General features: G+C 42.5%; 37 protein-coding genes and 2 pseudogenes (1 of these 39 running past the window's edge). 16 read left to right on the forward strand and 23 right to left on the reverse strand.

The features are described from left to right. The first annotated feature begins 166 nt into the window (after positions 1 to 166). On the forward strand, positions 167 to 1,369 hold the full coding sequence (locus tag QX565_RS01715) for an AGE family epimerase/isomerase (protein ID WP_289290910.1): 1,203 nt from the start codon (positions 167 to 169) through the stop codon (positions 1,367 to 1,369). 197 nt (positions 1,370 to 1,566) lie between these two features. Here the strand turns inward: QX565_RS01715 and QX565_RS01720 are convergent, their stop codons facing one another. Continuing rightward, positions 1,567 to 3,078, reverse strand: coding sequence for a beta-helix domain-containing protein (locus QX565_RS01720; protein ID WP_289290912.1), 1,512 nt, complete (start codon positions 3,076 to 3,078; stop codon positions 1,567 to 1,569). A gap of 25 nt (positions 3,079 to 3,103) precedes the next feature. Then, complete coding sequence (locus QX565_RS01725) at positions 3,104 to 5,902, reverse strand: TonB-dependent receptor (protein ID WP_289290914.1); 2,799 nt, start codon at positions 5,900 to 5,902, stop codon at positions 3,104 to 3,106. A 217-nt stretch (positions 5,903 to 6,119) separates the two neighbouring features. Here QX565_RS01725 and QX565_RS01730 point away from each other — a divergent pair, with 217 nt between their 5' ends. Then, positions 6,120 to 8,936, forward strand: a complete 2,817-nt coding sequence (locus QX565_RS01730; RefSeq protein WP_289290916.1) for an ATP-binding protein — start codon at positions 6,120 to 6,122, stop codon at positions 8,934 to 8,936. Positions 8,937 to 9,143: 207 nt separating this feature from the next. On the opposite strand, the gene QX565_RS01735 is transcribed toward QX565_RS01730, so the two are convergent. The 15 genes from QX565_RS01735 to dxs form a co-directional block, all read right to left on the reverse strand. Continuing rightward, positions 9,144 to 10,586: an NADH-quinone oxidoreductase subunit N gene (locus QX565_RS01735; RefSeq protein ID WP_289290918.1), complete on the reverse strand. Its 1,443-nt coding sequence runs from the start codon at positions 10,584 to 10,586 to the stop codon at positions 9,144 to 9,146. A gap of 41 nt (positions 10,587 to 10,627) precedes the next feature. After that, positions 10,628 to 12,112 (reverse strand): complex I subunit 4 family protein, encoded by a 1,485-nt coding sequence (locus QX565_RS01740; RefSeq protein WP_289290920.1) that lies wholly within the window; start codon positions 12,110 to 12,112, stop codon positions 10,628 to 10,630. A gap of 48 nt (positions 12,113 to 12,160) precedes the next feature. Beyond that, positions 12,161 to 14,089 (reverse strand): NADH-quinone oxidoreductase subunit L, encoded by a 1,929-nt coding sequence (nuoL, locus tag QX565_RS01745; protein ID WP_289290921.1) that lies wholly within the window; start codon positions 14,087 to 14,089, stop codon positions 12,161 to 12,163. A gap of 46 nt (positions 14,090 to 14,135) precedes the next feature. Continuing rightward, on the reverse strand, positions 14,136 to 14,444 hold the full coding sequence (gene nuoK / locus QX565_RS01750) for an NADH-quinone oxidoreductase subunit NuoK (protein WP_025818955.1): 309 nt from the start codon (positions 14,442 to 14,444) through the stop codon (positions 14,136 to 14,138). Between the two features lie 153 nt (positions 14,445 to 14,597). Further along, positions 14,598 to 15,110, reverse strand: a complete 513-nt coding sequence (locus QX565_RS01755; protein ID WP_221649233.1) for an NADH-quinone oxidoreductase subunit J family protein — start codon at positions 15,108 to 15,110, stop codon at positions 14,598 to 14,600. Positions 15,111 to 15,202: 92 nt separating this feature from the next. Further along, positions 15,203 to 15,673 (reverse strand): 4Fe-4S binding protein, encoded by a 471-nt coding sequence (locus tag QX565_RS01760; protein WP_002559329.1) that lies wholly within the window; start codon positions 15,671 to 15,673, stop codon positions 15,203 to 15,205. 65 nt (positions 15,674 to 15,738) lie between these two features. Further along, on the reverse strand, positions 15,739 to 16,815 hold the full coding sequence (gene nuoH, locus QX565_RS01765; protein WP_002559330.1) for an NADH-quinone oxidoreductase subunit NuoH: 1,077 nt from the start codon (positions 16,813 to 16,815) through the stop codon (positions 15,739 to 15,741). 137 nt (positions 16,816 to 16,952) lie between these two features. Beyond that, positions 16,953 to 18,545: an NADH-quinone oxidoreductase subunit D gene (locus QX565_RS01770; RefSeq protein WP_221649234.1), complete on the reverse strand. Its 1,593-nt coding sequence runs from the start codon at positions 18,543 to 18,545 to the stop codon at positions 16,953 to 16,955. 97 nt (positions 18,546 to 18,642) lie between these two features. Further along, positions 18,643 to 19,230: an NADH-quinone oxidoreductase subunit B gene (locus tag QX565_RS01775; RefSeq protein ID WP_002559332.1), complete on the reverse strand. Its 588-nt coding sequence runs from the start codon at positions 19,228 to 19,230 to the stop codon at positions 18,643 to 18,645. Further along, positions 19,221 to 19,571: an NADH-quinone oxidoreductase subunit A gene (locus tag QX565_RS01780; protein ID WP_221649235.1), complete on the reverse strand. Its 351-nt coding sequence runs from the start codon at positions 19,569 to 19,571 to the stop codon at positions 19,221 to 19,223. The genes QX565_RS01775 and QX565_RS01780 overlap by 10 nt, the downstream gene beginning before the upstream one ends. Before the next feature lie 148 nt (positions 19,572 to 19,719). Further along, positions 19,720 to 20,094, reverse strand: coding sequence for a hypothetical protein (locus QX565_RS01785; protein WP_289290930.1), 375 nt, complete (start codon positions 20,092 to 20,094; stop codon positions 19,720 to 19,722). A 249-nt stretch (positions 20,095 to 20,343) separates the two neighbouring features. Further along, positions 20,344 to 21,795 (reverse strand): TrkH family potassium uptake protein, encoded by a 1,452-nt coding sequence (locus tag QX565_RS01790; RefSeq protein WP_289290931.1) that lies wholly within the window; start codon positions 21,793 to 21,795, stop codon positions 20,344 to 20,346. A 99-nt stretch (positions 21,796 to 21,894) separates the two neighbouring features. Beyond that, complete coding sequence (trkA, locus tag QX565_RS01795) at positions 21,895 to 23,235, reverse strand: Trk system potassium transporter TrkA (RefSeq protein WP_221649238.1); 1,341 nt, start codon at positions 23,233 to 23,235, stop codon at positions 21,895 to 21,897. Between the two features lie 55 nt (positions 23,236 to 23,290). Beyond that, a complete protein-coding gene (locus tag QX565_RS01800; protein WP_221649239.1) occupies positions 23,291 to 23,461 on the reverse strand; it encodes a hypothetical protein in 171 nt (56 codons plus the stop codon). Further along, entirely contained in the window at positions 23,430 to 25,391 is a 1,962-nt protein-coding gene (gene dxs / locus QX565_RS01805) for a 1-deoxy-D-xylulose-5-phosphate synthase (protein WP_221649240.1), read from the reverse strand. The genes QX565_RS01800 and dxs overlap by 32 nt, the downstream gene beginning before the upstream one ends. A 175-nt stretch (positions 25,392 to 25,566) precedes the next feature. Between dxs and QX565_RS01810 the strand changes: the two genes are divergently transcribed. Further along, a complete protein-coding gene (locus QX565_RS01810) occupies positions 25,567 to 25,737 on the forward strand; it encodes a hypothetical protein (protein WP_289290935.1) in 171 nt (56 codons plus the stop codon). A 760-nt stretch (positions 25,738 to 26,497) separates the two neighbouring features. Here the strand turns inward: QX565_RS01810 and QX565_RS01815 are convergent. Next, complete coding sequence (locus QX565_RS01815; protein WP_289290936.1) at positions 26,498 to 27,151, reverse strand: DUF4840 domain-containing protein; 654 nt, start codon at positions 27,149 to 27,151, stop codon at positions 26,498 to 26,500. Positions 27,152 to 27,391: 240 nt separating this feature from the next. Between QX565_RS01815 and QX565_RS01820 the strand changes: the two genes are divergently transcribed. The 4 genes from QX565_RS01820 (at position 27,392) to tatC (ending at position 32,243) form a co-directional block, all read left to right on the forward strand. Then, complete coding sequence (locus QX565_RS01820; protein ID WP_221649242.1) at positions 27,392 to 28,345, forward strand: GSCFA domain-containing protein; 954 nt, start codon at positions 27,392 to 27,394, stop codon at positions 28,343 to 28,345. A 153-nt stretch (positions 28,346 to 28,498) separates the two neighbouring features. Then, positions 28,499 to 31,036, forward strand: coding sequence for a bifunctional UDP-N-acetylmuramoyl-tripeptide:D-alanyl-D-alanine ligase/alanine racemase (locus tag QX565_RS01825; RefSeq protein ID WP_289290938.1), 2,538 nt, complete (start codon positions 28,499 to 28,501; stop codon positions 31,034 to 31,036). A gap of 188 nt (positions 31,037 to 31,224) precedes the next feature. Further along, on the forward strand, positions 31,225 to 31,455 hold the full coding sequence (locus tag QX565_RS01830) for a Sec-independent protein translocase subunit TatA/TatB (RefSeq protein WP_002559342.1): 231 nt from the start codon (positions 31,225 to 31,227) through the stop codon (positions 31,453 to 31,455). 2 nt (positions 31,456 to 31,457) lie between these two features. After that, positions 31,458 to 32,243, forward strand: coding sequence for a twin-arginine translocase subunit TatC (tatC, locus tag QX565_RS01835; RefSeq protein WP_195349371.1), 786 nt, complete (start codon positions 31,458 to 31,460; stop codon positions 32,241 to 32,243). A gap of 75 nt (positions 32,244 to 32,318) precedes the next feature. Here the strand turns inward: tatC and QX565_RS01840 are convergent, their stop codons facing one another. Beyond that, positions 32,319 to 33,008: an HAD family hydrolase gene (locus QX565_RS01840; protein ID WP_289290942.1), complete on the reverse strand. Its 690-nt coding sequence runs from the start codon at positions 33,006 to 33,008 to the stop codon at positions 32,319 to 32,321. Between the two features lie 112 nt (positions 33,009 to 33,120). Here QX565_RS01840 and QX565_RS01845 point away from each other — a divergent pair, with 112 nt between their 5' ends. Further along, a complete protein-coding gene (locus QX565_RS01845) occupies positions 33,121 to 33,978 on the forward strand; it encodes an AraC family transcriptional regulator (protein ID WP_221649245.1) in 858 nt (285 codons plus the stop codon). Positions 33,979 to 34,284: 306 nt separating this feature from the next. On the opposite strand, the pseudogene QX565_RS20625 reads toward QX565_RS01845, so the two are convergent. The 3 genes and pseudogenes from QX565_RS20625 to QX565_RS01855 form a co-directional block, all read right to left on the reverse strand. Then, positions 34,285 to 34,905, reverse strand: a pseudogene (locus QX565_RS20625) (DEAD/DEAH box helicase); the annotation flags it as partial. A 162-nt stretch (positions 34,906 to 35,067) separates the two neighbouring features. Beyond that, a pseudogene (locus QX565_RS01850) lies at positions 35,068 to 37,776 on the reverse strand (AAA domain-containing protein); the annotation flags it as partial. Between the two features lie 85 nt (positions 37,777 to 37,861). Next, entirely contained in the window at positions 37,862 to 39,376 is a 1,515-nt protein-coding gene (locus tag QX565_RS01855; RefSeq protein ID WP_221649247.1) for an MFS transporter, read from the reverse strand. Positions 39,377 to 39,663: 287 nt separating this feature from the next. On the opposite strand from QX565_RS01855, the gene QX565_RS01860 reads away from it, so the two are divergent. Continuing rightward, positions 39,664 to 40,866 (forward strand): glycoside hydrolase family 88/105 protein, encoded by a 1,203-nt coding sequence (locus QX565_RS01860; RefSeq protein ID WP_289290949.1) that lies wholly within the window; start codon positions 39,664 to 39,666, stop codon positions 40,864 to 40,866. Beyond that, on the forward strand, positions 40,863 to 41,819 hold the full coding sequence (locus QX565_RS01865) for a pectinesterase family protein (RefSeq protein WP_289290951.1): 957 nt from the start codon (positions 40,863 to 40,865) through the stop codon (positions 41,817 to 41,819). The genes QX565_RS01860 and QX565_RS01865 overlap by 4 nt, the downstream gene beginning before the upstream one ends. Before the next feature lie 307 nt (positions 41,820 to 42,126). Here QX565_RS01865 and QX565_RS01870 read toward each other — a convergent pair whose 3' ends face one another. After that, positions 42,127 to 42,468 carry a cupin domain-containing protein gene (locus QX565_RS01870; protein WP_221649250.1) on the reverse strand — a complete coding sequence of 114 codons (342 nt, stop codon included), beginning with the start codon at positions 42,466 to 42,468 and terminating at the stop codon, positions 42,127 to 42,129. A gap of 121 nt (positions 42,469 to 42,589) precedes the next feature. Between QX565_RS01870 and QX565_RS01875 the strand changes: the two genes are divergently transcribed. The 6 genes from QX565_RS01875 to QX565_RS01900 all read left to right on the forward strand — a co-directional run. Further along, complete coding sequence (locus tag QX565_RS01875) at positions 42,590 to 44,317, forward strand: pectinesterase family protein (RefSeq protein ID WP_289290952.1); 1,728 nt, start codon at positions 42,590 to 42,592, stop codon at positions 44,315 to 44,317. Positions 44,318 to 44,332: 15 nt separating this feature from the next. Further along, a complete protein-coding gene (locus tag QX565_RS01880) occupies positions 44,333 to 45,484 on the forward strand; it encodes a dienelactone hydrolase family protein (protein WP_221649252.1) in 1,152 nt (383 codons plus the stop codon). A 319-nt stretch (positions 45,485 to 45,803) separates the two neighbouring features. Then, positions 45,804 to 50,294, forward strand: a complete 4,491-nt coding sequence (locus QX565_RS01885; RefSeq protein WP_414429670.1) for a hybrid sensor histidine kinase/response regulator transcription factor — start codon at positions 45,804 to 45,806, stop codon at positions 50,292 to 50,294. A 14-nt stretch (positions 50,295 to 50,308) separates the two neighbouring features. After that, complete coding sequence (locus tag QX565_RS01890) at positions 50,309 to 51,967, forward strand: LA_2272 family surface repeat-containing protein (protein WP_289290956.1); 1,659 nt, start codon at positions 50,309 to 50,311, stop codon at positions 51,965 to 51,967. Between the two features lie 618 nt (positions 51,968 to 52,585). After that, positions 52,586 to 55,786, forward strand: a complete 3,201-nt coding sequence (locus tag QX565_RS01895) for a SusC/RagA family TonB-linked outer membrane protein (RefSeq protein ID WP_289290957.1) — start codon at positions 52,586 to 52,588, stop codon at positions 55,784 to 55,786. Positions 55,787 to 55,798: 12 nt separating this feature from the next. Next, a protein-coding gene (locus tag QX565_RS01900) for a RagB/SusD family nutrient uptake outer membrane protein (protein WP_289290958.1) crosses the window boundary here: on the forward strand, positions 55,799 to 57,671 show its 5' portion. The gene runs 152 nt beyond the window's last position; the window shows 1,873 of its 2,025 coding nt (coding positions 1-1,873); the start codon lies at positions 55,799 to 55,801; its stop codon lies off the right edge, out of view.

The raw sequence follows: 57,671 nt of genomic DNA on the forward strand, positions 1-57,671 counted from the left end.
TGAAACGCGGATGATCGCAGATGAACGCAGATTAAAAAACTGTAGTTCTTTATTTTATCGTTATTTCCCTTTGCGAAAATCTGCGTTCATCTGCGTTTCAATAAAGATTTAAAGCTCTGTGTCCTCTGTGTCCTCTGTGGTGAAATACACTCAAAATCATACAAATATGAATCAATCTATATCAACTTTGAAGCAAGAGGTGCAGGAGGTACTTACTACCAATATCCTGCCCTATTGGATGAACCGAATGGTGGACGAAGAGAACGGTGGTTTCTACGGGCGTATCACCGGCATGGAACAACGGGTGCCCGAAGCAGAGAAAGGAGCTATCCTTAATGCCCGCATTTTGTGGACTTACTCCGCCGCATATCGTTTGTTGAAAAAAGAAGAATACCTTGCTATGGCCACCCGTGCCAAAGAGTACATTATTCACCACTTTTACGATAAAGAGTTTGGTGGTATTTATTGGAGTCTTGACTGCAAAGGAGCGCCGCTCGATACAAAGAAACAGATTTATGCCCTCGGCTTTGCTATTTATGGGCTGAGTGAATATAATCGCGCTACCGGAGATAAGGAATCTCTTGACTATGCCGTACGCCTCTTTGAGAGCATTGAAGCGCATAGCTTTGACGCTGTGAAAAATGGTTATTGTGAAGCCCTCACCCGCGAGTGGGATGAAATAGAAGACATGCGTCTCAGCGAGAAAGATGCCAATGAGCGTAAAACGATGAACACTCATCTTCATATTCTCGAACCCTATACCAACCTTTACCGGGTGTGGAAAGATGAACGACTGAAAAAGCAACTGTATAATCTTATCCTGATTTTTACCGATAAAATACTAAATCGGGAAACAGGTCACCTGCAACTCTTTTTTGATGATGACTGGAATAGCAAATACCGGATTGTTTCTTACGGTCATGATATTGAAGCTTCCTGGCTTATTCATGAGGCCGCACTGGAGCTGGGCGACAAAGACTTGCTGGCAAAGGTAGAACCGATTGTGAAACAAATAGCGATAGCAGCTTCTGAAGGGTTTACTTCGGAAGGAGGGATGATTTATGAAAAGAATCCCGATACTTACCGGGTAGATGCCGACCGTCATTGGTGGGTACAAGCTGAGACAGTGGTTGGCTATATGAACCTTTTCCAGTATTTCAATGATAAGGAGGCTTTGCAAAAGGCCATTGCCTGCTGGGATTTTATCAGGAAGTATCTCATAGACCGGGAGAATGGTGAATGGTATTGGAGTATCCGTGCCGATGGCACAGTGAACCGCGAAGACGATAAAGCCGGTTTCTGGAAATGCCCTTATCATAACGGGCGTATGTGTATGGAAGTACTGATGAGGCTTTGCCTCGTAGAGTAATGGTTTGTTGCCCGGCATGCGGAGTTGTTTTACATGTACATGTAAAGCTGCTCCACATGTACATGTTGTACTGTCCCACATGTACATGTCGTACTGCTTTACATGTACATGTAAAACAACTCCCTACACCGGGCAATCCTATCTATCTAATATTTAAATAGTCTCATCGCCTGGCGTACCTCCCCGTGCGGGAAGCACTAATAGTCTGTATTTTCCGGATCAAAGTTGGTCCAGTTATCCATCCAGTTGTCTTGTGCGGAGAAAGCACCGATATAAGTAACCTTTTCCAGTTGGGTAGCATTGGGTACGGCATCGAATGAAGCTTTACCCAGCAGTGGGCTTTCGCTTGTTGGTGCATACTTCTGTCCTACGTTTTTCGTGTCGGTTAGTTTCAGATCGTCTTCGTTTTCAAACACTGTATTTCCTTTCTGTGCTTTGAAGAAAGTACTGGAATAAGATGGTTTTGTTTCGTCGTAAGTAATCTTGCCGTCGCTGTATGTACCAAGTACATCTTCGTACTTCTTGTTAGCATCCGTACCCACAACCGAGTTCTTGCCCAAAGCCAGATAGATGTTTTGCAATACGATCTTCCCTTCTTTGGCCGATTCAACCGTATTTCCTTTTTCACCGTCAATGATCAGTCCGATAGGCCAGCCGATGGCTACGGAATTAACGCAATTCAGGTTACTGCTGCGACGTATCTGCATAGCCGATTGGAATTTACCAAGACCGGAGTTGTTATTGGGGTAGAGATCACCGGCATTGATGTAGTCCGAAGTATTCTGGAAGTCAGCGTTGAGTTTTGTGGCCGGGCCTACAAAGGTAACATTACTGAATACAGCTGTTGTGGTAGGGGTGGCTGCGATATTACCGTCAGCACAGTTGTCCGACTCAAATCCGTTACTCTGTGATACGTCTGCAATTTTCGGGTCACGCACGCCCAGGCAGAATTGTACGTTTCCGGAGAATCCATTGTCTGTATCAAAATCGTCGTCCCAGCCTTTGTAAGCAATCAGGTGCTTGCAGTCTACGCTTCCGCCGAACCATTCAAAAGAATCGTCATTAGAATAGGAAACCTGCAGGTGGTCTACTACCGTACCTTTACCTACCGAACCGAAAGTGATACCGTTGATTTCCTTATCCTTTTCAAAAGGGAAACCGGCAAACTCTACACGGATATATTTGAAGATACCGGAGTTATCGTTATCGTCATTGCCTCCATGTTTGGTTCTGGGGCCACCTTCTATTTGCTGCTCTTTCTGATTGTTATTTGCTTTTCCGCAAATGATGAGTCCACCCCAGTCACCTGGGCGACGGAGACCTTTTTTCATCATGGAAGTCATTACAATCGGTTCTTGGGCTGTACCTTCGGCAATCAGTTTACCACCACGCTCTACAATCAAAGCGGCTTTTGTACTCTTGTCGCCACGGATTACCGTACCCGGGTCAATGGTTACCGTTACTCCGTCAGTGATGTAACACCAGCCTTTCATGAGATACGTACCTTTGGTGATGTGTACGTTCTGTTTCACTTCCCATTGTTGTGCACCCTCATTATTGCCGAAGAGTACTTCCAGATCTTTAATGTTGGTGTCTTCATTCGGATCGATAAAGTAAGAAGGAGCACTTTCGTTATCGCTACAACTTGTTATGGTGCCAAGTGCCAATATAGATGAGAGGCAAAGGGCTGCAAACATACTCTTTTTCATTGTCATTCTTTGTTTAAGTGATGAATTATAGATTAAAACTAATACTCAGATTAATATTTCTTCCGGGCTGATAAGCGCGGGTGATTTCTTCGTGTTCGGACTTCACGTCACCTTTGCGTACCTCCGAGACCTGTTTGAAGTAAACTTTTTCGGCAAGCAGATCGCGTACACCGGCTTTCACTTCCCAGCGGCCGAACTTCTTACTTAGAGAAAGGTCTATCGTGTTGCGTGGCATCTCGTAGGAATTGGGTAAGTTGTTGGTGTTTTCACTCCCGGCACTTCCTACACTCCGGCCTACTCCGATGATGCGTTTTCCGATGCGGTTGTAAAGTACGGCAGCATTCAGTCCCAGCTTTTCATTCTGATAGAAAAGGCCTGTATTGATGAGGTAAGGAGATTGTCCCTGCATGGGGCGGTCAAGCTCAATGCTGTTCTTGTCGAATTCTACTTTACTCTTGATCCATGCTCCGTTGAAAGTCCAGCTTAAATCTTTCAGGCCGATAAAGCCGAGGTTCTTACGGATATCAAGTTCGATACCATAGTTGTTGGCTGCTTTGGCATTCTTATAAGAATAGGTGAGGTCTGTTCCTCCGTTTACGGTGTAAGTCCACTCTATCGGATTCTGGAAGTTCTTGTAGAAAAGTGCTACTGAGATCACCTCTCCGCCGGAAGGATAATACTCATAACGGAAGTCTATATTCTGAATATACGCAGATTTTAAGTCCGGGTTTCCTTCTACCGGACTTGCCAGATCGAAGTCATAATATACGGAACTGGAAACTTCACGGAATTCGGCACGGTTGACAGACTTTCCGTAAGCCAGACGCAATTGTTGCTTTTCCGTTAGCTCATAGCTGATGTTCAGAGAGGGGAACAGGTCATTATTGGTATAGTATTTGCTTTGGGGGCTTTTGGCTGTAGAGCGGGTATTGCTGATCAATTCCATTTGATTGTACTCATAACGTACTCCCGCGTAGATATTGAAAGCTCCCAAAGGCAGATTAGCCCCTATGTATCCGGCTGCCAGGATATTATTTCCACTGTAATCGTTCAGCTTGTTGGGTTCTTCAAAGAGGTGAAGTTTGTCTAAACCATAATTCTCCGGACGTAATACGGTATTTATCATATCCATATAGCGAAAGTCAGCCGGAAGTGTGTTGCTTGCCTGATTCCAGTTATAATAGAAGCGGCGGGTGGTAAACTCACGTGTGCGGTATTCGCTGTAAGCACCGGCTTTCAGTGTCGGATTGAATGTACCGAAAGAATATTCGTGCTGATAGTTAATGTTGGCCGAAGCAATGTGTTCGTCCAGCTTGTAGAACTCACGGCTGATGTCCGAACCACTGGTTAGCCCTATCCTGTCCTTTTCAAGTTCATCATTCAACAGGATGCGGCGACGGTCGGGCATATTACGGTTGGCGTATGCATATCCGGTACTCCAATCCAGTTTGCCGTTGTCAAAGGTATGTTTCCCGGTGAATTGCCCATTGTAGGTAGTCCGGCTGGAGTAGTAATATTCCATGCTCCGTTCATTATTGCTTTGTGCATCTATACCTTCGCGGGTGGTGTACCGACTCTTGCCAAGCTGGTTGAAAATGTTCTTGAATTCAAAATGATGACGGCTGTCTTTGGGTTGGAAAGTAAGATTTGCCATGGCTCCGAGGCGCACATCGTTATTGTATTGGTTGTCTATACTTCTGCGTAGATATACTGAGTGGTCGTGAGTTACGTCATAAGCTCCGAACAGGGAATTCTCCATATCCTTGTAAGTTTTATAGGTGTTACTATAGTTCAGTGTAACCAATAGACCGTATTTACGTCCGCTTTCCGTATCCCAGATGTGGCTGTAGGAAGTATTTAGTTTCAAATCGGGCAGGGGCTTTTTGCTTTTTACGGTCCAGTCATTGTTCAATCCGTTATTCATCAGGTCCACGGCCTTACCATCGAAAGTATTCATTATTTTGTCGATACCTCCTTGTAGTGAACGTAGCCCGTTGTCGAAACCAAGCAGATCGGTTTTGCTTCCCTTATTATAGTAGAAATCCCTGAAATGGGTATTGTCATTTACTGCCGCACCCACAGAGAGGTTAAAGCTGTTTTCACTTGGCATATCTTTGGTATTGATCAGAATAAAACCTCCTGTGAAGTCCGAGGGATATTCCGGTGCAGGACTTTTCACGATCACCATGTTGTCAAGTTGTGAACTGGGAATAATGTCGAATGAGAAAGCACGTGAATCGGCTTCCGAACTGGGCACAGCCCCTCCGTTTATCCATACATTATTATATCTCTGCGAGAGTCCGCGTACCATAACAAACTTCTCATCGATAATGGATACACCCGGTACCCGCTTGATAACTTCCGAAGCGTCTTTGTCTTGTGTTTTACTGATTTGCTGGGCCGATACTCCGCTTTGTACTACCAGGCTTCGGCGTTGGTCGGTCATCATTGCTACATCGGTATTTCTTTTCATGCGTGCCACAACGGTGACGTCATTCAACGTCTGTGCATCAGACTCCATCTCAAAATTAAGTATGAGTGGTGCATGGGTGACCTTTATCTCTTTCTGTATGATGTCTTTATAACCTATATATCTTATTTCGAGTGTATATACACCACTCTTGAGATTGTTGAATTGGTATTTGCCGTCTATGTCGGCAACAGTTCCGAGTGTGGTCCCTGAAAGTTGTATGGTTGCTCCGGTCAGTGGCTCGTTTGTAGTTCGGTCTGTGATTGTACCGTGAATGTTACCTGCTTGTGCTGCAAAAGCCAGTACGGTGAGTAAAAAGAAGAACGAAATTGTTGTTCTAAATGCTTGTTTCATATTCATTAATTGATGTATTTCTTTTGACGTTGCAAAGTTGCGGAGAAGGGATTACATGGGTAATACACTTGAAATACAATTGGTTTGCACTTCTGTTACAATCAGGTGTCTTTATGGGTTTTTCGATATACGAGAATGTTGTATGCAAAAAAATACTTTTAGTGCTATAATATATAATTAATTAATTACTTTTGCCGGATATAGATAATTGTATAATATGCCCGTTTCTACAAACTTTCAATGCGACGATTACGACCGTTTGCGTGAGCTTACTTTTTTAGCACAAATAGGCTGGTGGGAGGCCAATTTTACTACCAGAACTTTTCGTTGTTCTGAGTATATTTGCGATTTACTTAAACTGGAAAACGATGAAATAAGTTTTAATTCGTTTTCTCGTCTGATCCGGCAGGATTATTATGAACGCACGAAACGTGAGTTTATCTCTTTGTCGTATATTGATGCATATGATCAGACCTATCCTTTTCTTATTGATGGAAAGGAAATCTGGATTCATTCACATCTGGGTTCTAAGAAAATGAATGAGACTGGTGAGTTAATTGCCTTTGGTTATATTCGTCAGGTAGAAGGGGCAGAAAAAGACTTGGCGGTACGACTTGCCATACGTACTAATGAGCAACTGGCCAGGCAAAACTCTATATCTCAGTCACTCTATTATTTTATTCAGGAAACAGATGCTACGCCTGGTATCAATAATATATTGAATGATATACTTCAGTTTTTCCAGGGAGATCGTGCCTATATCTTTGAGTACGACGAGGAGTGTAAACATCATAGTTGCATTTTTGAGGTCCTGGCAGAAGGAGTAAAACCGGAAATTGATATTTTGCAGAATATCCCGGCTCAGCAACTTCCATGGTGGACGGAGAGAATTCTTTCCGGGCAGCCAATTGTCCTTAATTCTGTTGAAGACCTGAAGGAAGAAGCTCCGGCTGAATTTGATATTCTTAGCCGGCAGAATATTAAATCATTACTGGTTGTTCCTCTTAAATCTGGTGAAAGAATACGTGGATATCTGGGGATAGACTTAGTCAAGCGTATTCGCGTGTGGAGCAATGACGATTGCCAGTGGCTCTCTTCATTGGCCAATATAATTAGTATTTGTACCGAACTGCGTAATGCACGGGATGAGGCTAAACACGAGCAGGCTTTCATGCATAATTTGTTTCATTATATGCCTATCGGATATATTCATATAAGTATTGTGCGTGGTGTTGACGGTAAACCGGTAGATTATCTGGTCACTGATACGAATCAGATGTGTACTGATCTGATGGGGATTCCGAACACTGATTATATAGGAAAATATGCCAGTGAACTGCATACCAACTATCAGCATAAGTTGAACTACATTGCTGATATTATAGATGGGAACGGTTATAAAGAATTAGAGGTCTCTTTTCCTGTGTCCGGTAAAAATAGCCGTTGTATTGTTTATTCTCCAGAAAAAGATGAGATAGTGGCACTTTTTGTTGATATAACAGAGACTGAACAGGCACACAAGGCACTGGATCGTAGTGAAAAACTCTTGAGTATAGTTTTTGCTAATATACCTGTTGGTATAGAAATCTATGATCAGAATGGTTTCATGATTGATATTAACAATAAAGACATGGAAATATTCGGAGTTCGTGACAAAGCAGATGTATTGGGCGTTAATGTATTTGATAATCCGAATATATCGGATGAAATCAGAGAAAGGATGCGCAGTGAAGAAAAGCTGGATTTTCGTATGAATTATACGTTTACCAGCATACGAGAATATTATGAATCTGAAAGAAAAGGATATATAGCTCTCTATACCAAGGTCAGTAAGTTCTTTGGCAAGGATGGTAAGTTTCTCGGGTATATATTCTTGAATATGGATAATACCGAGCAACTGGATGCTATTAAAAAGATACAGGACTTTGAAAACTTCTTCCTTTTGATTTCTGACTATGCAAAAGTGGGCTATGCGAAGCTTAATCTTCTTGATAAGCAAGGGTATGCTATAAAGCAGTGGTTTAAGAATATGGGAGAGGAAGAAGATACTCCCTTGACAGACATTGTGGGCGTATATAGTAAAATACATCCGGATGATAGAAAGCAGATTCTTAATTTCTATCAGGAGGTAATAGAAGGACGCAGTAAAAGTTTTCGTAGTGAAGTCCGCGTGCATAAGACAGCAGAAGAAATGTTGGATTCTAAAGCTCCGGAGTTTTCTGAATGGAATTGGGTGCGTATGAACATTATGATGTCTCATTATGCTCCCGAAGAAGGATTGATAGAGATAATAGGTATCAATTACGATATCACGGAAATGAAAGAGATTGAGGTCAAATTGATTGATGCCAAAGAAAAGGCAGAAGAAGCTGACCATTTGAAAAGTGCTTTCCTTGCCAATATGAGCCATGAAATACGTACTCCGCTGAATGCTATTGTGGGTTTCTCCGGATTACTGGTAGAGACTGAGGATGTGGAAGAACGTAAACAGTACATAGGTATTGTTGAAGAGAACAATGAATTATTGTTGCAGTTGATTTCGGATATCCTTGATTTGTCGAAGATAGAAGCTGGTACTTTTGAATTTACCATTACAGAGGTGAATGTAAACTTATTATGTGAGGACATTGTACGTAGTATGAAAGGAAAGACCACCGGAACAGTAAAGCTGGTATTTGATAAACATTTGCCGGAATGTTATATTATGAGTGATCGTAATCGTCTGCACCAGGTTATCTCTAACTTTGTGAATAATGCAGCTAAGTTTACTTCGGAAGGGACTATTAAGGTGGGATATGAACAATTGGAAGATAGCAGAATTCGTTTTTATGTATCTGATACCGGTATTGGGATAGAAGAAGAATACCGGGTACAGATTTTTGATCGTTTTGTGAAGCTGAATTCATTTGTTCATGGTACCGGTTTGGGGCTTTCTATTTGCCGGAGTATTATAGATCAGTTGCATGGTGAGATAGGAGTGGAGTCTGAACCGGGTAAAGGTTCCTGTTTCTGGTTTATATTGCCGATAGTGTAAGGACAGCTTGAAGCTATCGGCACTTACCCCGAAGTGATGGTTACACTTACACGGAATGACGGTTGCATTAAAAAACGCAGATTACACAGATTATCGCAAAACTTAGATTTAATTTGCGACCATCTGTGTAATCTGCGTTTAGAAGTTATATGTTGATAACTTTCTCAGGCTTCTGATATTCTGCTTTGAAAGATGATCATCCGGCCTTTACAGTCCGAATGCGAACTTATCTATTGTCTGGTAAACTACACTTGCAATACCTAAGCCTAAAATACCCAATACACAAAGTGCCAAACCTATTCTTGTACAGTTGTCACTTCGGAATGCCGGTGCCGGATTGTCTGAAGGAGTAATGTACATGGCTTTCACTATCAACAGGTAATAATATAATGAAATTACAGTGTTGATCAGCGCTATGAACACCAACAGATGGAAACCTGCCTGGAATGCTGACATGAAGATGAAGAATTTAGAGAAGAATCCCGCAAACGGTGGAATGCCTGCCAGTGAGAATAGAGACAAGGTCATGATGAATGCCAGTTTCGGGTTTGTTTTATAAAGTCCTGCATAGTCTTCGAGCGTGAATCTTTGGCTGCGGAGTGCTACAATAGTAATCACTGCGAATACGCCTAAATTGGCTACTGCGTAAACCAATACGTAGTATACGAGTGAAGACATTCCGGAAGCTGTACCACCAATCACACCCAGCATAATATATCCTGCCTGAGAGATACTGGAAAATGCCATCAGACGTTTCAGGTTCTGCTGGCGGATCGCAAACAGGTTAGCTATTGTAATAGATACAATTGTGATCCAGTAAAGAACCTCTTGCCAGTCTGCTATCATCGGGGCAAATACCTTAATCAGTACTGTGAGAAGTACGAAGGCCGCCGAACCTTTCGAGATTACACTTAAATAGGCTGTTACCACACTCGGTGCACCTTCGTATACGTCTGCCGTCCAGAGATGGAAAGGAACCAGAGAGAGTTTGAATCCCATACCGGAAAAGAAGAATACAAATGCCATTACCTGCAACATATTACCATCAATGTGTGCAGGCAGGTCGTTGAAGTAAAGAGTACCGCAAGTACCATAAATCATCGATAAGCCAAACAGCAATAAAGCGCTTGAAAATAAGGCTGTCAAAATGTATTTGGCACCAGCCTCGGCAGAGTGGTGACGGTATTTGTCGAAGGCAACCAGTGCTGCCATCGGAATACTGGCTGTTTCCAGGCCGATGAAGAACATCAGGAAGTGTCCGGCAGATATCATGAGATACATACCTAATAAAGTGGAGAGTGTCATGATATAAAATTCACCGCGTTTGATTGCTGTATCTTCCAGCTTCAGCCATTCGGCAGCCATGAAGAATACGATAATCGTGCCGATGTTAAGCACTGCTTTGATGATGGTTTGCATCGGCGTATATTGATACATTCCGCCAAAAGCTTCCGCATTATCGGCTGCAGGTACCAGGTTGATAACCGTATGAATGATCAGCAACGCGATAGGAAGCAGAGTTGCAAAACGTGCATGTCCGGGAGTATTTCGCTTTTCCGGATCCATAAACAAGTCGGCCAGGAATACAATGAGGATAACTGCTATCAGTGATAACTCCTCTTTCATATATAGAAATTGTGAATAATCCATTTCTATCAAATCTAAATTAATAATTAAAAATTAAAGAGAGATCACGGGATTAAGTTGGATACTACAGGCAGAACACTGCCGGATATCATATCACTTATCCAGAACGGAGCCAATCCCAGACCTGCTACACTAATGATGAGGCAGATCACTGCGAAGCGTTCATCCCAGGTAGCATCTGTCAACGCCAGATGATGTTTGTTGGTACAGGTTCCGTAGAGTATTTTACCTACGAGACGCAGAATGTATACTGCCGTGATAACAATACTTGTACAAGCAATGATTGTCATGGTGCGATAGAATACACCGGCATTTTGGAAAGAGCCAACAAAGATAGTCATCTCGGCCACGAAGCCACTTAGCCCCGGGAGTCCCAGATTGGCAAGACCGGCAATAACATAACATACCGAAAGAAACGGCATTACTTTCATTAACCCGCTCAACTCGCGGACGTCACGTGTGTGGGTACGTCCGTAAATCATACCGATAAGAGCAAAGAACAGGGCTGTCATCAATCCGTGTGAAAGCATCTGGAGTACAGCACCTGTGCAGGCTGTCTGATTCATCATCAGGATAGCGAAAAGCACCAGGCCGCAGTGGCTTACGGAAGAGTAGGCATTGATGTATTTCAGGTCTGTCTGAACACAAGCTGAGAATGCACCATACACAACAGAGATACCCGTCAGAATCAGGAATATCCAGCTTAGTTCGTTGGCAGCTTCCGGCATCAGATACATGGCAATACGGAAACAACCGTAACCTCCCAGTTTCATCAAAACTCCAGCGTGGAGCATAGATACAGCTGTCGGTGCCGAAGCATGACCGTCGGGACTCCATGTATGGAACGGGAAAAGAGCTCCCAGTACACCAAATCCGAGGAACGTAAGCGGGAACCAGATACATTGTTGTGAGAAGGGGATATTGTGTAACTGTGCTATCTCAAGGATATTCATTGTTGTTCCACCTGATCCGAAGAAGATGCCTAAAATACCTATCAACAGAAAGGCAGAACCGCCCATCAGCATCAGCGTCAGCTTCATGGCTGCATATTCTTTGCGTCCCGATCCCCATACACCAATAAGCAGGTACATCGGAATAAGTGCTATTTCATAGAACATGAACATTGTGAACAGGTCTATTGAGATAAAGAACCCGAATACACCCATAGACAACAAGGTGAACCACAGAAAGTATTCTTTGGTAAGTGGCTGCAAACGCCAGGAGGCGAATGTACCGGTAAATACGATGACAGCCGAAAGTAGCAACATAGCTACGGAGATACCATCGACACCCACGGAATAAGCTATGTGAAGGGGCGCATACCAGACTGTGTCGGCCCGGAAAAGCATCTCGGAGGTATCTCCACCGGCGCGTGCCTGCAAATACCCTACTGTTAACGCAATGGCCGAAATCAACAGTGCCGAAGAGCCGACTACCATTACCGTGCGTATCTGCGCGATGCTACGGCTGAGCCAGAGAGCAAACAGCATCAGAAGGGGAATTAGTACGAAAATTGATAAGAAATTCATCTTTATATTTACAATTTAACGATTTACTATTTACGATTGAAATTACTCTCAGAGAATAAGCAACAGGATAAGTGCAAGTGCTCCACAAAGGAATACGTAAGCATACTGTTGTACCTGACCACTTTGTAAGCCACGGATCGAATCACTTGCTGCATTGGCAGCCCAGGCGATGAAATTGAATGTACCATCTATCACATGACGGTCAAACCAGGCAATGGGTTTGCTGATGCAACGGAAAATAATCCGGTGAGTGACGAACTGATACACATCATCAATGTAGAAGCGATGATAAGCAGCTGTCCACAGACCGGAAAAGCGGTGTTGTAAACTGTCGGCAAGCGGCTGGCTCTTGCCTTTGTACATAAATGTGGCAAGTGCGATAGACAAAAGGGCAACAACAATACTTGTTCCTGCCACCGTCCAATCCAGATGGATGGTATAGGATTCCCCGTTGGACGAGATAAAATGTCCGAAAGGAATGAATCCTGCTCCACAGGTGACAAGTGCCAGGAATATCAAAGGGATAGTCATAGCCAACGGACTCTCATGAGGGTGAACTCCTCCGGTTCCATGTGGAGTGTGGTGGCTATCATCGCTTGACGAAACCCGGTTCGGCGCCTCGCCGCCCCAGAAAATACCGTAGTAAAGGCGGAACATGTAAAACGCTGTCATTGCCGCAATCACAGTCATAATCCAACCCATAACCGGGCTGAAAGCGAAGCAGGCTGCCAGAATCTCATCTTTAGAGAAGAAACCGGAGAAAGGAGGGATACCGGCAATGGCCAGACATGCAATCAGGAATGTGATATGCGTCACAGGCATATATTTGCGCAATCCGCCCATAGCCGACATTTCGTTGGAATGTACCGCATGGATAATGCTACCTGCACCGAGGAACAGCAATGCTTTAAACATAGCATGTGTGAACAGGTGGAACATAGAAGCCATGTAACCCAGCCCTCCATGATGCGGATCGGCAGAAGTACAAACTCCGAGGGCAACAATCATAAATCCTATCTGTGAGATAGTAGAAAAAGCAAGTACGCGCTTGATGTCGCTCTGCACACAAGCTACGCTCGCTGCATAAAATGCAGTGAATGCACCTACGTAAGCTATCCAGTGCAATACATCCGGTGCATAGGCAATGAATAATGGGAACATACGTGCCACCAGATATACTCCGGCTACCACCATGGTTGCAGCGTGAATCAGGGCGGATACAGGTGTTGGGCCTTCCATCGCATCCGGCAACCAGATATGTAACGGGAACATGGCACTCTTACCGGCACCACCCACAAACATCAGTCCCAGTGCTAAAGGCAGCATGGAAGCTCCTCCGCTGATCAGTGAAACCGTGTCGGGAGTGAAACCGAATGTACCTCCATAATATCCGTAGATAAGGATACCAATCAGGAAGCCCAGATCGGCAAAGCGGGTAACGATAAATGCTTTTTTACTTGCTGCAATAGCTGCTGGTTTGGTATAGTAGAAACCTATGAGCAGATAAGAAGAAACACCTACCAGCTCCCAGAACAGATACATCTGGAAAATGTTGGTAGCTACTACCAGACCCAGCATTGACATGGTAAACAGGCTCAGAAAGGCATAATAACGCTGGAATCCTTTTTCTCCTTTCATGTAGCCGAAGGAGTAGATGTGTACCATCAGTGATACAGTAGAGATGACAATGAGCATCATTACTGAAATAGGATCGAGCAAAATTCCCAGATTGAATGTCAGTGTTTCTGTGAAAGGAAGCCATTCAACGTTATAAGGTATCCATGTAGCAAACGTACCATCTTCCAGGCGTGGAGCCGAGAAGTATTGCACTGCAGTGACGTATGACAGCACAGCTACCACTCCCAGCACAGTAGTGCCAATGATACCCGCTGTGCGATGTGTCATCCATTTACCTCCGATTCCTAATAACAGGAAAGAGAGGAAAGGCAGGAGAAGTATTAATATTGTATATTCCATTTGATTAAATTAAAAATTGAAGATTAAAAATTAAAAGTTCTCCCTCTTACCATTTCATATCATCCAGTTTCTTCACCTGGATACTTCGGATATTACGGTAGATATTGATCATGATCGCGATAGCGACTGCTGTTTCTGCGGCTGAGATAGCAATAGAGAACAGTGCGAAGAAATATCCTTCCAGACCATCCGGAAAAAGGAAACGGTTGAATACAGCGAAGTTGATATCTGTTGCATTCAGCATTAGTTCTACGGATATCAGTATAGCCAACGTGTTGCGGCGTGTAAAGAATCCGTAAATTCCTGCAAACATCATGATGGTTGAAACCACCAGATAATATTCCATGTGTATCATCATATCTATTTACGATTTTACGATTTACTATTTACGATTGAGATTACTTTGATTTACGATTTACTATTTACGATTGAAACTACCTCTGATTTACGAGGCTATGAAGGGCTTACTTCAATTGTCTAATCGTCAATCGTCCAATCGTCAATCTTTTTATCTTTTACGTGCAATTAACAATCCACCCACGATGCAGGCCAATAATAGGATACTGACTGCTTCGAATGGTAGAATATATCCGTACTTGTCTCCTGATAGCAATGCATGTCCTATTGTTTTGATTGTTATCTCTACAGGTTCAGGATTGCCTACAGATACAAAGCGGTGGCTAAGTGTAATAAACAGCACAATGATTGCTCCTACTACTGTTGTCCCCAATCCGGCTACGAGTTTACTTCGTTTCAGCTTTTCGGCACGGTCGCCTTCTCCACTGGTTAGCAGGATGGAGAATACATAGAGTACCACAATACCGCCGGCATAAACCATTATCTGCACCGAAGCCAGGAATGTGTATCCCAGCAGAAAATAGATACCTGCCGTACCAAATAGTACGAAAAGCAGGTAAGTGGCCGAACGCACGATGCGTTGTGTTGTCACCGTCATGATACACATCACTGAGATGAATACGGCCAGAAAGTAGAATACTACTGTTTCAAGTGTAAATTCCATGAATTTAGTGTTTAGTGTTCAGTGATAAGTGATTAATAAGGAAGTGAGAAGATACCGCAACTTGCTAATCACTAATTACTAAACGTTAATCGTTATTTACTTATTACTTTACTGCCTTCGTGATTTAGCTGTAGGACAAGCTTCGAACGATCAAATACGGCATGTTCAAAGTTCTGGTCGAACGTAATAGCATCATGTGGACAAGCGTTTACACAAAGCTGGCAAAACATGCATGCACCGAGGTCGTATTCGTATTTGGCAAGTATTTTTTTCTTTTTGCCCTCTGCTGTTTCGATTGTTTCGGTAGTGATACTTATCGTATCGTTCGGGCAGGCGTTCTGACACAATCCGCAGGCTATACAATGATGTTCATTGTTTTCGTTATGTGGCATATTCAGTGTGCCGCGAAAACGGTCGAACATCTTCAGCTCCTTCCGGTTTTCCGGATATTGCTCTGTAATCTTCTTGCGGAAGTACACCTTCATAGTGGTCTTCATACCGGTCAGCAGCGTGCCGATACCATTAAACAGACCTCCTAAATATGTATATTCTTCTTTTTTCATTCTTCTATAGTTCTTATTTAACTTATTGCTCTTATCGCTTGGCGCACCTCCCCGTGCGGGAAGCACTAGAAGTGGAGGCCAAAGACTACGATTAATACCATTAGTAGCAGGTTCAATAATGAGATAGGTACCAGGTATTTCCATTCCAATGCCAGAATCTGGTCGATACGCAGACGCGGGAAAGTCCATTTCACCCACATCAGTAGGAATACTACAAAGAATGCCTTTGCGAAAAACCAGATAAATCCCGGTATATAATCCATTACTGCATTAAATCCGTCCAGTCCTGAAATGTGCAACGGCATCCATCCTCCGAGGAAGATAGTAGCAGCTACAGCCGATACGATAAAGAGATTCAGGTATTCTGCCAGATAGAAGAATCCGAAGTGCATACCCGAATATTCTGTATGATAACCAGCCGTCAATTCACTTTCCGCTTCGGGAAGGTCAAATGGACCACGGTTACATTCGGCATTACCGGCAATCAGATAGATGATAAATGCAATTACTGCCGGAATGTGTCCTTTGAAAATGAACCAGCCATTGGCCTGGCTTTCTACTATTTCAGAGAATTGCATTGTACCCATCAGTACTACCATTGTCAGGATGCTCAATCCTACGGAGAGTTCGTAACTGATGATTTGTGCACCGCTACGCATTGCTCCGATAAGAGAGAATTTATTGTTGGAGCCCCATCCGGCAAGCAGGATACCTACCACGCCTACACTTGAAGCTGCCAACAGGAAGAATACGCCCACATTAAAGTTGAGTACCTCCATACCTTTATTGATAGGTAAACATGCAAAGGTGAGGAAAGAGGCGATAATCACCATGAACGGAGCCAGATTATAGAGAAACTGGTCTGCTCCTTTCGGATTGAAAATTTCTTTGGTGAGCATTTTCAACACGTCGCATATTACTTGTATAGAGCCCCAGGGACCTACACGCATCGGACCAAGACGGCATTGGAAGAATCCGCACACCTTGCGTTCCATATATATAAGTACAATGGCCAATACCGCATACATCAGTATGATGCATACCCCTATTGCCACACATTCGATGAATACAGCCCACCCTTCCGACATGACAGAAGTCAGCATTTGGTGTATCCAGTTTGTTACAATACTAAAGTCAAACATATTTATAGTTACAATTTGACGATTTACGATTTACGATTTAAAACACTCTTTGTTTACGATTTTTCCATTTACCATTTACTCTTCCCGTTTTTGCACAGCCAAATCGTAAATTGTAAATCGTCCAATCGTAAATTTCTTTATCTGTCAATATCCGGTACCACATAATCCAATGTTCCTCCGATAGCAATCAGGTCGGCTATCTTTGCTCCACGGCAGATGGTATCGACTACACTTACCAATGGCAATCCTGTTGAGCGATAGTGCAGACGGTAAGGAGTTTTGTCTCCCCGGCTTTCAAGATAAACACCGAACTCACCACGGCTCCCCTCTACAGCAGCATAGTATGAACCTTCGGGGACACGGATGATTGGTTTCATCTTCTCCTGGAAAGGACCTTCGGGGATGTTGTCAATCAATTGCTCTATGATGTTAAGACTTTCCATGATCTCATCCATACGTACCATGTAGCGGGCAAAAGAATCGCCTTCCGTATAGACAATTTCTTTGAAATCTACTTTGTCATATACTCCGTAAGGGATACGTTTACGAACATCACAAGCCCATCCGCTGGCACGTCCCGTACCACCGGTAGCACCAAATGAAATTGCATCTTCGCGACTCAATACACCTACACCTTTCAAGCGGCTTTGAGCGATTATATTGCCTGTAAATACGTCATGATATTCGTGAATGATCCCTCTCATATAAGGAATGAATTCTTTTACCCGTTTTACGAAATTCGGATGCAGATCGGCCTGTACACCACCAATGGTGTTGTAGTTCATAATTAGTCGGCCGCCACAGGTCTCCTCAAAAATATCCAGTATCTTTTCTCTGTCGCGAAAACCGTAGAAGAAAGCAGTCAGTGCCCCCAGGTCCATACATAGGCAGGCGTAAAACAACAAGTGAGAGTCAATGCGTTGCAATTCGTCCATAATGGTGCGGATGTATTTCACACGATCACTTACTTCGATCCCCATTGCCTTCTCAATACACATACACAGGGCATGTCGGTTCTGATGTGCTCCTAAATAGTCGAGACGATCCGTTAACGCCAGTGTCTGCGGATAGGTGAGGCTTTCGTTCATTTTTTCGATACCCCGGTGGATGTAACCACAGTTGGCATCTATCTTGTGGATAATTTCACCTTCCAGTGATACGCGAAAACGGAGTACACCATGTGTTGCCGGGTGCTGTGGGCCGATGTTTACTACATACTCTTCGTCTCCAAAGAGAATGGTTTCTTTGTTTTTAATCGTTCCGTCCGGGTTTAGTTCTATTTCTGTTGTAGTATCAATGGTGTCCTCGTTTGTCATGCAGAGCGGATTGTCCTTTTCCGGATCATTATCCTTGCGTAACGGATAGCCTATCCAGTCATTACGCAGGAAAAGACGTCTCATGTCTGGATGACCTGAAAAGACAATACCAAAGAAATCGTACACCTCACGTTCATTCATCTCTGCTGCTTTCCAAAGATCACATACAGAAGGAATTTCCGGATTTTCCCGGTTGAGAGTAGATGTTTTTATAGTGATGCGTTCTCCGGTTGTTGTAGATTCCAGATGGTAGACCACTCCCAATCCACGGATTGCGTCCGATGCATCACCTTCATTAGGCTCTCCCCAGTCCATACCGGTGAGGCTCTCGAGGAAATCCATTTTCCGTTCGTTTCGCAAGCGTGTCATTTCTTTACGCAACGCTGCGGGTTCAATATATTTAATTTCTTGCATACTATATTAGTGATTAGTGATAAGTGATTAATGATAAGTGAGTAGTGATTAGTGAATGAATATACGCCGCATGGTACTAATCACTAATCATTAACCACTACTCACTGTTTCTCTTTTCCTTTCTATTTGTTCCGCCGAAGAATTTTTCAATCTTCACCTTGCGCTGCAACTGCATCATGCCATAATAAAAAGCTTCAGGGCGGGGCGGACATCCGGGAATATACACATCTACCGGTAAGATTTTGTCAACTCCGTTCAGTACATGATAAGACTTCTTAAATGGTCCGCCGCTAACGGCACATCCACCTACGGCAATCACGTATTTCGGATCTGCCATCTGATCGTACAGACGTTTCAGTACCGGTGCCATTTTGTTTGTGATAGTACCACATACCATGATCATATCTGCCTGACGCGGACTGGCACGGGCTACTTCAAACCCGAAACGGGCCATGTCATAACGCGCGGCACCCAGTGCCATGAATTCGATACCACAACAACTGGTTGCGAAAGTAAGTGGCCACAGCGAGTTGCTGCGTCCCCAGTTGATGAGGTCGTCCAACACTCCCACGAAGACGTTTGCTCCGCCTGCATTGAGTTCCTGAACCAGCTTCTCCAACGATTCGTTGTCGATAAATTCCTCATACGGGATAGATTTTATTTTTGGTTTTTTGGTTATTTCCATTCCAAAGCTCCTTTCCGCCAGGCATAAGCAAGTCCCAGCACTAATATTACTAAAAAGAAGATGACGCTTACGAGTGCCTGTACGCCCATGTCGCGTACTACTACAGCCCATGGAAAGAGGAATACTGTTTCTACGTCGAACATCAGAAACAGGATAGCAAACAGGTAGTAACCCACACGGAATTGCATCCATGATTTTCCACGTGTAGGAATACCACATTCATAAGCTTCGAACTTTTGTGCATTATATGACCGTGGAGATATGGCTCTTGATAGAGCTATAACCACGCCGACAAATGCAATTGCCGTTAGCAAAACAACAACTAACAATGTAAAATTCATAATCCAAGTATATATTTAGATTGAGAAACGTTTTTCTGAAACTAAACGGAAGGTGAAATTCACCGTAGATTACGCAGACTGACACAGATAAGTGAAATAGAATACATTGCACAATGACATTGCGTACCTGTGTAATCCGGAGGTAAAACTAAATTAAGATTTTCCTCTGCCCGTATATGTAGAACACTATCGGGTCTGCAGGATTGTGCGTATATTGATGCGATGAATAGATACAATCGGGAGGAATAAGACCTTTGTATTCACACTGGCGTACAGTCAGCCTGATAAAATTTTTATCGGTAGGCACGTGTGAAAGGTCGCTATAACCCATTTCGCAGGAAAGTACAGAATAGAAATGATAAATTTTTTCAATAGCATTTCGCACGGGGCGCGCCTGTGAAATGGAACATTCTTCGTAGCTGTGAATATCAGGTATAGCAATCTCCTTTGTTACATCCATCATAGCTGAATGGAGTAGCAAAGCAAATATTAAAAATATACCATATTTTAAGCTTTGTTTCATGTTTCTTCCTTAAACGGCTGCAAATATAGGATTTAAATTCATTCTTTTTGCAATCTCCGCATGACAAAAAAGGTTTTTTTAACTCACTACAAATTTCTATGGCACACGGATAAGATGAATAAATGGATGATAACAGATAAGATATTCTTTCTCTTTGATAACCAATAAATAAAAAACTCTGTTGTTATCCGTTTTATTCGTGTACCATGAGAACATAGCGCGACGTTGGTTCACTGATATGAACAGGTTCTAATTCTTTTTCCAAAAATCCGAACTAAACAATAATAATACGGTGAACAATTCGAGTCGTCCAAGTAACATAAAAAATGACATTAACCATTTTCCCATGTCGGGCAGTTCATTCCACGAATAAGCAGGGCCACACAGACCGAGGCCCGGCCCCATGTTTCCCAGACTCGATATAGTACATCCCAATGACTCTAATAAACCTACTCCCATGCCCATCATTGCCAGAGTACCGACAACAATCAGCACTGCATACAAGAAAGAAAATGCCAGTACCGTGGAGCGTATGGAAGGTGATATTACCTGTTTGTTTACACGCACCGGAAGCACTGCATTGGGATGTGTAATATGTTTGAATTCATTTCTGGATATCTTAGCCAATATCAATAAACGGATGCATTTCATTCCTCCTGTAGTACTTCCTGCACAAGCTCCTATAATCATAATAACGGTTAGTGTACCCCACAGCACAGAAGGCCATGTCATATAGTCTGCTGTTGCAAAGCCGGTAGAAGTGTGCAGGGAGGCTACCTGAAAAAGCGACTTACGAAAAGCCTCTTCAACTCCCATTGAACTATTATAATAAAGTACTATTGCGATGAAAGCGGTAAAGCCTATGACCGACCAGAGATACCATTTTAATTCGGCATCATGAATAAACTTCCTGAATTTACCGTTGACAAACAATAATAATAAGGTGAAGTTTATCCCCGATACAAACATGAATATAGAGATTACATATTCTATATAAGGAGAATGATAATATTCAATGCTGGCTTGTTTGGTGGAGAAACCGCCTGTTCCCGTAGTAGCAAATGCATGGCAAATACTGTCGAACACATCCATACCTCCCAGCATCAGCAAAATGATAAGTGCCCCTGTCAGTCCGGCATAAATACTCCAGATCCATTTGGCTGTGATACCAATACGCGGATGTACCTTATCGTGTGTGGGGCCACTGGCTTCGGCTGCAAATACCTGAATACCGCCTACTCCGAAAATGGGAAGTACGGCGATTGTAAAAAATACGATTCCCAATCCTCCGATCCACTGCGTCATGCTGCGCCAGAAAAGAAGTCCGTGTGGCAGGCGCTCGATGTCATTCAGTATGGTTGCTCCTGTGCTGCTGAAACCGGACATCGTTTCAAAGAAAGCATTTGTAACAGAGGGTATATAGCTACTCAGATAAAATGGCAACATGCCGAAAAGTGAAAAAGCTACCCAGGCTACACTGACAATGACATATCCGTCACGACGTCCCAGACGTTTTTCTGCTCCCCGTCCGATAAGAAGCAACAGAAATCCTACACATGCCGTAATACCTGCCGATTGCAGGAAGCTTGGCAGATCGTCTTCCCGATAGAGCAATGACACTCCTCCGCAGCACAACAACATAGCAGTCTCTATTAATAACAGAAACCCTATGATGCGATATATCATTTTTGAATTAATCATTTCTTTAGTTGACAGTTGACAATTGACAGTTGACAATTAATAGTTGACTGCGTTATCATCCTGCATAGTAACTGTCAATTGTCAATTGTCAACTGTCCATTAATTAAAGTATTTCTCGATTTTCTTTATCATCATACTCAAGCAGAACACCACTACGTGATCTCCTGCATTTACTTGTGTGTCACCGGTCACTAATATACCTTCCCCGTTACGGATCATACCTCCAATGGTGGTTCCTTTGGGCAATCCTAAATCTTTGATGAGATGTTTGGTTATTTTAGAACCAGCTTTAACTGTAAATTCAGCTACATCTGCGTTGGCAAATGTAAGGCATTTTACATTACTGACATCTGCGTCCAGCATCATTTGATAGATATGGCTGGCGGCAATCATCTTTTTATTGATGACTGTACCGATATCCAGGCTCTCTGCCATACCGATATAGTCGATGTTCTCTACCTCTGCTACTGTTTTGTCAACACCCATACGTTTAGCTGCCAGACAAGCCAGAATATTCGTTTCCGAATTTCCGGTCAGTGCTACGAAAGCCTCTGTGTTTTTTAATCCTTCTTCGATAAGCAGATCCATGTCGCGTCCGTCTCCGTTGATAATCATGGTACGGTCGTCCAGCAATTCTGTGAGTCGGTTACAACGACTGATATCATTATCTACGATTTTCACTTGCATGTAATCCGGCACATATTGGGCTGTACGTACGGCAATACGGCTTCCACCCATAATCATTACATTACGCACATCGGCGTAATCTTCCTTACCCGCTATCTTACGTATGTAGGGAATGTATTTACGGGTAGTAGTGAAATAGACGATGTCATTCAGTTTAATAACATCATCTCCCCGGGGGATGATTGTATCCGTACCTCGTTTGATGGCAACCACGTGATAAGGAATTGTGGGGCCACCCAACTGATGAAGCGGTATATTCAGAATTTCGGCCTTTTCACGCATCTTGGCACCGATCAAGATGAGCGCTCCGCCACAGAACTCCCACCACTGGCGCACCCAGCTCATTCTCATAGATGATACTATTTCTTTGGCTGCCAGCATTTCGGGGTAAATCAATGAGTCTACGCCCAGTTTCTTGAAAAACTCTTTGTTTTTGGGCAACAAGTATTCGTAGTTATCAATGCGGGCTACTGTTTTCAGCGCTCCCAGGTTATGAGCCAGCATACAGGCTGTCATGTTCCGGCTCTCGTCCGGGGTGACAGCTACAAACAGATCGGCTTCCTTTACTCCTACCTCTTTCAGTCCCGAGATGGAAGAAGGGGAGGCGGTGACAGTCATGAGGTCAAAGTTATTACTCAACGCGCTGAGTTTCTCTTCGTCGTCGTCCATCAATATGATATCCTGCTTCTCGCGGGATAATAATTTGGCGAGGTGTGTGCCTACATTACCGGCACCGGCTATGATTATTTTCATTTCTACTTATTGCTGTTTTTTTGTTCTAAGTATTAAACAAGTCTTGAAACTCAGATTAACTCAGATTAACGCAAAGAATATCTTTTCTCAAATATAGCGTAGCCTTACCGTCTGCGAAAATTTGCGTTAATCTGCGTTTTAATTTATTTCCAGCACTTACTTTATATTCCATCATGGCACGTACCTTTTTCTCTTCAAACAGCTTGATAGCTTCTTTCTTTGTCATCTTTCTCCCACTTTTTCATTTTTTCTACTTCTCCCTTCTCTAACTCCTTCACTATTCCTTCTTCATCCAATCCGCAGAGTGCATACAACTGTGCAACTGTTCCATGTTCTACGAAATGATCTTGTATACCTATGCGTCGTATTTCGGGAGTGTATTCGTGATCTGCCATAAACTCCAACACCGCACTGCCCATACCTCCGGCTCTGATTCCGTCTTCTATGGTCACGATGTGTCTGAATTGTTTCCCTATTTCATGAAGTAGCTCTTCATCCAGTGGCTTAAGAAAACGCAGGTCATAGTGAGCGATGCTTCTTCCGGGTTGTTCTTTCTCTACCCGCGCTATGGCTTTGGCGGCTGTGTTGCCTATGGGGCCAATGGTGATGACAGCCAAGTCGTTTCCTTCTTTCAGTTTCCTTCCACGTCCTACAGGAATTTCCTCCAATGGACATTTCCAGTCTACCAATACTCCTCGTCCGCGTGGATATCGTATCACGAATGGGCCTTTATTGGGCAGTTGGGCGGTATACATCAGTCTGCGTAATTCGTGTTCGTTCATGGGCGACGCTACAGTCAGGTTGGGTATCGGACGCATATACGCCAGATCGAACATACCGTGATGCGTTGGGCCGTCTTCGCCTACCAGACCGGCGCGGTCGAGACACAGCACCACCGGCAGTTTCTGAATAGCTACATCATGAATTACATTGTCATAAGCCCGTTGCATAAAAGAGGAGTAGATATTACAGAAAGGCAGCATGCCGTCCTTTGCCATTCCGCCGGAGAAGGTCACGGCATGTCCTTCGGCTATACCGACATCGAATGCACGGTCCGGCATCTGCTCCATCATGTAGTTCATGGAACATCCTGTAGGCATGGCAGGAGTAACTCCTACGATGCGTGGATTTTGCTGTGCTAGCTCAATCAGGGTATGTCCGAAGACATCCTGGAAGAGTGGCGGTAATCCGTTTGTGTCGGCAACCAGGCGTTCTCCTGTTTTCGGATTAAACTTACCGGGTGCATGCCAGATACCCGGATGCTTTTCTGCCGGTTCGAATCCTTTCCCTTTCAGGGTGTGCAGGTGGAGTACTTTAGGTCCTTGCATATCTTTGATATCCCGTAGGATGCGGGCAATATTTTTCACATCATGTCCGTCCACCGGACCGAAATAACGGATATTCATCCCTTCAAAAATATTTTGTTGCTGGGCAACAAGTGATTTTAGGCTATTTCCCAGGCGGATGAGTGCTTTCCGACGATCTTCGTTCAGCAGTCCTATTTTGAAAAGCAGGCGTGAGATTTTGAACCGTAATTGATTGTAGCGGTTGGAGGTGGTCAGGTTGAACAGGTATTGTTTCATTCCACCTACGCTACGGTCAATAGCCATGTCGTTATCATTCAGTATGATAAGCAGGTTGTTTGGGGTAGCCGATGCATTGTTGAGCCCTTCAAAAGCCAGTCCGCCACTCATTGAACCATCGCCGATGACAGCTACTACGTGGCGGCCCAGTTCTCCTTTTTTCATGGCTGCCACTGCCATACCCAACGCAGCCGAAATGGAGTTTGAGGCATGCCCACAAGTAAACGTATCATATTCGCTCTCTTCGGGCGATGGGAAGGGACGGATGCCTCCCAGTTTCCGGTTGGTGGAGAAGGTGTCGCGGCGTCCGGTGAGAATTTTGTGTCCGTAAGCCTGATGCCCCACATCCCAGACGATGCGGTCATAAGGTGTATTGAATACATAATGCAGAGCCACCGTGAGCTCCACCACTCCCAGGCTGGCGGCAAAATGGCCCGGGTTGCAGGAAACTTCTTTGATAATGTCTTGCCTTAGTTCGTCACATACCTCAGGCAATTGTTCAGGCGTGAGCCGTCGCAAATCTTCGGGAGTATTCAGGGCGTTTAGCAAGTTATATGTGGGTTCATTTTTCATGTTCTGACTGAATTGGTATGCAAAAATACGAAAAGAAAAGGAAAGACGTTCTTTTTTAATTGGAAAAAGCAGAAATGATGTATTTTTGTATAAATTATTGTAAATACGTGCCGGAGATTTCTGCAAATATACTCTTGTAATACAGCTCTTTTACAAATAGAAACAATAAAATGACATGAAAAACGAAACAGGCTTAGCGTGCTCTTTTATACAAGATTCCAAACGGGATTTTTACATACCCCTTCGCTCCGATCAGAACAGAATACTTTGGTATGATACCAGTCATGTTATTGAAAGAGGTATAAAAGAATATGAGTTGAATTATTTATTGACCTCTATCTGGTAGGGGCGGGGACTTTACTTTTCGGCAATCCTTTTTCTATGCTATTTGTGGTTCTTTGGCAATTTAGTTGAAAGATTTATTTTTGTATGGTTCTGAATGTTGGAAAAATACAGTGCATGCCTATTTACAATTTGACAAAGTGATATTTCTGATTCTCTGTAATCCTCTAATTAAGGGACGGTTTCTCACAAGTGATAAAAATCTTCGTCATTTCCGGCTTTGATTATTCCCATTGTACGGTTTACGGAGGATTACATGATGAAAATATCTTATTTCTTGGGATATTCATTACATAATATAGCTTTATGAATTTTTTGATTATACTTTTAATAGTTTAGATTGGAGCGAATTTACTCGTCAGTTAGCGTCGGAAAACGTTATTTAAGACGGTTTTATTTTTTTCTCGTAGAGTCTCGGGGCGTTTCTCTACGAGGTTCGGATTGTTCCTCGTAGAGAAACCGAACTTATCATACCGGGAAAATCAGGATAACATGCCGATTAAATGTGCATAACTATCCAAAAGAGAAAGATTATACAACGGAACACGCATAATAATTAATATTGTTATGCAGTTTATTCTCCAGTTATAGCAATAATTAGAATAAAGGTGTCATGAAAATCAGTCATATAAGAATAAAAAGACAGTATAACTGCATTTTTTTTGAAACATTTATTAATTCCATCCTGACATTACATTTAGGGTTAACAAGGTCGGCTCATCAGTCCATTAAGGTTCTGTTTTTAATTAAATTGACGAAGAATCCTATTTCTTATTCATTTCGAATACTATATCTTCCACTGAGATACCCTCGCAAGGTTCTCCATTGAGTTTAGCATTTTCAACTATCAATTTGAATTTCAGTGTCTTGCCCTGATAGGTGAATACTCCTTTGTCCGTAGCAGAAATCGTTGCTTCTATTTCCATAACATCCGGTTGGCCTTCTTCTTCAGAAGGAATTTCGATTGTAAATATCAGAGGTTTAGGATCTAAAGTCTGCAATATTTGCGTGTAACCTTCATTGAATGCCGGTTTGTAACCTACTTTATAGCTGATATCACCTGCGAGTTCAATGATATCGGGTGCTTTCTCTTCTCCCACAATGCTGGTTATCAAGACATCAGTCGGGAATTTTCCGAAGTAGATTGTATCTTCTTTGAGCGTGGCCTCCACTTCTATTTGGGGAATTGGGGTTGGCGAAGTGCTCGATTCAATGAATGTAATGCTTGCTTTACCCACATAGTTACCTTCTACATCCTTTACGGATATCACCTCGGGCGTATCTCCGTCGTTACTGCAGGCAGTAAATGTCGTTATACCGAATGTCAATGTCAGAGCGGCAATAACAGTTTTGCTATAATTGGTTACTCTCAGGAGATGGTTTACTCTTATGCTTTTCGAGTTATTTACGATTTTCATTTGGATAAAAAATTAGATTATTATTTCAATAAATTAAGGTGTACGTACGATTATATAAATGTTGGTTTTGAAGAAATACTGCACCTTATCGGCTAAAAAACTTATTTGCCTCTTCTCTGTTTCGGAGTTTTTCTATATTTTCGCCGTATTAATAATGTGCCAATTATCATTTGGTGTGGTTTCGTAAAATACAGCGCAGCCAATTGGCACATTAGCATATTATTCAATTGGCATATTATTATGAACTTTACCACCCTCGTTGAATTACCCAAAGGATTGCCACCTATCACTCATGCCCGGCAATTATTACTGTTAGGGTCCTGTTTTGCAGAGAATATCGGCAATTTGCTGAAAGATAATTTCTTTCGTTGTGATATCAACCCTTTTGGGATACTATATAACCCATTATCTGTCTCGGAGGCATTAAGACAAATACTTTCGGGAAAAACATATGCGACTTCCGATTTATTTTTCTTTCGCGACTGCTGGCATAGTGCGATGCATCACGGAGCATTTTCGGCGGCATCGCCGAATGATGTATTACAGAATATCAATACGCGCTTGCAACAGGCTCATGCCCGAATAAAGAATGTCGATTGGCTGCTGCTCACCTGGGGAACAGCCTGGGTGTATGAACAGGGAGAAGATAAGCGCATTGTATCAAACTGCCATAAACAGCCGGAAAAGTTATTTGTACGCCGAAAGCTTACAGTTGAAGAGATCGTGAATGAATATACATGCTTGCTTCGTGAACTTCGGGAACAGAATCCCGGCTTGAAGGTACTTCTTACTGTTAGTCCCATCCGGCATATACGGGATGGTATGCATGCCAATCAGATTAGTAAAGCCACCCTGTTGCTGGCTACCGAACAACTACAAACTCTTTTCCCTGAATTCGTTTTCTATTTTCCTTCTTATGAGATTGTACTTGACGAGCTTCGCGACTATCGTTTTTATGCCGATGACATGTTGCATCCGTCTCCCGTGGCTATCCGTTATTTGTGGGAGCGTTTTTCCGAAGCTTTCTTCTCTGACGAAACAAAAAAGATTATGGAAGAATGTGAAAGTATCCGCAAAGCGCAGGCACACCGCCCCCTTCATCCGGGCTCAGAGGAACATAAAAGATTTTTAGGACAAATTGTGTTAAAAATAGAACGACTTAACCGAAAATACCCGTACTTAGAGTTTGAATAATGTAGGAATAATGTGCTAATATGACAATGTGCCAATATGCCAATGTACCAATATGCCAATGTACCATTCGGCATGTCTTCGGAAAATATAGCGCAGCTAATTGGCACATTGGCACATTGTCATATTAGCACATTATTAAATTGAATAATTATTATGTTGTATACGATTGAAACTATAACCGAATGTATAGGTGCCCGCAGGGTGGGTACTCTTGAAGCAACTATTGACTGGCTGTTGACTGACAGTCGTTCTCTCAGCTTCCCCGAAGAAACTCTTTTTTTTGCCCTGACTACCAAACGAAATAAAGGAGCACGCTATATTCCTGATCTTTATGAACGTGGTGTACGAAATTTTGTTGTTACTCAGGAAGAGTTTAATGAATTGACAGTTGACAATGGACAATTGACAATTGCTATGCAGCATGCGGGCAACGCAGCAACTGTCAATTGTCAACTGTCAACTGTCAATTTTCTAATCGTCAGTAATCCTCTGAAGGCTCTTCAGAAACTGGCGGAACTACATCGTGAACGGTTTCAGATACCGGTTATCGGTATTACCGGAAGTAATGGAAAAACGATTGTAAAGGAGTGGTTGCATCAATTGTTGAGTCCGGATCGGGTGATTGTACGTTCGCCTCGTAGTTATAATTCTCAGATTGGCGTTCCTCTCTCCGTATGGCAGATGAATGAAGAAGCTGAATTGGCAATTTTTGAGGCTGGTATCTCTGAGATGGGAGAGATGCGTGCTTTACAGAATATGATAAAGCCAACTATTGGCATCCTGACCAATATTGGCGGGGCACATCAGGAGAACTTCTTTTCTTTGCAGGAGAAGTGTATGGAAAAACTGAGCCTTTTTAAAAATTGTGATGTCGTAATTTACAATGCCGACAATGAGCTGATAAGCAATTGTGTGAGCAAGTCAATGCTCACTGCCCGTGAGATAGCATGGAGCTGCCGGGATGCAGAACGTCCTTTGTATATAAGCAGGATACTGAAAAAGGAAGATCATACAGTTATTTCTTATCGTTATCTGGAGATGGATAATACTTTCTGTATCCCCTTTATAGATGATGCTTCTATTGAAAACTCACTGAATTGCCTTGCTGCCTGCCTTTATCTGATGATGCCTGCCGATCAGATCACAGAACGAATGGTGCGGCTCGAACCTGTGGCTATGCGTCTTGAAGTGAAAGAGGGGAAACATGGATGTGTACTTATCAATGATAGTTATAATTCTGATCTGGCATCACTTGATATTGCTCTTGACTTCTTAGTAAGGCGTTCTGAAGTAAAAGGAAAAGGGATGAAGCGTACGCTCATCTTGTCGGATATATTAGAGACCGGACAAAGTACCACTACTCTCTATCGCAAAGTAGCTCAATTGGTACAAAGCCGTGGCATTGACAAAATAATAGGCGTGGGACCGGAGATATTTTCCAGTGCTGCCCGTTTTGAGATAGAGAAGTATTTCTTCCATACTACGGAAGAGTTGATGGAGTCGGATGTGTTTCAGAATCTGCATGATGAGGTGATACTGATTAAAGGTTCACGTACATTCAATTTTGATCTTGTTTCTGACAGGTTGGAGCTGAAAGTACACGAAACAATACTGGAGGTAAATTTAGGAGCCATGGTAGCCAATCTGAACCATTATCGCTCTATGCTTCAGCCTGCAACGAAAATGGTATGTATGGTTAAGGCTTCGGCCTATGGAGCCGGTTCTTATGAGATAGCCAAAACATTGCAGGAACACCAGGTGGATTACTTGGCCGTGGCCGTGGCCGATGAAGGAGCGGAACTGCGTAAAGCGGGTATTACTTCTTCTATTATGATTATGGATCCGGAATTGACTGCATTCAAGACAATGTTTGATTACAAGCTCGAGCCCGAAGTTTATAACTTCCACTTGCTCGATGCGCTGGTAAAAGCGGCGGAGAAAGAAGGCATTACAAACTTCCCGGTGCATATAAAACTTGATACGGGTATGCACCGTTTGGGGTTTTCCGAAGAAGAACTGCCTGTGCTGATACGTCGGTTAAAGAATCAGAATGCACTGATTCCGCGTTCGGTATTCTCCCATTTTGTAGGAAGTGATTCTCCTCAGTTCGATGTTTTTACACGTGGGCAGATTGAGATATTCGAACGGGCTTCCAAAGAGCTGCAGGCTGCTTTTCCGCATAAAATCCTGAGACATATCTGCAATACGGCAGGAATAGAACGTTTTCCTGATGCACAATTTGATATGGTTCGTTTGGGTATAGGACTCTATGGAGTCAGCCCGATTGATAACTCTATTATAAATAATGTCAGTACGCTTAAAACTACTATTCTGCAGATACGGGATGTGCCTGCAGAAGATACGGTGGGATATAGCCGGAAAGGACATCTGACCCGGGCTTCGCGTATTGCTGCTATTCCAATCGGTTATGCAGACGGGTTGAACCGTCATTTAGGGTGTGGACATGCTTATTGTATGGTGAATGGGAAGAAAGCTCCTTATGTAGGTAATATTTGCATGGATGTCTGTATGATTGATGTAACCGGTATCGATTGCCAGGAGGGTGATGCAGCCATTATTTTTGGTGATGAACTGCCTATAACTGTGCTTTCGGATACGTTGGATACTATTCCTTATGAAATCCTCACAAGCATCTCTACGCGGGTGAAGAGGGTGTATTATCAAGAATAAGAGAATGGAGAAGGGGAGAATGGAGAATGGAGAAGTGCCATGCGGCATAATAGCGCAGTCTCTTTCCTTCTCCCCTCTCCATTCTCCCTTCTCCCTTCCCTTTAACTCCATAAAGGAGTTAAAGGTTTTGTCCTCTGTGGTGAAATCACTATATTTGTCCCGAAAAACTTATATATACTATATATCTTATGATAAACTTGTTATTATTAGGCTTCCTGCCCAGTGGTTCCGAATGGATTATTATTGCACTCGTAATTCTGTTACTTTTTGGTGGAAAGAAGATACCTGAGCTGATGCGTGGTCTTGGTAAAGGTGTGAAAAGCTTCAAAGACGGTGTGAATGAAGCGAAAGATGAAATCAATAAAGCGAAGGACGAGATTGACGAACCGGCTAAAACAACGGACAAGGATAAGAAATAACCATGGCTGAAATGACTTTCTGGGACCATCTGGATGAACTGCGCCGGGTGTTGTTTCGTGTCATTGGAGTCTGGTTTGTGTTGGCGGTGGGATATTTCATCGCTATGCCTTATTTGTTTGACAGCGTAGTGCTGGCTCCTTGCCACAATGACTTCGTGTTCTATGATCTGTTGAGGTATATTGGCGAGAAGTTTGACCTGACGGATGACTTTTTTACGCAGGAATTTCAAGTAAAGCTGGTAAATATCAATTTGGCAGCTCCTTTCTTTATACATATGTCTACCGCCTTCTGGATGTCGGTAGTGACTGCTATGCCCTATATCTTCTTTGAAATATGGCGTTTTATCAATCCGGCCCTTTATCCCAAAGAGAGGCGTGGAGTGAGGAAAGCGCTTAGTATAGGTACAGTTATGTTTTTTCTAGGTGTATTGCTGGGATACTTTATGGTTTACCCGCTTACACTTCGTTTTCTTTCTACCTATCAGCTTAGTGCGGAGATCGAAAATGTAATCTCATTAAATTCTTATATAGACAATTTTATGATGCTGGTACTCTGTATGGGACTGGCATTTGAATTGCCTTTGGTCACATGGTTGCTATCACTGTTGGGGCTTGTCAATAAAACATTTCTCCGGAAATATCGTCGGCATGCAATTGTTGTGATTGTAATAGCTGCTGCCATCATTACTCCTACAGGTGATCCGTTTACATTAAGCGTTGTGGCTATTCCTCTCTATCTGCTTTATGAAATGAGTATCTTGATGATTAAGGACAAAAAGAGTGATTAGTGAGCAGTGATTAGTGATTAGTGCCATGCGGATCATAGCGCAGCTCACTAATCACTGCTCACTAATCACTAATTACTAATCACTGTTCACTATCTCCCCCATCCTTTTTACCTTTCGGAGTCTGGGATGCTCAAAGTTTTCTACAACTTCGTGCTGCCACATCACCTCAAACGGTACATGTACCGCGTATCCGCCAATGGCTAATACCGGCTGGATATCTGATTTTAGGGAGTTACCTATCATCATGAATTTTTCGGGGGTTACTTGCAGTGTATTTATTAACTTAGCATACTCTTTTTCAGTTTTGTCCGACATGATTTCTACATAATCGAAATAAGAAGCCAGCCCTGAACGTTGCAGTTTCCGTTGCTGGTCGAGCAGGTCTCCTTTGGTAGCTACTATTAACCGGTAGCGATTGCTTTGTTTTAATGTTCGGAGGGTTTCTTCTACTCCTGGCAATAATTCTATCGGCATATTGAGCAGCGACTTGCCCAAAGACAGGATCTCGTTTATTATTTCGGCTGATACTTTGTGATTACTGATACGTAGGGCAGTTTCTATCATCGACAGCGTAAATCCTTTTGCTCCATAGCCATAACTTTCCAGGTTATTCATTTCTGTTTTGAATAGTTCGGCAGAAATTTCTTTTGTGTCTTTGTATATACTTAATAAATTGGCAAATTTCCGTTCAATCTCCTGGAAGAAAGGTTCGTTGCTCCATAGTGTGTCGTCAGCGTCGAATGCTATAATCTCTATATCTTTCATCTTTTTTGTATGTTTATGGCAAAAGTACATAATAATCTTCTAAATTAGCAAGATTGGAAAAGATTCCTTTGATAAGTACGTCTATCTTTGCAGTGTGAAATAATCAAAGAATATGGAGCAAAGAACATCAACAACCGAAGAGTATCACAGATGTGTCAACATTGTGGTGGAGTACATTAACAATCATTTGGGTGAAGAGATTGACCTGGAAAAACTGGCCGAAATTTCCCATTTCTCACCCTATCATTTCCACCGTATTATGAAAGCGTTTTTGCATGAACCGTTAGGAGCATTTATTGTACGCACAAGGATCGAGACTGCAGCCCGGTTACTACGTTACAGTACAATGTCTGTGAGTGATATTGCTTATCAGATAGGTTATGGTTCTCCTTCTTCATTGTCGAAAATCTTTAAGCAGTTCTATGGTATTTCACCCAATGAGTATAGAAACAATAAAGACCACGTTATTATGAAACCATTAGAAATAAACCTGGCACTGGATGTGACAATGGAGGTACGCGAACAGCAACCGAAACAGGTAATTTATGTCCGATTGACAGGAGCGTATATGGCTTTGGCATATTGCGAAGCATGGAAGAAACTATATGCTTATGTGAGTGAAGAGAAAATAGATACCCGCTATATGGAATATATTTGTATCTACCATGATGATCCGAAGGTGACCGAGCCGAAGAATCTACGGACGGATGTCTGTTTTACTGTACCCTCACCTGTGCAGCCCAAAGGAGAGATCGGTGTGAAAGAGATTTCGGGAGGGAAGTACCTGGTATTTCGCTACAAAGGGCCTTATGCTAATTTGGGTGCTGTGTATGACACCATTTATGGGCATTGGATACCACAGGGTGGCTATACAGTCAGCAATTCACGTGGGTATGAATCCTATCTGAATAGTCCGGAATCGACTCCTCCGGAAGAGTTATTGACGGAAATATGTATACCGGTAGAATAGCCTATCCGAATGGATGATAAATGCCATCTGGCATACTTCTCTCTGCAGGAAGCATAAAAAGCCTCTTCTCTCGAAGGGGCTTTTCTTGTTTACTTGCCTAGATTGAAGCGAATTCAATATAGATTGAATTCTTGGTGGCAGTAAACGTTAAAGTGAAAAAAAGGGAAGTCTCACGACTTCCGCAATTCTTCTAACCTTAAATCTAAATCTCTATGAAAAAAACGTAGCGCAAATATAGCGGTTTGTTCGCTATTTAGGTGTTAATAAACCGCATAAAGAAAAAATAAAGGCTAATGATTGCAAACGTTATTTAAAACAAACTTGTTCATTTGCCAGTTTTATTAAGCTTAGGTAGATCGGGTTTAGTTTCAGTAGATTAGGAACTCCGGTGATAAACATTTGTTTTCGGGCACGGGTCATGGCTACGTTCAGTTTACGGTCTATTAATATTCCATTATCTTCTGTCAGATTTGAGAGGAATCTGAGCTGATAAGGGTAGTTAACGCAGAATGAATAAATAATAATATCCCGTTCACTTCCCTGAAACCGTTCTACGGTATCAATCAATATTTCATTGAGCGCAGGGATGTTCAGCCGGGCTATTTCTTGTTTGATAAGCGCTATCTGACTACGATAGGGGGTGATAATCCCCAAAGTACGTGTCGTATTAAAGTTTTCTGTTCCTTCTCTTTGATAGATTGTCAGAGCCAAACGGGCTGCAATACGTGCCTCGGAATGATTTATTTTGGCTGAAGCACCAGCAGGCTCCGGCTCAGAGGGATAAAAAGCAAGGCGGGTAATGGCTGGTGAATTTTCCTGTTGGTGAGGGAGTCCTACAGGGAGCAGACGTCCTTCGTAGAAAGTACGATTGGCAAAGAGAGCTACTTCCGGGTGCATACGTCCTTGCCGGCAGAGCATGTCGAAGGAGAATTGACAATTGACAGTGGACAGTTGACAGTTAGGCAGTTGACAGTTGACAATTGACAGTGGACAGTTGCTGCGCTGTTTGCATGCTGCATAGCCACTGTCCACTGTCCACTGTCCACTGTTCACTGTCAATTGTCCACTGTCCATTGTCAATTCTCTAACGGTTCGGTAAAGACGCTCAAAGAGAGAATCTTTGAGATTTGTCAACCCGATGGCACGTAACTGTTCGTTATGTACTTCTGACTGCTCTTCTCGTTGAAGAACTACGGCCGGCAGCTGCTTATGGTCTCCGATAAGGATGAATTTGCCAATGGCATCGTTGCCTGTTGTGCTACGTGCACAGAGGATGCCTAATAACTGTGGTTCAAGTATTTGAGTGGCTTCGTCAATAATGGCTACATCAAAAGTTTTTAGTCTGAACAATTCCGGTTTGCCGGAGATAGAGGCTACTGTACCTACGAATATCCGGCAACGGGTGATTCTCTCCACCACTTCAGAGCGGCGGCTGCAGAGGGCAAGTTCATTTTCTATCAGGTGGTTGCGATAGGCTTCGTCACAGGAGAGTTCACTACCAACACGGATAAAATCTACCTCAGGCTTTATAGAAGAGAGGGATTTACAGATTTCGTCTACGGCACGATTGGTATATGACAGGAGGAGAATTTGCGTATTTTCTTCCTGATAGAAAGTCTCCACCATTTTTTTTAGGGCACAAGAGGTTTTTCCCGTACCCGGAGGTCCTATCAGCAGAAAGTAATCCTGTGCTGCCTGTGCTTTAAGGGCAACACGGCTGAAGTCATCCGGTGCAGCAGAAATACGGGTGGAAAAAGTTTCATCGAAAGCGGGAAGGCGCTGGGCAAGCAGTAAATCTCTGCGCTTTTGGGTGGCCGATGCAAAAGCAGACAATCCCTGATACATGCTCCGGAAAGTAGTATCCATTGTGTCATGCTCAATGGCATACAGACTTTCATGAGGAAGAACGGAAGTGTTTTGCTGAGTAGCTCTCAGCCGGATGTGTATTTCATTTTCGGTGAGAGATTCTATGTTGGCTTTGAATACCATTTTGTTGGTGACGTTGTCTGTATCCGTGTTACGTTCATATAAAACGATGGCATCACCCTGGCGGAAATTAGGTAAGGCTTCTTCCCGAATGTCTCCTCTGGATAGGATAATACTCGCTTTGTGCTCATCGGCGGCATGGTTTTCTTTAATACGAAGGTTATATAGAATTTCTCCGGCCTCACATTTTTCTGCTAGTGTTGAAAGCCATAAAGCAGCAGCTCCTGTGCGGCCTTCATAATCTACATCACCCGATTTGGAGGTATATAGTTCTTTGGTGATGAAGTTGTAGATTGTGTAAAAATAGGCCTGTTCCAAAGAGGAGAGTGTAGCGAGGCGCTGGGCAAATATGTCAATGGAAGGACGAAGGAATTGTTCCCAGAAACGTCCCTGAAGTCCTCGTTCATTTAGTGTTTTGGCATTGATTGACTGTAACTTTTCGGCTGTATATTCCGGACTGTTACGCAACTGAATACCATATTCGTCGGCTACAATGCGATTACGCAAATCGATAACCCGGCGTACCATTGCCCATGACGGGCGGGCGGGATAAAGTAGCGGATAACGCGTATATAGCAGATAAGCTCTTACCCGGTGGTGATCCATTTTCATCGAATATTGGAGTACTGCCTGGTAGAGAAGCATCTGTACCTTATTATTTTCTTTGGGCTCTACCTTGTTACGGATACTGTATTCGTCACCTTTTCCGGATTTCATTTCGATGAATGATGACATATCCCGCTGCATGTAGTCCAGACGTCCCTGTAACCCCAATGCTTCGCAAATATAAGAAGGTTCCAGTACGGCATCTGTCTTATCCATTTCATAACCGGGGGCATGGAAAGTATCGGTTACTATCTCCCGGATATGTTCAAAATGTTTTTTGCAATCGTCAAAGAACTGCCGCTCTTTTTCCTTATCCTGTAAATCGGCACAAGCTGCCAGTTCGATAGGGTAACGGCGGAAAGCTTTCTGCATACACGAAAGATAGTCCACTTCTCCATCCGCATGGATCCATTCGTCCAGAAAGAGGTTGGCAATATTTCCCAGGAGTAGAGGACGGGCATTCTCTATAGGCTGCAAACGGGCCAGCAGATAGTTGGCAGGATGGTGCCCGTAGTCGCGAAAGCATTCTGCCAACGAGCTGATATCTATCAGATAATCCGGTTCAAGAACGATGAAAGAGGGAGTGAGTATTCCTTCCTTGTCGATGGCTACATCGAGCAGATTGATTTGTGCATGTCGCCAGAGAAGTTTACAGGTCTCTGCAAACTCTTCATTTATTTGTGGAATATTGTAGTGCACTCGCAGTGGCTCGTCCGCAATACTATCCAGCGGATTGACATACAAAAAGAATTCATCCGAATATTGAAAACAAACCCGCATTCTTTCTACTCGTTTGTGAGCCGGTGGAGCAACGATATAAGTAGCATCTGCTTTAGGAAGTAGCCGGTACAATGTTTCGGGGATATCAGTTCCGGAGAGTTTCTTCAAGAAAAAGGCAAGAGTTTTTACATCACGTAGTAGTTTCTCTCGTTTGGGTTCTTCTCTTCGGTTTAATACAGCATTTGAGGTGAGACGGAAGGTATGCAGACGGTTCTGTTCTACAACGGATAATTCGGTACGTGCTGCTACGAAACTAATCCGTGCAGATAGATCGGTCATTTGCAGACTTTCGTTTGGCATCTGGCTGCGACAAAGACGCTCGAGCAGGTCGCGCATTTGCTTATAAGCTACGCCAAGTTTGTCGTCCTGAGTACGACAAGCAGTAAGCAGGATGTCGAAAGACTCTGTGATTTCCTCTTTTTCCATGGGGCAAAGATAAGGAAAAAAAAGAGCTGCATCAACCATTCGTTGATACAGCTCTTTGCTATTTATAAATCTTGTGTGTGAAAGATTATTCCAGTACGATAGGTTTGTATTTCGGAACCAGTGCTTTCATTACAATCCAGCCAATGAGGTAAGCTACTGCACAAACGCAGAAGATAATGAAATAACCAGCTGGTTTACCCGAGAATCCCATAAATTCCATAGCCGGACGTACGAACTGTGCACCCTGGGCCAGTAAGTCAGGAGTCATTTCCACTTCATTTCCGTCTACTATTGTTGAACCGGAAGCATATACAAATAAGTTACCTGCTACTTTCTGAAGGATCATAGAACCGAAACCACCGGCCATACCACCGATACCGGTAATACTTGCAATAGCTGTTTTGGGGAACATATCACTTACGGTAGAGAAGATATTTGCCGACCAGGACTGGTGAGCAGCACCACCTATACCGATCATAATAACAGGAAGCCATGGAGAAATAGTACCCAGCGGTTGAGCCAGCAATACCACCAGCGGGAAGAATGCGAAAATCAGCATCGCTTTCATACGGGCTGCATACGGATTCATACCTGTTTTATTAATAAAGATAGTAGGAAGTTTACCTCCATAGATAGATAACATGGTGATTGCATACAGCGTGAAAATCAATCCCATCCCCAGACCGCTTGAAGTCTTAATGCCGAACTGTGTGAACAGATAAGAAGGAGTCCAGAAGAGGAAGAACCACCATACGCCGTCTGTCATAAACTTACCGAAAGCGAATGCCCAAGTCTGTTTGTAACTGAAACACTGCCAGAATTTCATCTTCTTTTCGTTCTTTTCCTCTACATAAGTGCCACCTACTTCGTGTTTGTCCTGTTCGATGTATTCCAACTCAGCTTTGTTCACGTGTTTGCTCTTTGCGGGAGGAGTATACATGAACACCCAGAAACCCATCCAGATGAAACCGAGGGCACCAATAACAATAAATGCCATTTCCCAACCCCAGAATTTGGCAAGAACAGGAATGGTTAACGGAGCAATCAACGCACCGATAGAAGCACCGGCGTTAAAGATAGAAGTTGCATAAGCGCGGTCCTTCTTAGGGAAGTATTCAGCTGTTACTTTAATAGCTGCCGGGAAGTTACCGGCTTCACCGAGTGCTAATACGCAGCGGGCAGCCAGGAAGCAATACATACTGACAGTAGCAATAGTAACTACAACAGTACCTGTTGCAGCAGCCAGTTCTGCAGCACTGTGAAGACCCACTACATGCTCAGTTACTATACCGCAGACTGCATGAAGACATGCACCTAGTGACCATACACCGATAGCCCAAAGGAAACCTTTCTTTGTTCCCATCCAATCAACGAAACGTCCTGCAAACAACATGCAGATTGCATATACAATGGAAAATACAGAGGTAATAGTACCGTAATGTGATTCGTCCCAGTGGAATTCAGGTTTGATAAATTCATCCCACGTCAGCGATAGCACCTGACGGTCGAGGTAGTTAACTGTTGTCGCGAAAAATAACATAGCGCAGATGGTCCATCTGTAGTTTGTCATTTTACCCATCGCATTTTGAATTGTACTCATGATAAATGATTTAAAATTATTAGTTCTGATTCTGGGGTCAAAAATACACATTATTTGATGTAAATCAACATATTTATTGTCTCTTTTGCTGTAAATTTTGTCTGAATACTACCAAAATTGTCCAAAAACGCTAAAAAACTACGTTATCGCACACGAATTTAATGTTTGCGCGCACGAAAACTTATAAATACACTATTTGAATCGAAATCTACACACCGTATAAAAAAAGACTCGCTATCTTTGTCCCATTCAAGGAATAAATCTAATTACCGATAACCAAAATGAGAATGAAGAAGAATTCGATTTGTAAAATTTTTGTCCTGGGAACTTTGCTCTGTTCTGTTTCTCTGTCTGCTCAGAAAGTAAGTGATAAACTGCCTTGGTCCGTTCGAATGACGGAGTCGGAGATGATTCGTTGTCCCGAATCTTGGCAACTCGATTTTCAGCCTAAACTGAAATGGGACTACTGTCATGGACTGGAGCTTCAGGCAATGCTTGATGTATATGATACATATGGTGATAAAAAAATAGTTGATTATGCACTGGCATATGCTGATACGATGATTCATAATGATGGTAGCATTGTTACTTATAAATTGCAAGAATACAATATTGACCGTCTGAATTCCGGGAAATTCCTTTTCCGTATTTATGAAGAGTCTAAAGATGAGAAGTATAAGAAAGCAATTGATTTGTTGCGTAGTCAGCTTGACACGCATCCACGCAATGAGGATGGTGGTTTCTGGCATAAAAAGATTTATCCCAATCAGATGTGGCTTGATGGTATCTACATGGCTTCTCCTTTTTACGCAGAATATGCTTTTCGCAACAATCAGGTGAAGGATTATGCAGATGTAGTGAATCAGTTTATTACTGTAGCCCGTCACACTTATGATCCGCAGAATGGGTTGTATCGCCATGCTTGTGATGTGAGTCGCAAAGAACGTTGGGCCGATCCCGTAACAGGACAATCTAAACATAGCTGGGGACGTGCTATGGGATGGTATGCGATGGCTTTTGTAGACGCACTCGACTTTATTCCGAAACATGAAGCAGGACGTGATTCAATGCTTGTTATCCTTAATAATATAGCAACTCAGGTGAAACGAATTCAGGATCCGAAAACCGGATTGTGGTATCAGGTGCTCGACAAGAGTGGCGAGAAAGGAAATTATCTTGAATCTTCCTGCTCAACTATGTTTGTATATGCTTTATTTAAAGCGGTACGTATGGGATATATTGATCAGTCTTATTTGGATGTGGCATTGAAGGGGTATAAAGGTATTCTGGATAACTTTATTGAAGTAGACAATGACGGTTTGGTGACTATAACGAAAGCTTGTGCCGTTGCCGGACTGGGTGGAAAGAACTATCGTTCGGGAGATTATGATTATTATATTAATGAGACGATTCGTGATAATGACCCGAAAGCTGTAGGGCCATTCATTATGGCGAGTCTTGAGTATGAACGTTTGCAGAAGAAACAATGAGAAGGTTAGTGAGAATAAGTCTGTTGCTGCTGTTGGCTTGTATCGGAACGGTACAAGCACAGCAGAAACAAGATACGATTGTAGTGGCACGTGATGGTACCGGAGAATATCGTACTATTCAGGAGGCGGTGGAGGCTGTTCGTGCTTTTATGGATTACACCGTTACTATATATATAAAGGATGGGGTTTATAAAGAAAAGCTGGTTATTCCTTCGTGGGTTAAGAATGTACAACTGGTGGGTGAGAGTACCGAGGGTACTATTATTACATATGATGATCATGCCAATATTAATAAGATGGGTACTTTTCGCACTTATACTATTAAGGTAGAAGGGAACGATATAACTTTCAAGAACCTGACCATCGAGAATAATGCGGCTCCGCTTGGGCAGGCGGTAGCGCTGCATACAGAAGGTGACAGGTTAATGTTTATCCATTGTCGTTTTCTGGGGAATCAGGATACGATATATACCGGTAGAGAAGGGGCGCGTTTACTGTTTACCAGTTGTTATATAGAAGGGACTACCGATTTTATTTTTGGTCCTGCTACTGCTCTCTTTGAGCGTTGTACTATTCATAGTAAACGAAACTCTTATATAACAGCAGCTTCTACTCCTGAAAATGTGGCATTCGGTTATGTGTTCAAAAGCTGTAAACTGACGGCTGCTCCCGGAGTAACTAAAGTGTATTTGGGGCGTCCCTGGCGTCCATATGCATCTACTACTTTTCTCAATTGTGAGTTTGGAAGTCATATCCGTCCTGAGGGTTGGGATAATTGGCGAAATGAAGCAAATGAAAAAACAGCCCGTTATGCCGAGTTTGGAAATACAGGTGAAGGTGCTGTAACTACCGGGAGGGTGAAGTGGGCACAACAATTGACTCCTAAAGAAGCTTTGCGTTATACTATTGAGAATATTTTCACGGATAGTAGCAATTGGTATCCGTATAAATAGTTGAAAGAACACAATATTTCCACATAATTAATCAGTTTCTACACAACATAGAATGATATCTCCCATAGATTTGTATCCGATGGTGGTATGAGAATCCATTGTTACCTTTTTGATAACTATAAGAAACATAGAAAACAGATTCTTACTCTTATACCCATACAATTCCGTATTGGTGGAAAATCAAAAAATGGTAATTATAGAATAAAAGAGAAGTCTCCCCTCCGCAGTAAAGTCGTGATGACTTACGGGGATGATGTTCTTTGCAGAAGAGGGTGTACCAGTTTCCCTGTGCACCCTCTATTTCTTTTTATTTTAAGAAGTCTGCCCGCATTGGACTGAAGCAGTCAATCAGTATTCCGGCTTCCAGACAAACGCATCCGTGTTCTGCATCAGGTTCAATATAAACACCGTCTCCGGTTTCTACTATCTGTTTTTCACCATTTACGGTGAATTCAAATTTACCACTTGCCACGTATGTAGTCTGAGTATGATAGTGAGTATGCGGTGTTCCTATAGCTCCCGTTTCAAACTTTACCTTTACCAGCATTACTTGTCCGTCGTATCCCATAATTTGGCGAACAACCCCTTCGCCTGCCGGTTCCCATACTTTTTCCTTTTCTAAAATGAATGTTTTACTTCTTGTTTTCATACTTCAAATTTTAAAAACCTGTCCAAATATACAATTATTCCACCTAAAACAACGGTTTTTATACGCCATTCAATTAAAAACTCTGTAAGTTTGCACAACAATATAAATAAGTTCGACAAAAATGAAAAAGAAACTGGTAGCTCTATTGAGTTTATTTTTTCTTCTATCTGCCTTCAGAGCAGATAAACCAGTGCTTACCATATTTATGATAGGCGACTCTACAATGGCTAACAAAAATATCACAGGTGGTAATCCGGAACGTGGGTGGGGGATGATGTTACCCGGATTCTTCAGTCAAGAAGTACGTATTGACAATCATGCGGTAAACGGACGCAGTTCTAAAAGCTTTATTGATGAAGGGCGTTGGGACAAAGTGATTTCCCAGGTGAATAAAGGCGATTATGTTATTATTCAGTTCGGACATAACGATGAAAAGCCCAAAGAGGATCGGCACACTGTACCAGGAACAACTTTTGACGCTAATCTGCGCCGTTTTGTAAATGAAACTCGGGCTAAAGGAGGAATACCCATCCTTTGCAATGCAATTGTACGCCGTAATTTTGTCCGTCCGTTGGATGAAAGTATAGCCAAGGATACACGTCACGATGCCGGAGAAACAGAACCGGTTCAGGAAGGTGATACTTTATTTGATACACATGGTGCCTATCTTGAGTCTCCCCGCAATGTGGCAAAAGAGTTGAGAGTGCCTTTCATTGACATGAATAAGATTACTCATGATCTGGTGCAGGGATTGGGACCGGTAGAATCTAAAAAACTATTCATGTGGGTATCTCCCGATAAAGTACCGGCTTTCCCGAAAGGACGTGAAGATAATACGCATCTCAATGTATATGGGGGACGTGTAGTAGCCGGTTTGGCGGTAGATGCCATTGCAAAAGTAGTTCCTGAACTGGCAAAGTATGTCCGTCATTACAATTATGTGGTGGCGCAGGATGGCAGTGGTGATTTCTTCACTATCCAGGAGGCTATAGATGCAGTGCCTGATTTCCGTAAGGATGTGCGTACTACTATTCTTGTTCGCAAAGGTATATACAAAGAAAAGGTCGTAGTACCCGAGAGTAAGATTAATATTTCACTGATAGGACAGGAAGGTGCTGTGATTTCTTATGATGATTATGCCAATAAGAAGAATGTTTTCGGAGAGACCAAAGGAACTTCCGGATCATCTACCTGCTATATTTATGCTCCTGATTTTTATGCAGAGAACATCACCTTTGAAAATACTGCCGGACCTGTTGGGCAAGCCGTAGCTTGTTTTGTTTCTGCTGATCGGATCTTTTTTAAAAACTGCCGGTTTCTTGGTTTCCAGGATACCCTTTATACATACGGAAAAAACAGTCGTCAGTATTATGAAGACTGTTATATAGAAGGTTCTGTCGATTTCATATTTGGCTGGTCTACTGCTGTCTTCAATCGTTGCCATATTCATAGCAAGAGAGATGGGTATGTTACAGCCCCTTCTACGGAGGCAGGAAAGAAGTATGGCTATGTGTTCTATGACTGTACGCTCACTGCCGATGATGGTGTGAAAGGTGTTTATCTTTCCCGTCCATGGCGTCCCTATGCACAGGCAGTATTTATTCGTTGCAATTTAGGTAAACACATACAACCTGCCGGATGGCATAACTGGGGGAAAAAGGATGCAGAGAAAACGGTATTCTATGCCGAATATGAGAGCTTTGGAGAGGGCGCCAATCCAAAGGCTCGTGCCACTTTCTCCCATCAGCTTAAAAAACTGAAAGGATACCAGATAGAAGAAATCTTAGTTGGAGAAGATGGATGGAATCCGGTAAAGAATGGAAATGCGTTGGTAAAAGTAGTGCGATAATAAAAGTAAATGCGAATGTTGAAACGAATCTGCTTTTGCTTATTGATCTTTGTTTCATTAGCAAGTACGGCACAAGAGGTGTCTTCTTATGAAATAGAGAAAGAGTATCCTGTTTTCCTCGATCAGATAAAACAGGAGCTTACCTATCCTATGGCTTGGGGAAATAGTCCGTTGAAGGATTTTTCCATTTGGCGGAAAACCGCTCGTGCTACTGTATTGGATGCCATGTTGACTCCACCTCCTGTTGCCAGCGAATATAATATGGAGGTAGTGTCTATAGAGTATCGTTCCGGATATGAAGCCCGTAAGATTTGTTTCAATCTTTCTGCCTATTCTCGTGTACCTGCCTATTTATTGGTACCTGAGGGGGAAGGACCTTTTCCTGCCATTGTATTACTCCACGACCACGGAGCGCATTTCTCCATTGGAAAAGAGAAAATGATTCGTCCTTTCGGTGTCGATTCTCTTGTGTTGTCGGACGCTGACAAATGGGTACATCAATGTTATGATGATCAGTATGTAGGTGATTACCTGGCTTCCAAAGGCTATGTGGTGATTTCCATTGATGCCCTTTTCTGGGGAGAACGCGGGCGCAAGGAAGGCGTACGTTATGAAAGTCAGCAGGCATTGGCTTGTAGCTTTGAGATGTTGGGGCGTAGCTGGAGTGGATTTATTTCTTATGAAGATATCTATACCACAGATTTTCTGGCTTCTTTGGGAGAAGTAGATGCCAATCGAATCGGTTGTATGGGATTCTCGATGGGTGCCTATCGATCCTGGATGCTTTCGGCTCTGTCTGATAAAATAAAAGCTGGAGCGGCTGTTTGTTGGCTTACTACGACGGAGTATCAACTTTCTCCTGACTATGGGCGTGGTAAAGGAGATTCCAATTATGCCAATGTACTTCCCGGATTAAGGCGTTATCTGGATTATCCTCACATTGCTTCTATAGCCTGTCCCAAAGCGATGCTTTTTTTTAACGGACGGAAGGATAAACTCTTCCCGGTTCCGGCTGTAGAAGATGCTTATGCACAGTTGCACCGGGTCTGGAAGAACCAGTCAGCCGATGATAAACTGATTACCAGACTATGGGATTTACCTCACTTCTGTAGTAAAGAGATGCAGGAGGAGATACTGGCATTCTTTAATAAGCAACTTACAAATTAAATTCCTGCTTAGATTTTAATCAGTCTTCTATTAAATAGTGTTATTGTTTTAGATGTACATGTAAAACAAGACTGCACACCGGGAAAGGAAACGTTACTTTCTGAGAAAGACAAAGTACAACACCGGACAATCTATGGCACACTGATAATAACCTTTGGACCTTAGCCAGTATAAAATAAACCCTAAACTAACAAACTTTAGCTTGTAGCTTACCACATTATCTATTCCTTTTCATGCTAATACCTTGTTAAAAAGGATACAAAAACACAGTGAAATTCGGTTTAATTTGTATCTTTACAGCATGGAAGTTTATAAAATGATGAGAAGAATCTTATTTCTGATAGCATTTTTGAGTATCGCGCTGGCGACTGATGCCCAGCGTAGCTGTTTCTTCACCCATTATTCTTCGGAGGACGGTCTGTCTCAGAACACTGTAATGAGCATTTTACAAGATCATAAAGGGAATCTCTGGTTTTCTACCTGGGATGGAATAAACCGCTTTAATGGATACTCTTTTAAGACTTATAAAGCACGCCAGGGAAGTTTTATCAGCCTGACTAACAATCGTGTCGACCGAATGTACGAAGACCCCAGCGGTTTTTTGTGGTTGCTGACTTATGATAACCGTGCTCATCGTTTTGATCCGCGTACGGAGACTTTCGAACAAGTGCCTGCTGCCGGCCAACCGGGTAGTACTTCCAATGTAAATACCATCACTGTACTTCCTTGCGGGACCGTTTGGTTGCTTACCGAGAATGATGGTGCCATCCGTGTGACTACTCCTGCTGGGACAAACCATCTCTCTACTGACATTTATTCGGCAAAATCCGGTCTTTTCCCTGCTACAAAAGTTTTTAAAGTATATCAGGATGCTAACAATAATGAATGGATACTGACGGATAATGGTTTAGGGCTAATTCGTCCGGGAGAGAAAAATCCGGTTTCCTATTTTGTAGAGACTAAAGAACGGTTTTCTGATCCCAAACAGGCATTCTATGCTGTACAGGAGGATGATGCGGAGATTTGTTTTGGTTCGGATAGGGGGCGCGTGTGGCGTTACCAGAAAAAGAACGGTCAGTTTGAGTTACTTGAACTTCCTACTCGTTCGCGTATTGCTGCTATCAGTGCGGTAGGAGGAGATAAGGTCGTTATAGCCACTTCTACTGATGGTTTCTTTACCTACAATTTGAAAACCAAAGAACACATACATTATTCCCATATTACTTGTCGTAATTTGCCTTCCGCACCTATTATTTCGGCTTATGTAGATAAATCTTCCGAAGTATGGTTTGAGCAGGAAGAACCCGGAGTAGTAGTTCATTTCAATCCGACTACCGGGATCTTAAAACGGGAGCAGATGCGTGTAGAGCCTACTGCTGCCGACCGTTCGCGCCCTTCTTTTCATATTCACGAAGATACTAACGGATACCTTTGGGTGCATCCCTATGGTGGAGGCTTCTCTTTTTACGACCGTAAGGAACAGAGCCTTGTGCCTTTTTATGATGAGTTAGGAAGTAGTGACTGGCGTTTCTCCAATAAAATTCACTCTACTTTTTCGGACAAGCAGGGCAATTTGTGGATTTGTACTCATTCAAAGGGATTGGAAAAGGTTACTTTTCGTTCAGTTCAGTTTAGTATGCTGACTCCCGAAGAGCATAGTTATGAATCATTAAGCAATGAAGTACGTGCACTATGTGAGGATAAGCATAAAAATATATGGGTTGGATTGAAAGATGGGCGTCTTCGAGTGTATGATGAAAACCATAAATATATGGGTTTCCTGACCGAAGCAGGTAATGTTTCACTTTCCGGTGTACCAATGAAAGGTACGGTCTATGATATAACTCAGGATTCGAAAGGAATACTCTGGATTGCTACAAAGGGTGATGGATTGGTACGTGCCGAGCCGGTTGCACCCAATGGATTATCTTACAAATTATCCCGTTATCAGTATGATGAAGATGATATGTATAGTCTGAGTAATGATAATGTGTATTGCGTTTACGAGGACCATAACGGGAGAATCTGGGTAGCAACCTTTGCCAACGGAATTAACTATATATCAAAAGATAAAGCCGGCAATACTATTTTTGTCAATCACCGTAATAACCTGAAAGGATATCCGATTGACCTTTGCTATAAAACCCGTTTCATTACATCGGACAACAATGGGTATCTCTGGGTGGGAACCACAGCCGGGGCAGTTGCCTTTGATGAGAATTTTAAAACTCCCGAAGAGATTCAGTTCCATCACTTCTCTCGTAATCCGAATGACGCAAAGAGCTTGAGTAATAATGATGTGCACTGGATTATTGCCACAAAGAAGAAGGAGCTTTACCTTGCTACTTTTGGAGGAGGTCTCAATAAACTTCTTTCTATTGATAAAGATGGAAACGGAGTGTTCAAATCTTATTCCGTACTTGATGGGCTACCTTCTGATGTGTTGCTTTCCATTCGTGAGGATAAGAAGCAGAATTTATGGATGAGTACAGAGAATGGAATCAGTAAATTCATTCCCGGTGAAGAGCGTTTTGAGAATTATGACGACCGTAGTATTACTTTCCGTGTACGTTTCAGTGAAGCAGCTTCAGCAGTAACTTCCACGGGGGATATGCTTTTTGGTGCCAGTAATGGTATTTTCATGTTCGCTCCCGATTCTATCAATAAGAGTAGCTTTGTACCTCCTATTGTATTATCTAAGTTGGTGATAGCCAATCAGGACATTGTTCCGGGCGAAGGATCAGTATTGAAGGTAGGCTTGGACGATACCAAAGAACTGGTACTTTCTCATAAAGAAAATATTTTTGCCATTCAGTATGCAGCACTCGATTATACGAATCCGCAGAATATTCAGTATGCCTATATTCTTGAAGGTTTTGAAAATCAGTGGACGTATGCCGACCGGCTACGCAATGCCACCTATACTAACTTGCCGAAGGGACACTATACATTTAAAGTACGTTCTACCAATAGTGACGGTGTGTGGGTGGACAATACCCGGTTTCTCGACATCGTAGTACTGCCGTCATTCTGGGAAACCCCACTGGCCTATTTCCTTTATGTATTGTTTATTCTGCTTGTGATCTTTGTGGCTGTTTATATCCTCTTTACCATTTATCGGTTGAAGCATGAAGTGTCTGTAGAACAGCAGGTTTCGGATATTAAGCTGCGTTTCTTTACCAATATATCTCACGAACTTCGTACTCCGCTGACACTTATTGCCGGCCCTGTAGAGTATGTATTGAAGAATTCTAAATTACCGGAAGATGCCCGCGAACAGTTGGTAGTTGTAGAGCGTAACACGAATCGTATGCTTCACCTGGTTAATCAGATTCTTGACTTCCGGAAGATTCAGAATAAGAAGATGAAGATGCAGGTACAGCGTGTCAATATAGTAGCTTTCGTACGTAAGGTGATGGATAATTTTGAATCACTGGCCGAGGAGCACAACATTGATTTCCTGTTTGAAACAGAAAAGGATGAACTTTACCTTTGGGTAGATGAAGATAAATTGGAGAAGATCGTCTTTAACCTGCTTTCCAATGCTTTTAAATACACACCGGGCGGAAAATTGATCCGTGTGTTTATTCATGAAGATGAAGGAACTGTTTCTGTAGGGGTACAGGATCAGGGCATTGGTATTGCCGAGAGTAAGAAGAAATCTCTCTTTGTTCGTTTTGAAAACCTGGTAGATAAAAATCTGTTCAATCAGGCAAGTACCGGCATCGGCCTTTCATTAGTGAAAGAGTTGGTAGAGATGCATAAAGCTGTTATTTCTGTTGATAGCAAACTGGGTGAAGGTAGTTGTTTCAAGGTAGATTTCCTCAAAGGAAAGGAACATTATGACGAAACGGTTGAATTTATTCTCGAAGATGCTGTTACTACTACATCCATGACTATTCCTGTCCCTGTGATGGATGCAACGGCTTCCGTTATTCCGATTGTAAATCCGGAAACCGGGATGCAGGATGAAGAGCCGGAGGAAAGCTCCAATAAGGAAGTAATGTTGCTGGTAGAAGATAATCAGGAGCTGCGTGCATTCCTGCGTACTATTTTCTCCTCAATGTATCGGGTGGTAGAAGCTGCAGATGGCATGGAGGGTTGGAGTAAAGCACTCAAGTTTGTGCCGGATATTATTATCAGCGATGTTATGATGCCCGAGAAAGACGGTATCGAAATGACTAAAGAATTGCGTGCCGATATGACTACCAGTCACATTCCTATTGTTTTGCTGACGGCTAAGACTTCTATCGAAAGTAAGTTGGAAGGGTTGGAGTATGGTGCAGACGATTATATAACGAAGCCTTTCAGTGCTACTTATCTGAAGGCACGTGTTGAGAATCTGCTTTCCCAGCGTCGGAAACTGCAAAGTCTTTATAGAGACAATCTGATGAATAATACGCATGTTTCTTCTTTATCAACCTCAGAAGAAGCTGCTACGGAGGAAGAAAAGCTTCCGGATATGTCTCCCAACGACCGTAAGTTTATGGATAAACTGGTTGAACTTATGGAAGCAAATATGGATAATGGTGATCTGGTGGTGGATGATCTGGTGCGAGAAGTTGCAGTCAGCCGTTCTGTTTTCTTCAAAAAACTGAAGACATTGACGGGCCTGGCTCCGATTGAGTTTATAAAAGAGATGCGTATCAACCGTGCCGCCCAATTGATAGAAACAGGTGAGTTCAATATGACGCAGATTTCCTATATGGTAGGTATTAATGATCCGCGCTATTTCAGTAAATGCTTTAAGTCTAAACTTGGTATGACACCAACCGAGTATAGAGACAATCTTGGGAAAAAGTATAATTAATTGTTAGGCGGATAATGAAAAGGGGACTTTTATTATTGAGCTTTTTTCTGTTATGCCATTGGGGTATGGCACAGACCAATAATATCTGGAAGCCTTTTCAGGTTAAAGCCAGCGAAAATAGCATTGAACTTCAAGGTAATGGATATAAAATAGAGACCAGAAGTCTTGATATTCAGAATTCTAAAGATAGAAAAGTAAAAGAAAAATATTCGTGGGAATTGGCCAGTTCATTACTTGGATGCTATACGAAGAAACGGGTCAGTATATCCCAAGACGGAATGTTTTCTGTGTATTCCTGGAATTATCAACCTTATATAGACAGCATTCCGAATCTACGTACAGTATATGTGTACTTGGTGGCTGAGAATTTACTTTCTGCCATTTCCTTCTCCAAGCACGGAGAGGTAGATTCCTTATTTCAGAGACGTTTGGTTGACGAGATTTGTACTAACGGCATACCTCAATCTGTTTTTATGCCTGCTGGTAATGACACAATTTGTTTTTTGGGACAGAAAATAGAGAACCCCCGAATCTCTGATGATAAAGGACGAAAAATTATGTTTGCCTATACTCTTGGGCTGAAGTCTTTTAGGAATAATTATCGTAAGCTGGCAGGTAACTATGAATCTTTGAATTGTTCCTGGGATTCTTATTTCTCGGATGAGGAAGCTGAGAAGGCAAGACAAGATCTGATACTTAATTATAAAAAGGGATATAAAACCGTTTTATTTGAAGGGAAGGATACAATCATATTCAGAGGTGAGGAAATGCTTGCAGACAGGATTGTGTGGCAACTTCCTACGTATTATTATGATAAATATAGAATAAGAACGAATTATTTTGTAAAGGCGGAGATAACAGGCATGCCCACTCTTATTAATCTGGAGTTCGCTACGGACAGTATTAGCAATGAAATACCACTGCCCGTTTTTATCGAAGAGAATATTTTTCAATTGAAACACATACCTCATACTCCACCTATTGTTGAAGACAGTATCCCCGTCTCAGATACCATTTTTATAGCTAAAAAAAACAGACTGCCTATATGGACCTATTATCATAAGAATACACGCATTACAGGTCTTTCACTTGGTATTGGAGAAATTGATGGTTTGAGAAACGTTACAACCAATGGTATAAAGTTGGATGTGATAGGTTCGTCTCTTACTTTGGCTTTAATGCCTCCATTTCTTCTTATGCCTCCTTCTTTGATGATGGAAAGCAGGAGGCATCGGACGGAGGAGGATGTAGCAATACTATATAAAAATCGTTTTAGTACTACCAATGGGATTTCTTTTTCGATAGCAGGTTCTCTTTTGGACAGTCATATTGTCAACGGCCTGGGTTTTGGTGGGTTAGTAACAACTAATTATCGTACCAATGGGATATCTATTGCAGGACTTAGTAATGGAACGTTTTATAGTAATGGATTACAGGTAGGTGGTTGCTGGACGTATACTCATAAACTGACTGGGTTGCAAATTGGTGTTTTGGGGAATTCGGGAATGAAAGTGCGAGGTGTACAGATTGGTATGTTTAACTTTGCAACGGATCATGTTCATGGTCTCCAGATAGGTTTGTTCAACAGTGCAAAGAGGCTAAAGGGATTGCAAATAGGGCTTTGGAATAAGAGTGACAGACGTAGTTTCCCTCTTTTTAATTGGGGTTTTTAATTTATAGAGAATCATTTAGTGTTTATAAAAACTTGTCAGAAAGATATTTCTTACTACGATAAAAGAGGTCGTTTGTTTTTGGTATCTTATCTTCTACAGAAAAGGGTATAAAAGGGATACTCTTTAAATAAAAAAAAACATAAGGCAACTAATTCATTGCGAGTTAGTTGCCTTTTTTCGTCTTTAATCAGGGGTATTCAGTAAATGTCCCTGTTTATTGGTGATCAGGGAAGAAGAAAATCTTATCCGTTGTCATTCGTTCGGTTTGCCTTATCCGTGTGCCATAGAAAACACAAAGCTATTTAGCTCATATTTGAATAATAATGAGCTAAACTCACCACAGAGTTTTAAATCTTTGATGAAACGCGGATGAACGCAGATTAAAAGACTGTAATTCTTTATCATTTATTTGTTTTCTTTTGTGAAAATCTGCGTTCATCTGCGTTTCAATAAACCATCGCTTGGCGTATCTCCCCGTGCAGGAAGCGTTTTTTGTGCATAGCAGTCGAAATAGTTCCCCTTTTCAACTAAATATTACCCTATTAAGAGTCCTAAATTACAGAACTTTGCCCCATAATCAACTTTAGTATTGTTAACATGAAACAAAAGTCTTACAAAATGAAAAACAGACGAATAGCATGGCTGTTGGCTATGCTGTTGATAATCCCTCTGGGAGTTTTAGCACAAGGCATTTCTGTAAAAGGAATTGTGACCGATTCGGACGGAGAACCGGTCATTGGTGCTTCCGTTGTTGAAAAGGGAAAAACGAGCAATGGTACCATTACTGATTTGGATGGTAATTTCTCTTTGAATGTTTCCGGGAAGGGGAAAAAACTGGTTATATCTTACATTGGTATGACTACCCACGAGGTAGATGCAGTGGCCGGAAAGGTATTGAAAATAGTACTTCGTGATGATGCCCAGGCATTGGATGAAGTGGTTGTTATCGGTTACGGTACGAGTAAACGAGGAGATTTGACAGGTTCAATTGCTTCGGTAGGTGAAAAAACATTGAAAGATATTCCTGTAACCTCTGCCGCATCAGCTATCACCGGACGCCTTGCCGGTGTAAATGTAACCACTACCGAAGGATCTCCGGATGCCGAAATCAAAATACTTGTGCGTGGCGGTGGTTCTGTTACGCAGGATAATTCACCTCTTTTTATAGTCGATGGATTTCAGGTGGAAAATATCAATGATATTTCTCCTACCGATATTGAAACAATTGATGTTTTGAAGGATGCTTCTTCAACAGCCATCTATGGGGCTAAAGGAGCAAATGGTGTTGTGCTGGTGACAACCAAAAGCGGGAAAGCCGGTAAAACGGAAATCCAGTTTGGCGCTTCGGTCGGATTCAGCAATGTGTATAATATGAACGACATGCTTTCACCTTATGAATATGTATTCTATCAGCGTGAACTGGATCCGAGTGCAAGTGCCGGATGGTTTGGCCGTTTCGGCCGGTGGGAGGACATTGATATTTATCTTTCTAAAGCAGGTACCGACTGGCAGGATGTAATGTTCGGTAATACCGGTGTCAAACAGAATTATAATGTAAGCATCAAAGGGGGTACGGAAGATCTGAAATATAGTGTAAGTTATGTTCACGATGATGAATCGTATATCATGAAGACCTCTAACTTTTCTCGTGACAATGTAAACGCAAAAATCAATAAGAATATAGGTAAAAAACTATCTGTAGAGTTGGGCATGCGCTTGTCCAAGACTACGATTGACGGTCCGAAAGTATCTACCGGAAACCGCTTGCGCAACATTGTGAAATATGCACCGATCGGTACTTTAAGCGCACTATCCGAAAATGACATGGGAGGGGATATCTATAATTCGGAAGACCTGACCGACCTGAATGACCCCTATTATAATATTGTGAATAACTACAAAAAGCAGAACCGCTTTTCCAATGTATATAATGCTGCTTTCAACTGGGATATCATAAAGGGGTTGAGGTTCCGTGCACAAGGTTCTTATACCTATATGTATGATGATACGGATGACATCTACACCAACAATACCGGAGAGGCTAAGAATAACGGTGGTATGCCGGTAGCCAATCGTTCAACGATGAAGGGGAACAGCTATGGAGGTACTGCAACTTTGGAATACAAACTAAAGAAAAAGAAACACCGCTTTGACGCATTGCTTGGTACCGAACTTAACCATAGCCAGAAGATAGATATGAGTATAAAGTCTATGTTCTATCCAAATGATTTTACAGCACAAGATATTCTGGCTATGTGGAATATGGGTAAGGAACAACCTACCTATACCACAATCAATGAACCGGCCCGTACCAGTTCTTTCTTTGGGCGTGCCAACTATTCTTACAACGACCGTTATTATATTACGGTCACTGCCCGTGAAGATGGTACCAACGTATTTTCCCCCGGCAAAAAGTGGGGATTTTTTCCAGGAACCGCTTTGGCATGGAGAATCTCCGAAGAGGACTTTATGGAGCCCACCCAGGACTGGTTGAGTAACTTGAAACTTCGTTTAAGTTATGGTCTTGCCGGTAATGCCCGTGTAGGCTCTTACTGGCGTCAGAATTATGCTTTTGAAACATCTGCCAATAAGATTTATTATCCGGGAGAAGAATCAACCGGCTCATTAAAGACTTCAACGGTACTTCGTAATGAGAACTTGACCTGGGAAACCAAGTATTCTTCTAATTTAGGTTTCGACCTGGGATTTTTCAACAACCGGCTGAATGTGACTTTGGATTTCTATAAAGACATTACCAAAGATTTGATCCTGAAAGTACCGTTGCCTTCACATTCCGGTTATGAAAGCCAGTACCAGAATCTTGGCCAGACTACTAATAAAGGTCTGGAATTAACTGTGAACGGAACAATTATCGAGACCCGGAATTTTAGCCTGAGTGCCAACTTCAATATCTCTTTCAATAAAAATCGTGTAGATGCATTGGACGGAAATAACGAAATGATCGTTTCATCCAATACGGCCGATATAGGTAAAGACGACTACCGCGTTATCGTGGGCAGACAGCTCGGATTGATCTATGGATATGTGGCAGAGGGTATGTATGGATTTGATGATTTTACTTTCAATGAGGTTACTAAATCATGGGAGATTAATCCGGGAGTGGTAGACTGCTACGACCTGATGTCACGAAGTGAAAAGTATTACGGTCCCGGTCATATCAAATTGAAAGACCTTGATGGCGATAAAAAGATTACTGCTGAGAACGACCGTCAGGTGATTGGTAATGCATTACCAAAACATATCGGTGGCTTCAGCCTGAATGCAACTTGGAAAGGATTCGACCTTTCTGCCATGTTCAACTGGGTATATGGTAATGATATTCTTAATGCCGGTAAGATTGATTATACAACCTATGCCGGAAGTAAGAAGTACCAGAATCTAAGTTCAATCATGTCTATGGAAAACCGATTCCTTACAGTTGATCCCGAAACCGGCAAAAACATTTATTATGGAAATGATGCCAATCCGCAACGTCTGATGGAGTTGAATCAGAATGCACGTATCTGGCATCCGCTTACTAATTCTACCATCATTACAGACTGGGCGGTAGAAGATGGTTCTTTCCTCCGTTTCAGTAACCTGACAATCGGTTATACATTACCCAAACTGTTCACTCAAAAGTTCGCCGTACAGAATCTTCGTGTTTATTTTACGGCCAATAACCTGAAAACGTGGACTGCTTACAGCGGGCAAGATCCAGAGGTCAGTACTTCCGGCAACAATCTGACTCCCGGTAAGGATATCTCAGCTTATCCGAAATGTCATAGTTATATTTTTGGTCTTAATGTCACATTTTAATTTAAACAAACCATGAAAAGAATTAATATATATACTTTATTCCTGTGTATGGTGCTTTTATTCAGCTCATGCGAGGATTATCTGAATACAGAATCTCCTTCTGTATTGAGCCCCGAAACCGTATATACCACAAAGTCTATGACGGAAGCCGCATTGATGGGAGTATATGCTACGCTCGCCAGCGATAATTTATATAAAGGACGTATGTCTATCAACTGGCAGGGATATTCGGATATCGAAGGGTATAGAGGATTTGCCGAGACCGGTTACAACTCCGGAGAAACCGGATTCCAACACTTCTGGTGTGATATCTATGAATATCGTTGCCGCTGGACGGATGGTTTCCGTATGGCAGAGTTGGCTGCTACTGCTGTTGAAGGCATTCGTAATTCCCCGTTGATGGAGACTGAAAAGAAGGCAATGCAGGTTTATCTGGGAGAGGCATTGACATTGCGTGCATTGGCCTATTTTGAGCTGGTTCGTTATTGGGGAGATGTTCCTTATAAGGAACAAACGGCGAATTCCGATTTGTCTAATGTGTACATTGGAAAGACAGATCGCGATGTTATTTATGACAAGATTATAGAAGATCTGCAGGAAGCAGCCGAATACCTGCCGTGGATGGGGCAGGATGGTTATACCAGTGAACGCGTTACGAAAGGCTTTGCTCAAGGTTTGCTGGCGCGTGTCGCTTTGTTTGCCGGAGGATGGTCTGTACGTGATGCCAATCAGTTCTCGGATGCAAACGTAGAGCATCATCCAAGAATTGCCGATTTGAACGGTTACTATACAGGACGCCGCAAAGACTGGAAAAAATATTATGAGATAGCCGAGCAGGCATGTGCTAGTGTTATAGGCAGTGCAGATAACCCTCATAAACTTGATCCTGATTATGGAGATATCTGGAAAACAGTATGCCGCTTAGATTTGAACAGTTATAATGAAAACCTGTTTGAAGTAGCCATGGGGATGGGACAGGTTGGTGACATCGGTAACCTGATGGGGTACGGTATGGGTACCAATACCAAATATACAAATGGCCGTAGTATGGGCGGAAATTATGTATCTTCACATGCCTATTACTTCTACTCATTCGATCGGGACGATTTGCGCAGAGACTATGCAGTGACCTGGGCTTCTTATCCCAACAATGATACGAAAGAAACCATCAAAGGGGATATGCTCAACATGTCACTCAATAAATGGAACTTCTTCTGGACATCAGATAGCTGGAAATCACTTCTTAGTACGGCAACCAACCGTCTTGGCAATGGTATTAACTGGATTATCATGCGTTATCCGGACATTCTGTTGATGTATGCCGAGGCACGCAATGAACTCTATGGCCCTGAGTCTAAAAGTGAAGTAGCTCATATCAGTGCCCGTGAAGCGTTGGAACAGGTACGCGAACGTGCGTTTGGTGCAGGTTCTCTTAAAATCAAGCAATATGACACTAACTTTTTCAATGCTATTGTAAATGAGCGTGCGTGGGAGTTTGGAGGCGAAGCAGTACGTAAAATGGATTTGATCCGTTGGGGAATGCTGGATGAAAAGATTGAAGAGATGAAGCAAACGCTTTGCCTGATGATGGACGGAACTCAGCCATTTACCATTTTTGATAAAAGCTTTAATCCGGGAGATATTCCTACAAGCGTCTACTATAAATATGAAGATCCTGCATTGCCTGAATTTATAGATTATAAGTCAATTGAGTTTTACAAAGAATTACCGGGTAATCCCGATGAGAGTATTTATACGGAGGTTCAATGGGGATCGGGACGTCATCAATACAGTGAGAAGAAACCCACAGCCCATCTGGGTGCATATGTCAGTGTATTATGTGCTGCATCCGGTTTGATGGCAAACTATGACTACTCTTCTTTCT

The sequence above is a fragment of the Bacteroides sp. 41_26 genome (genome assembly GCF_949740115.1).
Classification (GTDB): domain Bacteria; phylum Bacteroidota; class Bacteroidia; order Bacteroidales; family Bacteroidaceae; genus Bacteroides; species Bacteroides nordii.

Coding starts and splice junctions, on each gene's coding strand:
- QX565_RS01715 (WP_289290910.1), top strand. CDS start 167: ATGAATCAATCTATATCAACTTTGAAGCAAGAGGTGCAGGAGGTACTT.
- QX565_RS01720 (WP_289290912.1), bottom strand. CDS start 3,078: ATGAAAAAGAGTATGTTTGCAGCCCTTTGCCTCTCATCTATATTGGCA.
- QX565_RS01725 (WP_289290914.1), bottom strand. CDS start 5,902: ATGAAACAAGCATTTAGAACAACAATTTCGTTCTTCTTTTTACTCACC.
- QX565_RS01730 (WP_289290916.1), top strand. CDS start 6,120: ATGCCCGTTTCTACAAACTTTCAATGCGACGATTACGACCGTTTGCGT.
- QX565_RS01735 (WP_289290918.1), bottom strand. CDS start 10,586: ATGGATTATTCACAATTTCTATATATGAAAGAGGAGTTATCACTGATA.
- QX565_RS01740 (WP_289290920.1), bottom strand. CDS start 12,112: ATGAATTTCTTATCAATTTTCGTACTAATTCCCCTTCTGATGCTGTTT.
- nuoL (WP_289290921.1), bottom strand. CDS start 14,089: ATGGAATATACAATATTAATACTTCTCCTGCCTTTCCTCTCTTTCCTG.
- nuoK (WP_025818955.1), bottom strand. CDS start 14,444: ATGATACACATGGAATATTATCTGGTGGTTTCAACCATCATGATGTTT.
- QX565_RS01755 (WP_221649233.1), bottom strand. CDS start 15,110: ATGGAATTTACACTTGAAACAGTAGTATTCTACTTTCTGGCCGTATTC.
- QX565_RS01760 (WP_002559329.1), bottom strand. CDS start 15,673: ATGAAAAAAGAAGAATATACATATTTAGGAGGTCTGTTTAATGGTATC.
- nuoH (WP_002559330.1), bottom strand. CDS start 16,815: ATGTTTGACTTTAGTATTGTAACAAACTGGATACACCAAATGCTGACT.
- QX565_RS01770 (WP_221649234.1), bottom strand. CDS start 18,545: ATGCAAGAAATTAAATATATTGAACCCGCAGCGTTGCGTAAAGAAATG.
- QX565_RS01775 (WP_002559332.1), bottom strand. CDS start 19,230: ATGGAAATAACCAAAAAACCAAAAATAAAATCTATCCCGTATGAGGAA.
- QX565_RS01780 (WP_221649235.1), bottom strand. CDS start 19,571: ATGAATTTTACATTGTTAGTTGTTGTTTTGCTAACGGCAATTGCATTT.
- QX565_RS01785 (WP_289290930.1), bottom strand. CDS start 20,094: ATGAAACAAAGCTTAAAATATGGTATATTTTTAATATTTGCTTTGCTA.
- QX565_RS01790 (WP_289290931.1), bottom strand. CDS start 21,795: ATGATTAATTCAAAAATGATATATCGCATCATAGGGTTTCTGTTATTA.
- trkA (WP_221649238.1), bottom strand. CDS start 23,235: ATGAAAATAATCATAGCCGGTGCCGGTAATGTAGGCACACACCTCGCC.
- QX565_RS01800 (WP_221649239.1), bottom strand. CDS start 23,461: ATGACAAAGAAAGAAGCTATCAAGCTGTTTGAAGAGAAAAAGGTACGT.
- dxs (WP_221649240.1), bottom strand. CDS start 25,391: ATGAAAAATGAACCCACATATAACTTGCTAAACGCCCTGAATACTCCC.
- QX565_RS01810 (WP_289290935.1), top strand. CDS start 25,567: ATGAAAAACGAAACAGGCTTAGCGTGCTCTTTTATACAAGATTCCAAA.
- QX565_RS01815 (WP_289290936.1), bottom strand. CDS start 27,151: ATGAAAATCGTAAATAACTCGAAAAGCATAAGAGTAAACCATCTCCTG.
- QX565_RS01820 (WP_221649242.1), top strand. CDS start 27,392: ATGAACTTTACCACCCTCGTTGAATTACCCAAAGGATTGCCACCTATC.
- QX565_RS01825 (WP_289290938.1), top strand. CDS start 28,499: ATGTTGTATACGATTGAAACTATAACCGAATGTATAGGTGCCCGCAGG.
- QX565_RS01830 (WP_002559342.1), top strand. CDS start 31,225: ATGATAAACTTGTTATTATTAGGCTTCCTGCCCAGTGGTTCCGAATGG.
- tatC (WP_195349371.1), top strand. CDS start 31,458: ATGGCTGAAATGACTTTCTGGGACCATCTGGATGAACTGCGCCGGGTG.
- QX565_RS01840 (WP_289290942.1), bottom strand. CDS start 33,008: ATGAAAGATATAGAGATTATAGCATTCGACGCTGACGACACACTATGG.
- QX565_RS01845 (WP_221649245.1), top strand. CDS start 33,121: ATGGAGCAAAGAACATCAACAACCGAAGAGTATCACAGATGTGTCAAC.
- QX565_RS01855 (WP_221649247.1), bottom strand. CDS start 39,376: ATGAGTACAATTCAAAATGCGATGGGTAAAATGACAAACTACAGATGG.
- QX565_RS01860 (WP_289290949.1), top strand. CDS start 39,664: ATGAAGAAGAATTCGATTTGTAAAATTTTTGTCCTGGGAACTTTGCTC.
- QX565_RS01865 (WP_289290951.1), top strand. CDS start 40,863: ATGAGAAGGTTAGTGAGAATAAGTCTGTTGCTGCTGTTGGCTTGTATC.
- QX565_RS01870 (WP_221649250.1), bottom strand. CDS start 42,468: ATGAAAACAAGAAGTAAAACATTCATTTTAGAAAAGGAAAAAGTATGG.
- QX565_RS01875 (WP_289290952.1), top strand. CDS start 42,590: ATGAAAAAGAAACTGGTAGCTCTATTGAGTTTATTTTTTCTTCTATCT.
- QX565_RS01880 (WP_221649252.1), top strand. CDS start 44,333: ATGTTGAAACGAATCTGCTTTTGCTTATTGATCTTTGTTTCATTAGCA.
- QX565_RS01885 (WP_414429670.1), top strand. CDS start 45,804: ATGAGAAGAATCTTATTTCTGATAGCATTTTTGAGTATCGCGCTGGCG.
- QX565_RS01890 (WP_289290956.1), top strand. CDS start 50,309: ATGAAAAGGGGACTTTTATTATTGAGCTTTTTTCTGTTATGCCATTGG.
- QX565_RS01895 (WP_289290957.1), top strand. CDS start 52,586: ATGAAAAACAGACGAATAGCATGGCTGTTGGCTATGCTGTTGATAATC.